The sequence below is a fragment of the Teichococcus oryzae genome, from assembly GCF_008386565.1.
Lineage (GTDB): Bacteria > Pseudomonadota > Alphaproteobacteria > Acetobacterales > Acetobacteraceae > Pseudoroseomonas > Pseudoroseomonas oryzae.
Genome location: NZ_VUKA01000003.1, coordinates 225970 through 281722, shown reverse-complemented (window position 1 = coordinate 281722; position 55753 = coordinate 225970). Strand labels below are relative to the sequence as shown.

Annotated in this window: 55 protein-coding genes (2 of these 55 running past the window's edge); 28 read left to right on the top strand and 27 right to left on the bottom strand. The window is 69.4% G+C overall.

All coding sequences use genetic code 11. The features are described from left to right. From ugpC to F0Q34_RS09945, 6 genes are all read right to left on the bottom strand, one after another. Window positions 1-481 carry the 5' end (the start) of a sn-glycerol-3-phosphate ABC transporter ATP-binding protein UgpC gene (gene ugpC / locus F0Q34_RS09970; protein WP_149812050.1) on the bottom strand. 572 nt of this gene lie to the left of the window's left edge, so the window shows 481 of its 1053 coding nt (coding positions 1-481); it begins with the start codon at window positions 479-481; its stop codon lies beyond the left edge, outside the window. Further along, complete coding sequence (ugpE, locus tag F0Q34_RS09965) at window positions 481-1407, bottom strand: sn-glycerol-3-phosphate ABC transporter permease UgpE (RefSeq protein WP_149812049.1); 927 nt, start codon at window positions 1405-1407, stop codon at window positions 481-483. The genes ugpC and ugpE overlap by 1 nt, the downstream gene beginning before the upstream one ends. Further along, window positions 1407-2288, bottom strand: a complete 882-nt coding sequence (ugpA, locus tag F0Q34_RS09960; protein ID WP_149812048.1) for a sn-glycerol-3-phosphate ABC transporter permease UgpA — start codon at window positions 2286-2288, stop codon at window positions 1407-1409. Before ugpA ends, ugpE begins: the two co-directional genes overlap by 1 nt. A gap of 36 nt (window positions 2289-2324) precedes the next feature. Next, a complete protein-coding gene (ugpB, locus tag F0Q34_RS09955; protein ID WP_149812047.1) occupies window positions 2325-3680 on the bottom strand; it encodes a sn-glycerol-3-phosphate ABC transporter substrate-binding protein UgpB in 1356 nt (451 codons plus the stop codon). Window positions 3681-3842: 162 nt separating this feature from the next. Further along, window positions 3843-6164, bottom strand: coding sequence for an FdhF/YdeP family oxidoreductase (locus tag F0Q34_RS09950; RefSeq protein ID WP_149812046.1), 2322 nt, complete (start codon window positions 6162-6164; stop codon window positions 3843-3845). 199 nt (window positions 6165-6363) lie between these two features. Then, window positions 6364-8388: a M3 family metallopeptidase gene (locus F0Q34_RS09945; RefSeq protein WP_149812045.1), complete on the bottom strand. Its 2025-nt coding sequence runs from the start codon at window positions 8386-8388 to the stop codon at window positions 6364-6366. 119 nt (window positions 8389-8507) lie between these two features. Here F0Q34_RS09945 and F0Q34_RS09940 point away from each other — a divergent pair, with 119 nt between their 5' ends. Then, window positions 8508-9305, top strand: a complete 798-nt coding sequence (locus F0Q34_RS09940) for a VOC family protein (RefSeq protein WP_149812044.1) — start codon at window positions 8508-8510, stop codon at window positions 9303-9305. Window positions 9306-9347: 42 nt separating this feature from the next. Then, window positions 9348-9782, top strand: coding sequence for a hypothetical protein (locus tag F0Q34_RS09935; protein WP_149812043.1), 435 nt, complete (start codon window positions 9348-9350; stop codon window positions 9780-9782). Between the two features lie 4 nt (window positions 9783-9786). On the opposite strand, the gene F0Q34_RS09930 is transcribed toward F0Q34_RS09935, so the two are convergent. Continuing rightward, window positions 9787-10254, bottom strand: a complete 468-nt coding sequence (locus tag F0Q34_RS09930; RefSeq protein ID WP_149812042.1) for a hypothetical protein — start codon at window positions 10252-10254, stop codon at window positions 9787-9789. Window positions 10255-10574: 320 nt separating this feature from the next. Here F0Q34_RS09930 and F0Q34_RS09925 point away from each other — a divergent pair, with 320 nt between their 5' ends. From F0Q34_RS09925 to F0Q34_RS09915, 3 genes are all read left to right on the top strand, one after another. Next, window positions 10575-12515, top strand: coding sequence for a DEAD/DEAH box helicase (locus F0Q34_RS09925; protein WP_149812041.1), 1941 nt, complete (start codon window positions 10575-10577; stop codon window positions 12513-12515). An 87-nt stretch (window positions 12516-12602) separates the two neighbouring features. Continuing rightward, a complete protein-coding gene (locus F0Q34_RS09920) occupies window positions 12603-13478 on the top strand; it encodes an oxygenase MpaB family protein (RefSeq protein ID WP_149812040.1) in 876 nt (291 codons plus the stop codon). Between the two features lie 2 nt (window positions 13479-13480). Further along, window positions 13481-14545, top strand: a complete 1065-nt coding sequence (locus tag F0Q34_RS09915) for a spore photoproduct lyase family protein (RefSeq protein WP_241665421.1) — start codon at window positions 13481-13483, stop codon at window positions 14543-14545. Here F0Q34_RS09915 and pqqE read toward each other — a convergent pair. The 10 genes from pqqE to F0Q34_RS09865 all read right to left on the bottom strand — a co-directional run bounded on the left by pqqE (window position 14533) and on the right by F0Q34_RS09865 (window position 23433). After that, window positions 14533-15669, bottom strand: a complete 1137-nt coding sequence (gene pqqE / locus F0Q34_RS09910; RefSeq protein ID WP_149812039.1) for a pyrroloquinoline quinone biosynthesis protein PqqE — start codon at window positions 15667-15669, stop codon at window positions 14533-14535. The genes F0Q34_RS09915 and pqqE overlap by 13 nt on opposite strands. After that, entirely contained in the window at window positions 15666-15947 is a 282-nt protein-coding gene (gene pqqD, locus F0Q34_RS09905; RefSeq protein WP_149812038.1) for a pyrroloquinoline quinone biosynthesis peptide chaperone PqqD, read from the bottom strand. Before pqqD ends, pqqE begins: the two co-directional genes overlap by 4 nt. Next, entirely contained in the window at window positions 15944-16678 is a 735-nt protein-coding gene (gene pqqC, locus F0Q34_RS09900; protein ID WP_241665420.1) for a pyrroloquinoline-quinone synthase PqqC, read from the bottom strand. Before pqqC ends, pqqD begins: the two co-directional genes overlap by 4 nt. After that, window positions 16675-17604, bottom strand: coding sequence for a pyrroloquinoline quinone biosynthesis protein PqqB (gene pqqB / locus F0Q34_RS09895; RefSeq protein ID WP_149812037.1), 930 nt, complete (start codon window positions 17602-17604; stop codon window positions 16675-16677). Before pqqB ends, pqqC begins: the two co-directional genes overlap by 4 nt. A gap of 107 nt (window positions 17605-17711) precedes the next feature. Next, entirely contained in the window at window positions 17712-17792 is an 81-nt protein-coding gene (gene pqqA / locus F0Q34_RS22625; RefSeq protein ID WP_149812142.1) for a pyrroloquinoline quinone precursor peptide PqqA, read from the bottom strand. A gap of 133 nt (window positions 17793-17925) precedes the next feature. Continuing rightward, window positions 17926-19296, bottom strand: a complete 1371-nt coding sequence (locus F0Q34_RS09885; RefSeq protein ID WP_149812036.1) for an NAD(P)H-dependent oxidoreductase — start codon at window positions 19294-19296, stop codon at window positions 17926-17928. Beyond that, the gene (locus tag F0Q34_RS09880) at window positions 19293-20834 is read right to left on the bottom strand and encodes a tripartite tricarboxylate transporter permease (protein ID WP_149812035.1); all 1542 of its coding nucleotides are present in this window, start codon (window positions 20832-20834) and stop codon (window positions 19293-19295) included. The genes F0Q34_RS09885 and F0Q34_RS09880 overlap by 4 nt, the downstream gene beginning before the upstream one ends. Window positions 20835-20846: 12 nt before the next feature. Next, a complete protein-coding gene (locus tag F0Q34_RS09875) occupies window positions 20847-21329 on the bottom strand; it encodes a tripartite tricarboxylate transporter TctB family protein (RefSeq protein WP_149812034.1) in 483 nt (160 codons plus the stop codon). 4 nt (window positions 21330-21333) lie between these two features. Then, entirely contained in the window at window positions 21334-22335 is a 1002-nt protein-coding gene (locus tag F0Q34_RS09870; RefSeq protein ID WP_149812033.1) for a Bug family tripartite tricarboxylate transporter substrate binding protein, read from the bottom strand. A gap of 69 nt (window positions 22336-22404) precedes the next feature. Further along, the gene (locus F0Q34_RS09865) at window positions 22405-23433 is read right to left on the bottom strand and encodes a 4-hydroxythreonine-4-phosphate dehydrogenase PdxA (RefSeq protein WP_241665419.1); all 1029 of its coding nucleotides are present in this window, start codon (window positions 23431-23433) and stop codon (window positions 22405-22407) included. Window positions 23434-23561: 128 nt separating this feature from the next. On the opposite strand from F0Q34_RS09865, the gene F0Q34_RS09860 reads away from it, so the two are divergent. Next, window positions 23562-24236: a GntR family transcriptional regulator gene (locus F0Q34_RS09860; RefSeq protein ID WP_149812032.1), complete on the top strand. Its 675-nt coding sequence runs from the start codon at window positions 23562-23564 to the stop codon at window positions 24234-24236. Window positions 24237-24296: 60 nt separating this feature from the next. On the opposite strand, the gene F0Q34_RS09855 is transcribed toward F0Q34_RS09860, so the two are convergent. Then, window positions 24297-25484: a CaiB/BaiF CoA transferase family protein gene (locus F0Q34_RS09855; protein WP_149812031.1), complete on the bottom strand. Its 1188-nt coding sequence runs from the start codon at window positions 25482-25484 to the stop codon at window positions 24297-24299. A gap of 106 nt (window positions 25485-25590) precedes the next feature. Between F0Q34_RS09855 and F0Q34_RS09850 the strand changes: the two genes are divergently transcribed. From F0Q34_RS09850 to F0Q34_RS09785, 14 genes are all read left to right on the top strand, one after another. Then, window positions 25591-26280: a GntR family transcriptional regulator gene (locus F0Q34_RS09850; RefSeq protein ID WP_241665418.1), complete on the top strand. Its 690-nt coding sequence runs from the start codon at window positions 25591-25593 to the stop codon at window positions 26278-26280. 22 nt (window positions 26281-26302) lie between these two features. Beyond that, entirely contained in the window at window positions 26303-27316 is a 1014-nt protein-coding gene (locus F0Q34_RS09845; RefSeq protein ID WP_149812029.1) for a Bug family tripartite tricarboxylate transporter substrate binding protein, read from the top strand. A gap of 2 nt (window positions 27317-27318) precedes the next feature. Continuing rightward, the gene (locus F0Q34_RS09840) at window positions 27319-27792 is read left to right on the top strand and encodes a tripartite tricarboxylate transporter TctB family protein (protein ID WP_161600819.1); all 474 of its coding nucleotides are present in this window, start codon (window positions 27319-27321) and stop codon (window positions 27790-27792) included. A gap of 13 nt (window positions 27793-27805) precedes the next feature. Beyond that, complete coding sequence (locus F0Q34_RS09835) at window positions 27806-29305, top strand: tripartite tricarboxylate transporter permease (RefSeq protein ID WP_149812027.1); 1500 nt, start codon at window positions 27806-27808, stop codon at window positions 29303-29305. A 357-nt stretch (window positions 29306-29662) separates the two neighbouring features. Beyond that, a complete protein-coding gene (locus F0Q34_RS09830) occupies window positions 29663-32503 on the top strand; it encodes a PAS domain-containing protein (protein WP_149812026.1) in 2841 nt (946 codons plus the stop codon). Between the two features lie 388 nt (window positions 32504-32891). Continuing rightward, window positions 32892-33869, top strand: coding sequence for an ABC transporter substrate-binding protein (locus F0Q34_RS09825; protein ID WP_149812025.1), 978 nt, complete (start codon window positions 32892-32894; stop codon window positions 33867-33869). Between the two features lie 112 nt (window positions 33870-33981). Beyond that, complete coding sequence (locus tag F0Q34_RS09820) at window positions 33982-34734, top strand: ABC transporter permease (protein WP_241665417.1); 753 nt, start codon at window positions 33982-33984, stop codon at window positions 34732-34734. Continuing rightward, window positions 34721-35410, top strand: a complete 690-nt coding sequence (locus F0Q34_RS09815; RefSeq protein WP_149812024.1) for an ABC transporter ATP-binding protein — start codon at window positions 34721-34723, stop codon at window positions 35408-35410. The genes F0Q34_RS09820 and F0Q34_RS09815 overlap by 14 nt, the downstream gene beginning before the upstream one ends. Before the next feature lie 16 nt (window positions 35411-35426). Then, window positions 35427-36344 carry a LysR family transcriptional regulator gene (locus F0Q34_RS09810; protein ID WP_149812023.1) on the top strand — a complete coding sequence of 306 codons (918 nt, stop codon included), beginning with the start codon at window positions 35427-35429 and terminating at the stop codon, window positions 36342-36344. A 57-nt stretch (window positions 36345-36401) separates the two neighbouring features. Then, complete coding sequence (locus tag F0Q34_RS09805) at window positions 36402-36875, top strand: formate dehydrogenase subunit gamma (protein ID WP_149812022.1); 474 nt, start codon at window positions 36402-36404, stop codon at window positions 36873-36875. Continuing rightward, complete coding sequence (locus F0Q34_RS09800; RefSeq protein ID WP_149812021.1) at window positions 36872-38428, top strand: formate dehydrogenase beta subunit; 1557 nt, start codon at window positions 36872-36874, stop codon at window positions 38426-38428. Before F0Q34_RS09805 ends, F0Q34_RS09800 begins: the two co-directional genes overlap by 4 nt. 13 nt (window positions 38429-38441) lie before the next feature. Continuing rightward, window positions 38442-41303 (top strand): formate dehydrogenase subunit alpha, encoded by a 2862-nt coding sequence (fdhF, locus tag F0Q34_RS09795; RefSeq protein ID WP_149812020.1) that lies wholly within the window; start codon window positions 38442-38444, stop codon window positions 41301-41303. 30 nt (window positions 41304-41333) lie between these two features. Next, window positions 41334-41615 (top strand): formate dehydrogenase subunit delta, encoded by a 282-nt coding sequence (locus F0Q34_RS09790; protein ID WP_149812019.1) that lies wholly within the window; start codon window positions 41334-41336, stop codon window positions 41613-41615. A gap of 98 nt (window positions 41616-41713) precedes the next feature. Continuing rightward, complete coding sequence (locus tag F0Q34_RS09785) at window positions 41714-42163, top strand: cupredoxin domain-containing protein (protein WP_149812018.1); 450 nt, start codon at window positions 41714-41716, stop codon at window positions 42161-42163. A 51-nt stretch (window positions 42164-42214) separates the two neighbouring features. Here the strand turns inward: F0Q34_RS09785 and gfa are convergent, their stop codons facing one another. Continuing rightward, window positions 42215-42793, bottom strand: coding sequence for an S-(hydroxymethyl)glutathione synthase (gene gfa, locus F0Q34_RS09780; protein WP_149812017.1), 579 nt, complete (start codon window positions 42791-42793; stop codon window positions 42215-42217). 224 nt (window positions 42794-43017) lie between these two features. On the opposite strand from gfa, the gene F0Q34_RS09775 reads away from it, so the two are divergent. Then, the gene (locus tag F0Q34_RS09775) at window positions 43018-44127 is read left to right on the top strand and encodes an S-(hydroxymethyl)glutathione dehydrogenase/class III alcohol dehydrogenase (protein WP_149812016.1); all 1110 of its coding nucleotides are present in this window, start codon (window positions 43018-43020) and stop codon (window positions 44125-44127) included. 141 nt (window positions 44128-44268) lie between these two features. After that, on the top strand, window positions 44269-44658 hold the full coding sequence (locus tag F0Q34_RS09770) for a c-type cytochrome (protein ID WP_149812015.1): 390 nt from the start codon (window positions 44269-44271) through the stop codon (window positions 44656-44658). A 31-nt stretch (window positions 44659-44689) separates the two neighbouring features. On the opposite strand, the gene F0Q34_RS09765 is transcribed toward F0Q34_RS09770, so the two are convergent. Continuing rightward, window positions 44690-45034, bottom strand: coding sequence for a hypothetical protein (locus tag F0Q34_RS09765; protein WP_149812014.1), 345 nt, complete (start codon window positions 45032-45034; stop codon window positions 44690-44692). Beyond that, window positions 45031-45699: a hypothetical protein gene (locus F0Q34_RS09760; RefSeq protein ID WP_149812013.1), complete on the bottom strand. Its 669-nt coding sequence runs from the start codon at window positions 45697-45699 to the stop codon at window positions 45031-45033. Before F0Q34_RS09760 ends, F0Q34_RS09765 begins: the two co-directional genes overlap by 4 nt. 158 nt (window positions 45700-45857) lie before the next feature. Here F0Q34_RS09760 and F0Q34_RS09755 point away from each other — a divergent pair, with 158 nt between their 5' ends. From F0Q34_RS09755 to F0Q34_RS09735, 5 genes are all read left to right on the top strand, one after another. Next, window positions 45858-46061, top strand: coding sequence for a hypothetical protein (locus F0Q34_RS09755; protein ID WP_149812012.1), 204 nt, complete (start codon window positions 45858-45860; stop codon window positions 46059-46061). 314 nt (window positions 46062-46375) lie between these two features. Next, entirely contained in the window at window positions 46376-48142 is a 1767-nt protein-coding gene (locus tag F0Q34_RS09750) for a methanol/ethanol family PQQ-dependent dehydrogenase (protein WP_306419386.1), read from the top strand. A gap of 94 nt (window positions 48143-48236) precedes the next feature. Further along, on the top strand, window positions 48237-48656 hold the full coding sequence (locus F0Q34_RS09745; protein ID WP_149812010.1) for a c-type cytochrome: 420 nt from the start codon (window positions 48237-48239) through the stop codon (window positions 48654-48656). A 2-nt stretch (window positions 48657-48658) separates the two neighbouring features. Continuing rightward, window positions 48659-49477 (top strand): quinoprotein dehydrogenase-associated putative ABC transporter substrate-binding protein, encoded by an 819-nt coding sequence (locus F0Q34_RS09740; protein ID WP_149812009.1) that lies wholly within the window; start codon window positions 48659-48661, stop codon window positions 49475-49477. Next, entirely contained in the window at window positions 49474-50025 is a 552-nt protein-coding gene (locus F0Q34_RS09735) for a PQQ-dependent catabolism-associated CXXCW motif protein (RefSeq protein WP_149812008.1), read from the top strand. Before F0Q34_RS09740 ends, F0Q34_RS09735 begins: the two co-directional genes overlap by 4 nt. 28 nt (window positions 50026-50053) lie before the next feature. On the opposite strand, the gene F0Q34_RS09730 is transcribed toward F0Q34_RS09735, so the two are convergent. The 5 genes from F0Q34_RS09730 to F0Q34_RS09710 are packed head-to-tail and all read right to left on the bottom strand — an operon-like array spanning window position 50054 to window position 54450. After that, window positions 50054-50680: a hypothetical protein gene (locus F0Q34_RS09730; protein ID WP_149812007.1), complete on the bottom strand. Its 627-nt coding sequence runs from the start codon at window positions 50678-50680 to the stop codon at window positions 50054-50056. 5 nt (window positions 50681-50685) lie between these two features. Continuing rightward, window positions 50686-51501 (bottom strand): ABC transporter permease, encoded by an 816-nt coding sequence (locus tag F0Q34_RS09725; protein ID WP_149812006.1) that lies wholly within the window; start codon window positions 51499-51501, stop codon window positions 50686-50688. Next, window positions 51498-52298 carry an ABC transporter ATP-binding protein gene (locus F0Q34_RS09720; protein WP_306419385.1) on the bottom strand — a complete coding sequence of 267 codons (801 nt, stop codon included), beginning with the start codon at window positions 52296-52298 and terminating at the stop codon, window positions 51498-51500. Before F0Q34_RS09720 ends, F0Q34_RS09725 begins: the two co-directional genes overlap by 4 nt. Further along, window positions 52295-53278 (bottom strand): PQQ-dependent catabolism-associated beta-propeller protein, encoded by a 984-nt coding sequence (locus tag F0Q34_RS09715; protein ID WP_149812005.1) that lies wholly within the window; start codon window positions 53276-53278, stop codon window positions 52295-52297. Before F0Q34_RS09715 ends, F0Q34_RS09720 begins: the two co-directional genes overlap by 4 nt. Then, the gene (locus F0Q34_RS09710; protein WP_241665416.1) at window positions 53263-54450 is read right to left on the bottom strand and encodes an ABC transporter substrate-binding protein; all 1188 of its coding nucleotides are present in this window, start codon (window positions 54448-54450) and stop codon (window positions 53263-53265) included. The genes F0Q34_RS09715 and F0Q34_RS09710 overlap by 16 nt, the downstream gene beginning before the upstream one ends. A gap of 115 nt (window positions 54451-54565) precedes the next feature. Here F0Q34_RS09710 and F0Q34_RS09705 point away from each other — a divergent pair, with 115 nt between their 5' ends. Further along, the gene (locus F0Q34_RS09705) at window positions 54566-55042 is read left to right on the top strand and encodes a DUF3280 domain-containing protein (protein WP_149812003.1); all 477 of its coding nucleotides are present in this window, start codon (window positions 54566-54568) and stop codon (window positions 55040-55042) included. Window positions 55043-55046: 4 nt separating this feature from the next. On the opposite strand, the gene F0Q34_RS09700 is transcribed toward F0Q34_RS09705, so the two are convergent. After that, window positions 55047-55753 carry the 3' portion of a quinoprotein dehydrogenase-associated SoxYZ-like carrier gene (locus tag F0Q34_RS09700; RefSeq protein WP_161600818.1) on the bottom strand. It continues 106 nt past the right edge of the window, so the window shows 707 of its 813 coding nt (coding positions 107-813); the start codon falls outside the window, past its right edge; the stop codon is at window positions 55047-55049.

Here is a 55753-nt window from a genome sequence, read left to right as displayed (position 1 = left end):
GCGGCTCGTCGAACAGGAACAGCTTGGGTTCCCGGACGATGGCCCGGCCCATCGCCACGCGCTGCCGCTGGCCGCCCGACAATTCGCGCGGCCGGCGATGCAGCAGGGGAGCGATGCCGAGCAGGGTCGCGGCCTCCTCCACGCGGCGGCGGATCTCCTCGCGCGGCATGCGGCGGATCTTCAGGCCATAGGCCATGTTGTCGAACACGGTCATGTGCGGGTAGAGCGCGTAGTTCTGGAACACCAGGGCAATGTCGCGATCCGCCGGCTCCAGCGGCGTGACGTCGCGGCCGCCGATGCGGACGGTGCCGGCGGTGGGCGTTTCCAGGCCGGCGGTGATGCGCAGCAGGGTCGACTTGCCGCAGCCCGAGGCACCCACGATGACCACCATCTCGCCTTCGGCGATGTCAAGGTCGATGCCGTGCAGCACCGTGGTGGCGCCGAAGGATTTGCGGATGCCGGAAAGCGTGAGGGTGGCCATTACTTCTCCGTCTCGGTCAGGCCCTTGACGAACCAGCGCTGCATCAGGATGACAACCGCCACGGGCGGCAGCAGGGCGAGGATGGCCGTGGCCATGATGGCGTTCCACTCGTTCTGCGCATCGCCGCGGCCGATCATCTTGGAAAGGCCGACAACAACCGTTTCCAGCGAGGTGTCGGTGATGATCAGCAGGGGCCAGAGATACTGGTTCCAGCCATAGATGAACAGGATGACGAACAGCGCCGCGATGTTGGTGCGCGACAGCGGCAGCACCACGTCCCAGAAGAAGCGCAGCGGCCCGGCGCCGTCGATCTTGGCGGCTTCCACATATTCGTCGGGGATGGTGAGGAAGAACTGGCGGAATAGCAGCGTCGCGGTGGCGCTGGCGATCACCGGGATGACCAGGCCCGCCATGCTGTCGGTCAGGTTCAGGTCCACCACCACCTGGAAGGTCGGGATGATGCGGACCTCCACCGGCAGCATCAGGGTGATGAAGATCATCCAGAAGAACGCCATGCGGCCGGGAAAGGAGAAGAACACCACCGCATAGGCGGACAGGATGGAGATGGCGATCTTGCCGGCCGCGATCAGCGTCGCCATCACCGCCGAGTTCCACAGCATGGTGCCCGCCGGAACCGCGCGGGTGTTGCGGACCGCCGAGCCGCCGCGCTCCCAGGCCGCGATGTAGTTGTCGATGGCATGGCTGCCGAACCACAGCGGCACCTCACCCCGGCCGATGGTGTTCACGTCGTGGCTTGAGCCGACCAGCGTGATCCAGATCGGCAGGGCGAAGATCAGCACGCCGAGCAGCAGGATGCCATGGGCCAGCCAGCGGCCGCGCCGCTGCCGCGCCCGGCTGGCGCGCAGCGCGGGGTCGTTTTCCGACGCCGCGCCCTCCAGGGGGCGTTCGGCCAGGACGCGGTTCATCAGTAATGCACCTTGCGCTCGATGAAGCGGAACTGCACGGCGGTCATGGCGATGACGATGGCCATCAGGATGACGCTTTGCGCCGCCGAGGCCCCTAGATTGAGGTTCTCCACCCCATCCACATAAACCTTGTAGATCAGGGTTTCCGTTGCCTTGGCGGGGCCGCCCTGGGTCAGGGCATGAATCACGCCGAAAGTGTCGAAGAAGGCGTAGACCAGGTTGACGGTCAGCAGGAAGAAGGTGGTGGGCGACAGCAGCGGGAACACCACGGTCCAGAAGCGGCGCATTGGCCGCGCGCCGTCGATGGCGGCGGCTTCCAGCACGGAACGCGGGATGGATTGCAGACCCGCCAGAAAGAAGATGAAGTTGTAGGACACCTGCTTCCAGGCGCTGGCGATGATCACCAGCAGCATCGCCTGGCCGCCATTGAGGCGGTAATCCCAGGCGATCTGCGCCGCGTTCAGCGCGCGGCCGATCAGCCCGATCTGTGGGTGGAACAGGAACAGCCACAGCACGGCGGCGATCGCCGGCGCCACCGCGTAGGGCCAGATCAGCAAGGTCTTGTAGGCGCCGCTGCCCCTGATCGACTTGTCCGCCTGCACCGCCAGCAGCAAGGCCGCCGAGATGGCGAGGATGGCGACCGAGAAGGCGAAGATCGCGGTGTTGCCGGCCGCCCCGCGCCATGTCGGATCGGCCAGCACCTCGGCGAAGTTCTCCAGCCCCACGAACTGGCGGCTCAGCCCGAAGGCGTCCTCGCGCAGCAGGGAGGACCAGATCGCCTGGCCCGCCGGCCAGAAGAAGAACACGATGGTGATGGCGAGCTGCGGCGACAGCAGCAGCAAGGGCAGCAGCTTGCCCCGGAAGATGACGTTCTTGCGCATGCCCTTGCCTGGGAGGGGTTTGTCGGTCGGCGGAGTTCAGCCGCGATTGGCGCGCTCGAAATTGCGCAGCACCACATTGCCGCGGCGCGTCGCGTTCTCCAGCAGGGTTTTCGCATCCTGCTGACCCTGGAAGGCGCGCTCCATCTCCTCCTGGATGATGTTGCGGATTTCGACGAAGCCGCCCAGCCGGATGCCGCGGGAATTCTCCGTCAGGGTGCCGCCGCCGCGCAGCATCTGCTCGATGGGGATGTCGGCGCCGACATTCTCCTTGTAGAAGCCGGTGGCCTTGACCCGCTCATAGCCCGAGCGGGTCAGGGGCAGGTAGCCGGTGTCGGTGTGCCACTTGGCAGCGACATCAGGCTTGGCCAGCCAGGCGAAGAATTCCGCCACCGCCTGCCACTCGGCCTCGCTGCGGCCGCCGGAAGGCCCCTTGTTCATCGCCCACAGCGACGCGCCGCCGATGATGGAGTTCAGCGGCGCCTTCGGCACGTCGTCGTAATAGGGCAGCATCGCCGTGCCCCAGTCGAAGCGCGCTTCGCGGAGGATGCGGGCGCGGGTGCCGGAGGAGGCGAAGGTCATGGCGACTTCCCCCGCCGGCAGGAGACCGTCGGCGGCGTTGTCGCGCCCGCCATAGCGGAACAGGCCTTCCTTGTGCCAGTCGATCAGGTTCTGCATGTGCCGCGCCATCACCGGGTTGTTGATGGCGAGCTCGGCATCCAGTCCGCCGAAGCCGTTCCCCTTGGTGGCCAGCGGGATGTCGTGGATGGCGCTGAACTGTTCCACCATCAGCCAGGTGGGCCAGGACGTCGTCATCGGATTCGCGATGCCGGCGGCCTTGAGCTTGCGGGCCGCCTCGGCCACGGCGGGCCAGGTGGTCGGGAACACCTCCGGGTCGAGCCCGGCCTTGCGGAACATGTCCTTGTTGTAGAAGGCGACGGAGGTCGAGCTGTTGAACGGCATCGAGGCCATGCGCCCGTCCGGCAGGCTGTAATAGCCGCGCACGCCCGCCAGCACGTCCTCGAAATCGATTCTGACGCCGGTCTGCTGCAGCAATTCCCAGACCGGCTTGGTGGCGCGGGACGCGGCCATCATGGTTGCCGTGCCGACCTCGAACATCTGCACCACATGCGGCGCGTTGTTGGCACGGAAGGCGGCGATGGCGGCGACCATGGTTTCCGCATAGCCGCCGCGATAGCTCGCATTGACGCGGAACCGCGACTGGCTGGCGTTGAAATCCGCGGCGATCTGCTCAAGCATGCCGCCCAGCGGCTGGGCGAGGCCGTGCCAGAACTGGATCTCGGCAGGCCCCTGCTGGGCCGCGGCCTGCCGGCCCCGCAGGGCCATGGCGGTGGTGAGGGCGGCAGCGCCCTTGGCCAGAGTGCGACGCAGCATGGCTGTGATCCTCCCACGGATGTGGCGCTTCCGATTCCGGATTGGCTGCCATTACCGCCACCCTAACGGTTCCCTGTCGGCGCTTCCAAGGGGGCTGTGAAGGATTTACCGCGGTTGCGCATCAACGGCCGCCGCCGGGAAGGCACCCGGGAGGGCGTGGCATCAGGCTGGCGCGCCCGCCGACTCCCCCGGCTTTCCGCCCGCTGCCTTGCCTCCGGGGCGGATGCGCACCGGCACCGATTTGGCCGCCGGCGTCCCGGATTGCTCGTCATGGTGCGCCACGGCGATGAGCGGGTTCATCTCCGGATAATAGGCCCCGAGGCAGCCATCGGGCAGCGCGAAGGGCGTCACGGTCAGGCCGGTCACCTCGCGCTCGATGCCGTCCTGCGCGTCGCTGACCAGGGAAACGACCTGGCCTTCCCGCAGCCCGTTCCGCCGCATCTCGCCCGGATTGATGAGCAGCACGTCGCGCCTGCCCTCGATGCCGCGCAGCCGGTCGCTGTAGCCATAGATGGTGGTGTTGAACTGGTCGTTGCTGCGCAGGGTGATCAGCCGGTAGCGCCCCGGCGCGTCCTCGAAGCCGGCGGCGGACAGGGTCTTGGGCACGGTGAAATCAGCCTTGCCGGACTGGGTCTTCCAGATCCGCTCCCGCGCGGAATTGCCGCGGTAGAAGCCGCCCGGCGTCCACATCCGCGCGTTGAAGTTGTGGAATTCCTCCGGATAGGTTTCGGCGATCAGGTCGCGGATCAGCGCGTAATCGGCCACCCACCTGTCCCAGGTGACCTTGTTGTTCATGGGCAGCGTGGCCTTGGCCATGCCCGCCACGATGGCCACTTCCGAGCGCAGATGCTCGCTGGCTGGCTTGCGGCGCCCTTTCGAGCCGAGGATGTTGCTGAAGGTGTCCTCCATGCTGACGGCCTGCGGGCCGCTGGCCTGCATGTCTTCCTCGGTGCGGCCGAGGCAGGGTAGCAGATAGGCGACCTCGCCATGCACCAGATGGCTGCGGTTCAGCTTAGTCGCCACCTGCACCGTCAGGCGCATGCCGCTCCAGGCTTTCTCCATGCGGCCATGATCGGGAATGGCGCGCACGAAATTGCCGCCCAGGCCGATAAAGGCCTTCACCCGCCCGGCGAGGATCCCTTCGCAGACTTCCACGGTGTTCATGCCCTTGTCGCGCGGCGGCTCGAAGTTGAACTGCTGAGCGAGCTTGTCGAGCGGCACGAGCTCCGGCTTCTCGGCGATGCCGACGGTGCGCTGCCCCTGCACGTTGGAATGGCCGCGGACGGGGGAGATGCCGGTGCCCTCCCGGCCGATATTGCCCTTCAGCAACAGCATGTTCACCAGCATGGCGACATTCTCGAAGCCATGCCGGTGCTGCGTCAGCCCCATGCCGTAAAAGGCGGTGACGCGATCGGCCTCGACATAAACCTGCGCCGCCGCCTCGATGACCTTGCGGCTGAGGCCGGATTCCCGCTCGATCGTTTCCCACGGCGTCGCGCGCACCATCTTCTCGAAGGCATCGAGGCCCCGGGTGTGCTGGGCGATGAAATCCACGTCGAGGACGCGCCGCCCCTTCTGCTTCGCGGCATCGTCGGCGGCGAACACATGCTTGCAGATGCCCAGCACGGCGGCGATGTCGCCGGCGGGACGAAGCTGGTGGTACTGGCTGCTGATGGCGGTTTCCCGGCCGGTGAGCATCTCGACCGGGTTTTGCGGATTGGTGAAGCTTTCCAGCCCCCTTTCCCGCACGGGATTGAAGGTGACGATCTTGACGCCGCGCTTGGCGGCCTCCTGCAAGGGGTGCAGGAAGCGCGGGCTGTTGGAGCCGGTGTTCTGCCCAAAGAAGAACATGGCGTCGCAATTGGACAGATCGTCGAACACCACCGTCCCGACGCTAGCGCCGATCACCTTCTTGAGCGCCACGGAGGTGGTTTCGTGGCACATGTTGGAGCTGTCGGGCAGGTTGTTGTGCCCGTAGAGGCGCGCGAACAGCTGGTAAAGATAGGCGGTCTCCAGGCTGGCGCGCCCGGAGGTGTAGAACACGGAAGATTTCGGATCGATCGCCCGCAGCTCGCGGCCGATGGCGCTGAAGGCTTCATCCCAGCCGCAGGGCACGTAGCGGTCGGTGGCGGGATCATAGCGCATCGGGTGGGTCAGCCGGCCCTGGTGCTCCAGGTCGTGATCCCGCCAGCGGCGCAGCTCAGTCAGGGAATGCCGGGCAAAGAAGTCCGGCGTGCAGCGGTGGCTCGTCAGTTCCCACAGCGTCGCCTTGGCCCCGTTCTCGCAGAACTCGAAGGGGTGGTGCGCCGCGGGCTTGGCCCAGGAACAGGACACGCACATGAAGCCGCCCGGCTTGTTCTGCCGCGCCAGGGTTTCCGTCGCCAGCGGGGTGGCCCATTCCTTCCCGAACACCGTGGCGATGCCGCGCAGGGAGCCCCAGCCCCCGGCGGGACCGTCGTAATGAACCGTTCGGTCTTTTGCCATGGCGCCGCGCCTCCCCTTCACATCGGGGCTGACGCCGGCCGGCGGAGGAAGTTGCACCCCGCCCGAAGAGGAAGGGCAGGGTGCGGCGGGCGCCAGGGAAGCCGGGGGAGGGCGAAGGCCTTCCATCCATGCCGGCATGGGCCGCATCGCCGTGCTGGCGGCCCCGCCGCCGGGATGGCGCTCGCATCCCGGCGACGCTTCAGCCGACTAGTCCGCGCATCCGCAGCAATGCCGCCGTGTCGGGCATGCGGCCGCGGAAGGCGGTGTAGAGCCGCATCGGGTCCTCGGTGTCCCCGGCGCTCAGCAGGTGGCGCAGCCGCGCCGCCATGGCCGGGTCGAACGGGTCGCCGGCCTCGGTGAAGCCGTCAAAGCCATCCGCGTCCAGAACTTCCGACCAGAGATAGGCGTAGTAGCTGGCGGCATAGCCGCCGCCGGCGAACAGGTGCTGGAAATGCGGCGGGCGGTGGCGCAGCCCGATCTCCGGAGGCATCCCGATGCGGCCGAGGAAATCCGCCTCGAACGCCTCGATGTCCAGCGCGGCGGGATCGTCCAGGCTGTGCAGCGCCAAGTCGATCATGGCCGAAGCGGTGTATTCCACCGTGGCGAAGCCCTGGTTGAAAGTCCGGGTGTCGAGCAGCTTCCGCAGCAGCGGCTCCGGCAGTGGCTCGCCGGTCTCGTGGTGGCGGGCATAGGCGCGCAGTGTCTCGGGCAAGGACAGCCAGTGCTCATAAACCTGGGAGGGGAATTCCACGAAGTCCCGGCGCACGGCGGTGCCGGATTGCGGCAGGTAGCGCACGCGGCTGAGCAGGCCGTGCAGCGCGTGGCCGAATTCGTGGAACAGCGTTTCCGCATCGTCGAAGGACAGCAGCGCCGGCTCGGCGCGGGCGAAGTTGTTGTTGTTCACCACGATCGGCGAAACCGCCGCGTCCAGGCTTTCCTGGTCGCGATAGCTGCTCATCCAGGCGCCGGAACGCTTGTCGCCCCGGGCGAATGGATCGGCCAGGAACAGGCCGACATGGCCTTCCGCGTCCCGCACCTCATACGCGCGCACGTCGGGATGATAGAGCGGCAGGTCGGGCAGCGGCACGAAGTCCAGGCCGAACAGGCGGGAAGCGGTGTCGAAGGCGGCCTGCTGGATGCGCTCGAAGGGAAAGAAGGGCTTCAGCGAGGCCTCGTCCAGCGCGTGGTCCGCCAGCCGCACCTTTTCCGCGTAGTAGCGCCAGTCCCAGGGCCGCAGCGGGCCTTCCAGCCCCTCGGCGCGGGCCATCTCCAGCAGGCGGTCGCGTTCCCGCGCGGCGCGGCGCTTCGCCGGCTCCCACACCTCCGCCAGCAGGGCCTGGGCCTCTTCCACGCTGCCCGCCATGCTGTCGGCCAGGCGGAACTCGGCGAAGTTGCGGTAGCCCAGCAGCCGGGCGCGCTCCGCCCGCAGCGCCAGGATCTCCGGGATCAGCCGGCGATTGTCATGCGGTCCCGGATGGGTGCCGCGCGCCACCCAGGCGGCATGCGCCCGCTGGCGCAGGTCCCGCCGCGCCGAATAGGCCAGGAAAGGCTCCACCAGGGAGCGCGACAGGGTGACGGCATGGCCCGGCAATCCGCGCTCCGCCGCCGCTTCCGCCATGCCGGCGCGCAGGAAGTCCGGCAGGCCGTCGAGGTCCTGTTCCTCCAGCGCCATGTGCCAGTTTTTCTCGTCATGCAGCACGTTCTGGCCGAAGGCGGTGTGCAGCGTGGCGAGCCTTTCGGAAATCTCCGCCATGCGGGCCCGCGCCCCGGGCGCCAGGGCGGCGCCGCTGCGCACGAAGCCCAGATGGGTGCGCTCCAGCAGCCGCGCCTGGTCGGGCTCCAGGTTCAGCGTGTCGCGCCGCGCATAAAGGTCGGCGACGCGGCGGAACACGTCCGGGTCCAGCGCGACGCGCATGCCGTGCTGCGCCAGACGGGGCGACAATTCCCGGTCCAGCGCCTCCAGCGCCGGCCCGCCCAGGCTGACCACGAGGTTGGAGAACAGGTTGCCGACCCGCGCCAGCGCCCGCCCGCTGCGCGCCAGCGCCTCGATCGTGTTGCCGAAGGCGGGCGGCGCCGGATCGGTGCCAATGGCGGCGATTTCCGTCAGATGCTCCTCCATCGCCGCCTCGAAGGCAGGGCGGATGTGCTCGGGGCGGATGCGGTCGAAGGGCGGGGCGCCGAAGGGTGTGTCCCAGGGCGCGAGCAACGGGTTGTCCTGCGTCATGGGGGGAGTTTGGCGCAGGAGGGGCCGCGCCGGTCAACCATTCCCCCGGCTTTACAGGCCCGCGCTGTTCCTGGACGCTGCCATCCGGCGCGTCGCGGCGCGGAAAGGGAGCGGGATCGATGCTGCAGCACCTGGCGGGGCTGGACCATGTGGTGATCGCGGTGGCTGATCTGGAAGCGGCGGCGGCGGCCTGGCGCGGCCTTGGCTTCACCGTTTCGCCGCGCGGCGAGCATGGCGCGGGGCTGGGCACCGCCAACCATACCATCATGTTCGACGACGCCTATGTGGAACTGATGGGGGTGGTGGCAGACACGCCCTTCAACGCCTCTACCCGCCGCCGCATCGCCGAGGGCGGCGGGCTGGAGCGGATCGCCCTGCGCCTCGGGGATGCCGCGGCTGCCGCCCAGGAACTGCGCGCGGCGGGGATCGCGGCGGCAGAGCCCCTGGCCTTCGGCCGTCCCGTGGTGCTGGAGGATGGCGGCAGCACTGAGGCGCGCTTCGACACCCTGCTCTGGGCCATGGACCCGGCGCCGGCGGGATTGTCCTATTTCGGCTGCCGGCACCTGACGCCGGAGGCTGTCTGGCTGCCCGGCCTGCTGCGCCACCGCAATGGCGCCCGGCAGTTCCGGCGCGTCGAAATCCAGGTCGATGACCCCGCCACCGAGGCGGCGGGCTATGCCGCCATGCTCGGCCTGCGCGCGGACAATCCCGCCGGAGGCGAATGGGTGGTGGCCGATCCCCGCCGCGGCCCGGCGGTGGCGTTTCTTGACCGGGCCCGCTTCACCGGGCGCTGGACGGCGGCGGAAGGCGCGCCGCGCGCCGGGCTGGTCTTCGCCGGGCCGGGGAAAGGCGCTGCGCCGCGCCCGCAGGCGGCGGGCGGCGTTCTGTTGGGATGGGATGACGCGCTGCCCGGCTGAACAGCGCCGGTCGCCGCTGACGCATCACAGGAGATCCTGCCCATGGAGATCGATATTTCCCCCATGGTGGAGCGCATCGAGGGCCGGCTGGAGCGCCTCGGCCTGGATTTCGCCGGGATCGCCCGAAGCGCCGGCCTGCCGGACGATCTGCTGGACCGCCTGCGCGAGGGCCGGGCGCCCGTGCCGCGCGGCCAGCGCCTGGTGCGGCTGGCGGAGGCGCTCAGCACCTCCGTATCCTATCTCGTGGGTCTCGATCCCGACACCCAGCCGCCACAGGAATTGCTGGAGGAGGAGCAGGGCAGCCTCGGCCTGCTGGCCGGCGACGAGGAAGCCCTGCTGCGTGCCTATCGCCGGCTGGACGTGCCGGGCCGCGCCGCCATCCTGCATGTGCTGCTGAAGATGGCGGGACCGGAGCCGGATGAGGCCCGGCCGGTCGAGCGGCGCCGCGCCAAGGGGAAGGGCATCGGCAAGGGCTGAGGCGTCAGCCCGCCATCGCCTTGGCGAAGGCGCCGCGGGCCTGCATCGCCTTGCGCGTCGGGTTGCGCGGACCGCGCCGGGCGGTGCCAGTGGCCGGCCCCTCCCGCAACATGCGCAGGAAGGCCTGCGTGATGTCCGCAAGGGCCTGCTGGCCGGCGGTGGTGAGGCGGTCGCCGCCGGGCTCGAAGCCCAGCTCGATCTCGCGGCAGGAAGGCTTGCGCGGGCCGAAGCCGTCGGAACGGCTGCAGCGCAGCAGCACCGGCATGGTGGCGGCATTGCTGAACGGCATGGAGGTGGTCACGTCCACCGCATGCCGACCAAGCCGCGCCCAGGCCGCCCAGCCATTGATCTCGCGGAACTCCGCGCCTTGTTCGGCCACCGTCGCGACGGCGTCGCGCAGCGCGGCCAGCAGCACGGCCCGGCGGGCATACCAGAGTTCGCGCAGGGCGGAGTTCGGGAAGTACTCAGACATGAGGCACCTCCTCGGCCTGCGGCGGAAGGGCGCGCGGACCGGTGAAACAGGTGATGGAAAGCTTGTGCCGGCGAGGGGAAGACCCGCTCCGCGCCATCGTTCCGGCTAGGGGTCAGATAGGGTTTGTTCTTGTTTCGTTCAAGTGTTCTACCGTCGAACCGACACCGGCGGAACGGAGCATCTCGTCACGGTCGCGGAATGTTGAAGCCCGCAGGTTGCGGTGCGCGGCTGCAAAAAGCTTGGCGCTGGGTGGCGGAGCCTATTGAAGTCAAAGCTGGTTCGCTTCCTGTTCCGATCCTGCCCGGAGGGTCTGCCCGACAGTGTCCGCGCCGCGCCAGCTTCGCACCCATCAGCGCCAATTGGCGGGGATCGTGGCGGCCATCGCTTCCGGCGCGACGGAACTGCGCGACATCCTGGCCGCCGTCACGCCCGGGGGCGGCAAGTCGCTGCTGCCGGTGATCGCCGCGGCCGGGCTGATGCAAGCGGGGCTGATCCGCCGGGTCTGCTGGGTGGTGCCGCGCGACAGCCTGCGGCAGCAGGCGGAGGAAGCCTTCGCCGATCCGGTCTGGCGCGCCGCGCTGGGCCACGCCATCTCCGTCCGCGCCGCCGAGAACGCGCCCGATCCCTGCCGTGGCCTTCAAGGCTATGTCACCACCTATCAGGGGATCGCGGCGGCGCCGGCGCTGCATCTGGCCGAGTTCCGCCGCGAGCCGACCCTGCTGGTGGTGGACGAGATGCACCACCTGCCCGCGCTGCCGGAGGTCGATCCGGTGGCGTCGCGCGGCCCGGCCGCCGACCCGGAGGAGGATTGCGCCGGCGCCTGGTCGCGGGCCCTGCTGCCGCTGCTGGAATGCGCCGCTGTCCGGCTGCTGCTGTCCGGCACGCTGGAGCGTGCCGATGGGCGCGGCATCCTGTGGCTGCCTTACCGCGGCGGCATCAAGGCGCGGACGCGGGAAGTGGACCTGGACGCATCCGGCTGGGCCGTGATCGGCTACAGCCGCGCCCAGGCCCTGGCGGAGCGGGCGGTGCTGCCGGTGACCTTTGGCGCCTTGGATGGCGAGGCCAGTTGGCGCAGCGAGGAAGGCCAGGAGCTCGGCCCGCACCGGCTGTCGGGCTTCTATCCGGATGAAACCACCCGTCCCGCCCTGTTCACCGCGCTGCGCACCGGCTTCGCCGAGGCGCTGCTGCGGGAGGCCTTCCTGGCGGCGCGCGCCCTGCGCTCCCGCCGCCGCCGACAGCGCGGCCTGGCGCCGGACGAGGAAGCGCCGGGCCTTGGCAAGCTGCTGGTGGTGGCGCCGGACCAGGCCACGGCGCGGCATTACCTGGAGGTGCTGCGCGGATGGGTGCCGGCGGAGCAGGCGGCGGTGGCGGTCGGCCTCGCCACCTCCGACAGCGCCGGCGCGCCGCACCTGCTGGCGGCGTTCCGGCTGCGGCCGCAGCCTTCCATCCTGGTCACGGTCGCCATGGCCTATGAGGGGCTGGACGCGCCCGAGGTGGCGGTGGTCGCGGCGCTGACGCATATCCGCTCCCGCCCCTGGCTGGAGCAGATGGTGGCCCGCGCCACCCGCGTTGATCCCGCCGCCGGCCCTTATGAGGCGCAGCGGGCGCTGGTCTTCCACCCGGACGACCCGCTGTTCGGCCGCTTCCGGCTGCGCATGGAAACCGAGCAGGGCACGCTGGCCCGGCAGCCCCGGCCGCGCCGCGCCCATGGCGTGCTGCCGCTCTGGCTGCGGGAGCAATTGCCGCCGCGCGAGGGCATCACCCCGCTGCAATCCAACGCCCTTGCGCTGCGCTTCCACACCCTGGCCCCCGGCCCCGACCTGGCCATGAAGCGGCCGGAGCTGGAGCAGGCCCAGGATGACCTGTTCGAGCCGCCTTCTGTTGCCGAGCGCCGGCTGCGCGGCCGCATCGGCGAGATGGTGGCGGCCCAGGCAGTGGAGGATGAGCCGATGCTGCAAGGCCCGCGCCCGCGCCTGTCGGGGCCAGGGCTGTACCACCGCTACAACGCCATCCTGAAGCGCGCCATGGGCAACAAGGCGCGGGCGCAGATGACGCTGATGGAGCTGGAGGCGGCCCTGGGCTGGCTGGAGCGCAACCGCCTGTCGGACCACCTGCATCTGGTGGCCGACGACCCGCGCTATGCCTGGACCGACCGCCAGCGGCGCGAATGGCGGCCGCCCCAGGGACGTGCCGGGGGACGTGCCGCGCCCAGGGGCGTCCAGGCCACGCCCGCGCCCGACAGGAAGCGCCGCACCTCCTGAACGGTGGCGGCGCGGAAGACTGCCGCCAACCGGTGACAGCTTCCACAGGCGAACCCATATCCGGGGAACCCTATGTCACGGTTCCGCATGTCCCAGCCGACAGCCAGCCTGTTCCCCGATCTTCTGCCCATGGCGATGGCGCGCCCGATCAAGCAGGCCATCATCGCGGAGGTGAGGGGGCTGTTCAACGACCGCGCCCAGGGCGAGGCGCCGGTGGTGCGCAAGCCGGACGGGCTGTTCGGGCCAGGCTCCGTTGCCTGGCGCGTGCATGGCGACGTCGCCTCCATGATGGTGGGCGGCATGGCCGGGCTGCTGCTGCAGATGCTGCACCCCGCCGTGCTGGCTGGCGTCTGGGACCATTCCCGCTTCCGGCAGGACATGCTGGGCCGGCTGCGCCGCACCGCCCGCTTCATCGCCCAGACCACCTATGGCGACCGCGCCGAGGCCGAGGCGGTGATCGCCCGCGTCCGGCGCATCCATGACCGGGTGCGCGGCACCCTGCCGGACGGCACGCCCTATTCCGCCAATGATCCCGCTTCCCTGGCCTGGGTGCATGTGACGGAGGCCACCAGCTTCCTGAATGGCTGGATCCGCTATGCCGAGCCGCGCATGACGGGCACCGACCAGGATCGCTACTTCGCCGAGATGGCGCAGGTGGCGGAAGCCCTGGGGGCCGACCCGGTGCCGCGCAGCCGGGCGGCGGCGGAGCGGCTGATCCGCGCCATGCGCCCCGCGCTGCGCCATGACGCCCGCGCGGCGGAAGTGGCGGGGCTGATTCTGCGGCAGCCCTCGGGCCATCCGGTGAAGGCGCGCATGCAGGCGCTGGCGGGGCAGGCGGCGATTGACCTTCTGCCGGGCTGGGCGCGGAGCATGCACGGGCTGGATGTGCCGCCGCTGCGGCAGCCCCTGGTGCGCGCCGGCACCCTCGGCATCGCCGAAACGCTGCGCTGGGCGTTCCGCTGACCTTGCGCGACGCCATCCCGCCCCTGCTCGACATCCGCTGCATCTACCTGGAGCCGGGGGTGGAGGCCCATGCGCGCGGGCGCGAGATCCTGGCGCGCTTTCCGGATGCGGAGCGCGTTCCCGTGGCGTCGCACTGGCGCATTCCGGAGCTGCGGGAAGGCGATGCCGGCGATTACCTGCGCAACAAGCGGGAAGTGCTGGTGCTCGGCGTGAAGAAGGGCATGGCGTGCCGGCCGAACGGGCGCTCGGCGGATTTCATCGCGCCTTCCAGCTCCAATGGCTGCGCCATGGCCTGCGCCTATTGCTACGTCGCGCGGCGCAAGGGGCATGCGAACCCGGTCAGCGTGTTCGTCAACATCGAGGAGATCTGCGCCGCCATTGCCCGCCACGCGGCGCGGCAGGGCGCCAAGCCAGCGCCCAATCAGGTCGATCCGCATGACTGGGTCTACGACCTTGGCGAGAATGGCGACCTGTCGCTGGATGCCGCCGTGTCCGACAATGTGCGCGACCTCGTTGCCCTGTTCCGCGGCCTGCCAGGGGCCAAGGGCAGCTTCGCCACCAAATGGGTGAACCCCGCGCTGCTGGACTACGACCCGCGCGGAAAGACGCGCATCCGCATGTCCCTGATGCCGCCGGCCCTGGCGAAGCTGCTGGATGTGCGCACCGCCCCCGTCGCCGAGCGCATCCGCTTCATGGCCGAGCTGCACCGCGCCGGCTACGAGGTGCAGGTGAATTTCTCGCCCGTGGTGCTGCGGGAGGGATGGGAAGCGGAGTGGGGCGCGCTGTTTGCGGAGCTTGACGCGGCGCTGCCGGACACGCTGAAGCCGCATCTGGCGGCCGAGATCATCATGCTGACCCACAACGCCGCCCTGCACGAGGTCAACCTGTCCTGGCACCCGAAGGCGGAAGCCTTGCTCTGGCGCCCCGACATCCAGGAAGAAAAGCGGTCGGAAGGCGGGCAGGTGAACCTGCGCTACCGCACGCCCTGGAAGGGGCGGTGGCTGGCGCGCTTCCAGGCCCTGCTGGCGCGGCACATGCCCTATTGCCGGGTGCGCTACGCCTTCTGAGGCGCGGCCCCCATCACCCGGTAGGTGAAGTCCCCTTCCGAGGCGGCGGCCTCCCGCACGGCCATGTCCAGCAGCGCGTGATCGGGCGACAGGCCGCAGGCCGGGTCGGTGGCGGCGGCATCGCCGGTCAGCGCGAAGGCCTGGCAGCGGCAGCCGCCCCAGTCGATCTCGGCGCGCGGGCAGTCGCGGCAGGGTCCCTTCATCCAGCCGGTGCCGCGGAAGCGGTTGAAGGCCTCGGAATTCTCCCAGGCGTCGCGCAGCGAAACTTCGCGCACATTGGGGAAGTCGAAGCCGGGCAGGCTTTCGGCGGCATGGCAGGGCAGCACCCGTCCGGCCGGCGACACCGCCAGGAACTGCCGCCCCCAGCCGCCCATGCAGGATTTCGGCCGCTTGGCGTAGTAATCGGGCACCACGTAGTCGATGACCAGCCGACCCTTCAGCGCCTCCCGCGCGCGCTGCACCTCGGCGGTGGCGGCTTCAAGCTGGGCGCGGGTCGGCAGCAGCGCGTCGCGATTGGCCAGGGCCCAGCCGTAATACTGCACATGCGCCACTTCCAGCCGCCCGGCGCCGATCTCCAGCGCCAGGGCGATCATCTCCGGCAGGCGGTCGAGGTTCTGCCGGTGCACCACGGCGTTCAGCGTCAGGGCCAGCCCCGCTTCCCGCACCAGCCGCGCCGCCCGCAGCTTCTTCGGCAGGGCATCGCGGTAGCCGCCGATGCGCTCGGCCGAGCCAGGCTCGGTGTCCTGCACCGAAAGCTGCACATGGTCGAGCCCGGCTTCCACCAGCCTCGCCATCATCGCCTCGTCGAGCAGGACGCCGGCGGTGATCAGGTTGGTGTACAGCCCGGCCGCGGCGGCGGCGCGCACCAGCTCCGCGATGTCGCGCCGCGCCGTCGGCTCGCCGCCGGACAGATGCACCTGCAGGCAGCCCAGCGCCGAGGCTTCCTGGAACACGCGGGCCCAGCTGGCCGTGTCCAGCTCGGCCGCGACGCGGGTCAGTTCCACGGGGTTGGAGCAATAGGGGCAGCGCAGAGGGCAGCGATGGGTCAGCTCGGCCAGCAGGGCCAGCGGCGGCGCCAGGGGAGGGGTGCCGGAAGGGGTGCCGGCAGGGGTGACCGCGTTCATGACTGCACCACGCCTTTCTCCGCCAGCTCCCGCAGCATCGCCAGCACGTCGGCGGCGATCTCCTCGCGCGGGGCGGCGTAGCGGGCGGCGAGGTCGTCGATCATGCCATCCACGCTGCGCGTGCCATCCAGCAGCCGCAGCACTTCCAGCGCCGTTTCGTCGGGCACGAACATGCGCTCCGGCCCCAGCACCACCCATTGCCCCCGCGCCTTGTCCTCGCGCAGCTTCATGCCGCGCGCCAGGCGGGGGACGCTGCCGGGGTGCAGGGGCGCCGTCATGGCCGGAACGCGCCGGGCGGCGGCAGGCCCGGGGCCACATAGGCGAAATGCAGCGCGTCGAGCTGCGCCCACAGCAGATCGCATTTGAAGCGCAGCGCGGCCAGCACCTGTTCCTGCCCGGCGCGCGTACGGGCCTCGCGCTTGACGTAGTCAAGGGCGAAGGCGACGTCCTGCGGCGCCTGGGTCAGGCGCGGCGTGAAATAGGCCAGCGTCGCCTCGTTGACGAAGTCGTAGTTGCGCAGCATGCCCGAAACACGCTCGGAGATGATGTTGGGCGAGAACATCTCGGTCAGGGAGGAGGCCACGGCCTCCAGCACCGAGCGCTCCCGCACGAAGCGGACATAGGCATCCACGGCGAAGCGCGTGGCCGGCAGCATGCCTTCCAGCGACACCACGTAATCGCGGTCCAGCCCCAGCCCCTCGCACAGCGCCAGCCAGCGATCGACGCCGCCGGGCTTCACCCCGTCCCCATCATGGTCCACCAGCCGGCGGCGCCATTCGCGGCGCAGTTCCGGCGTCGGCAGCCGAGCCAGCAGCGAGGCGTCCTTGGCCGGGATCGAGGCCTGGTAATAATAGCGGTTCAGCGCCCAGGCCTGCACCTGCCCCTTGTCCAGCCTGCCATCATGCAGCAGGCGGTGGAACGGGTGCAGGATGTGGTAGCGCTCGGCGCCGATGGCGCGCAGCCGGCTTTCCAGCTCCTCAGGGCTCAGCAGGGTGGTGTCGGCGCTCACAACGCGATCTCCATGCCGTCCTCCGCCACCTCCCAGCCGGCGGCGCGCAGGGCGGCGCGCTCGGGGCTGTCGGCCAGCAGGGTGGGGTTGGTGTTGTTGATGTGGATGAAGACGCGGCGTTGCAACGGCAACCCGGCCAGGGCGGCGACGCTGTCGCGCATCGCCATGTGGCCCATGCGCGCGGCGGTCTTGGGCCCGGCGCCGGCCAGGATCATCTCGTCATCGCGCCACAGCGTGCCGTCGAACAACAGGCAGCCGCCCTGCGCCAGACGTTCCCGCAGGGCCGGGGTGACCGCGGCGCAGCCAGGGATGAACAGCAGCGGCGCCGAGGCGCCCGGGGCGGTGATGCGCAGGCCCAGCGCTTCCCCTTCCTCGGCCCGGCCGGGATCGGCGCCGTCCTGTTCCTGGAACAGCGGCACCTTGCCGGGCACGGCGAAGGCTTCCACCGTCAGGCCCAGCGCCTCCCCCGCCGCGTCGCGCAGCAACAGCGGCGTGTCGAGCGGCAGGTCGCGGCGCGGCACGATGGCCGGGTCCACGGCGCGGAAGATCGGGTTGTCGCGCAGCACGGCCAGGGCCGGAGCGGCGCCATACAGGGCGAAGGGATGCCGCTCCCGCAGGGTCAGCAGGCCGGTGAGCGCATCCACCTCCGCCCCCGTCAGCACCACGGCGGCGATCGGCGAATGCCGGATGCCGCCCTGTTCCGGCGCGGGCGCCAGGGCGGGGGTGGCGAGGATCTGGGCGCGGAGATCAGGGGAGGCGTTCAACAGCACCCAGCGCCGGCCATCGGCGCTGACGGCCAGGCCGCACTGGCTGCGGGGCGGAGCCGCCGGATCGCCCGCGCGGGCCCGCAGGCAGCCAGGCCCGGCCGAGTTCCATTGCGGGAAGCCGCCGCCAGCAGCCGAGCCCAGGATGATCGCACGCAGCATGCTGGCCGCCTGTTGTCAAAAAGCCCCGCGGCCGGATCGCGGCGCGGGGCCTTGTGATCGCCGGATGCAGGGGGAAGCGGCAAGCCGGTTCCCGCCTGCGGCAATGTTCAGCCGAGTTCGGCGCAGGCGTAGGAGTTGATCTCGAGAGCCAGCGAAACCTCGGTCACGCGGGGCTTTTTCCAGGCCATGGGGTGTCCTCCCAGATGTTGCAGCTTTGGAACTTTGGTCCCGGCGGGCGCCGTTTTCAAGGGCTTTCCAGCGGCGGCGCCGGCATGGAATCGCGGCCGGCCAGGGGCCCGCGCCCCCGCCCGGTCATGCTTGTCAGGGCACCGCCACCCGGATCTCGCGGCGCAGGCGCTCCAGGTCGGAGCCATCCAGCTCAAGATCCGCCTCGCGCAGGATGCTGCCCTTCCGCACATCGTGCCGCAGCCTCTTATGCGCCGCAAGGTAGAAGGGGGCGAGCCCTTCCGCCTCCCGCGCCGGCAGCAGCAGCGCCGTGGCATCGGTCATGACATGGTGGTGGCCGCCCATCTCCAGGAACTCGCCGGCACGGAAGTCGCGGTCGGCCCGCGCCACCATCACCGCCTCCACCTGCTGCCAGTCGCTGCCGGAGGCGCGGCCATGGCCGCAGGCGGACAGCAGCGACAGCGGCGTTTCCAGCCCCATCAGATGGTAGGGCAGGAAGACGCAGGCATAGCGCCCGTTGCGCGACACCACATGCCCCTTTTCCCGCAGCAATTCCCAGGTGGCGCGGTCAGTGCAGCGCAGGATGACGAAGACGCCGCCGCCGAAGCTGACTTCCTCCGGGCGGCGCAGCACGTTGAACACGTCCACCACCCCGGTGCGGTCCAGGATGCCGCCCTCGTCGCGGGGAATGAAGATGTCGGCCAGTTCGGTGATGCGGCAGACGGGATAGCTCAGCTCGTCGCGCGAGGGCTGCAGGCCGGTGGAATTGGCCACCACGTTCATCTCGCAATAATCCGGGGTGGCCCGCTGCGGCAGCGCCGCGAGGGCCGCGGAGCGGCGGGACAGCGTGCCGGCCACGTCGTCGCCCAGATGCCACAGTGATGCGAGATCCGGCGCCTGGCAGCGCTGGTCGGTCCAGGCGACCTGTCCATCGGCATGGTCGAACACGAAGTCGTATTCGCTGGACTTCCCGGCGGCGACGACCTCGAAGCCGAGCAGCCGCGCCCAGGTGACCAGCCCGATCAGGTTGGCCGGCTGGTCGCCATCGGCGGTGGTGTAGACAACGCCGTTCTGCTTCGCCAGTTCGTTGAGGTGCGGCCCAACCACGGAATCCGCTTCCTTGGTGACCATCGCCACATGCACGCCGCGCCGGATGGCGCGCTCGGCGATGCGCGCGGCGATCTCGGGCTGGCCCGTGGCTTCCACCACGATGTCCATCGGCACCTCGTCGAGCAGCGCATGGTCGCGCAGCAGGACGGGGCGGCCGGGGGCGGCGACGTCGCGCACCGCCGCCGCGTCCTCGCACAGCCTGGCCGGGGCGTAGCCGAGATCGGCCAGCAGCGCCTCGACGCCATCCGTGTCGAGGTCGCAGAGCGCCGCGACCTCAAGCTGGGGCACGTTGCGCAGCGCCGCCAGCAGCGTGCGGCTGAAGCCGCCCTTCGCGCCGGCGATGCCGACGCGGAAGCGCTTGTCCCGCAGGTCGCGGAACAGGATCTCGTGGTTCATGCGCGCGTCTCCTCATGGCCGGCATCGGGGCTGATCGCCACCTCGGCGGCGTTGCGCCGGCCCAACAACAGGGCCAGGAACGGCCAAAGCAGGAACAGGATGGCCAGGGTGACCAGGGTGCCCGACAGCCAGTTGGACCACAGGATGCCGACCGATCCGCCGGAGGACAGCATGGATTGCCGGAACGCATCCTCCGCCTTGTCGCCGATCACCATGGCCAGGATCAGCGGCGCCATCGGATAGTCGAGCTTCTTCATCATGTAGCCGATCGCGCCGAAGGCCACCGCCAGCCACAGGTCGAAGGGCGCGCCCGCCACGGTGTAGGCGCCCACCATGCAGACGGTCACGATGATCGGCCCGATGATCGAGAACGACACCGACAGCATCGCGGCAAAGAGCGGCACGGTGGCCAGCACCAGCACCACGCCGATGACGTTGCCGAGATACATGGAGGCGATCATGCCCCAGACGAAGTCGCGCTGCTCGATGAACAGCATCGGCCCCGGGTTCAGCCCCCAGATCATCAGCCCGCCCAGCATCACCGCCGCGGTGGCGGAGCCGGGAATACCGAGGGAAAGCATCGGCAGCATCGCCGCCGTGCCGGCGGAATGGTCGGCGGTTTCCGGCGCGATCACCCCTTCCGGTTCGCCCTTGCCGAAATTCTCCCGGTTGCGGGAGGTGCGGCGTGCGATGCCGTAAGACATGAAGGAAGCGGCGGTCGGCCCGCCCGGCGTGATGCCCATCCAGACGCCGACGGCGCTGCCGCGCAGCATGGCGAACCAGTAGCGCGGCATCCGCGCCGCGGCACGCAGCATGGCGCGCGGATCGATGCGGCCGGAGGCGCCCTTGAATTCGGGGCCTTCCTCGATGGTCAGCAGCAGCTCGCCCAGGCCGAACAGCCCGATCACCACCACCAGGAAGGAGATGCCACGGATCAATTCATCCAGGCCGAAGGTCAGCCGCATGGAGCCGGACACGGTGTCGGTGCCGACCATGCCGAAGCCGAAGCCGAGGCAGAGCGCCACGATGGTCTTGACCGGCGCGCCGCCGCCAAAGGCGACAAAGGAAGCGAAGGCCAGGGCGTAGACGGCGAAATATTCCGGCGGCCCGAAGCGCAGCGCGAAGGAGGCGACGGCGGAGGACAGCAGGGTAATGACGATGATGCCGACCAGCGCGCCGAAGCCGGCGGACAGGAAGGCGAAGGTCAGCGCCTCCGTGGCGCGGCCCTGGCGCGCCATGGGGTAGCCGTCGAAGGTGGTGGCGACGGAGGAAGGCTCGCCCGGGATGTTGAACAGGATCGAGGTGGTGGAGCCGCCGAACAGCGCTCCCCAGTACAGGCTGGTCAGCAGGATGATGGCCGAGACCGGGTCCATGCTGAAGGTCAGCGGCAGCATCAGCGTGACGCCGTTCGGCGCCCCCAGGCCCGGCAGCACCCCCACCAGGATGCCGAGCAGAACACCGCCCACCATCAGCATGATGTGGTAGCCGGTCAGCGCCACGGTGAAGCCGTGCATCAGCGCGTCGAGATTGGCGAGCATGCGGCGTGCTCCTCAGCCCAGGCCAAGCATGATTTCGAGGGGGCCTTTCAGCAGGGGCACCTGGAACCACAGCTCGAACACCAGGAAGGTGACAATGGTGACGCCAAGCGCGACGCCGAGGGCGGTGTGCCAGGGCCGCCGGCCCTGCCAGCGGATCACCGCCAGCAGGTACAGCGCCATGGCGACATAAAGGCCGAGCCATTGCGCCACGATCACCAGGCCGATGATCGGCAGGCCGAAGCCGAGGACGCGCCTCAGCCCCTCAGGCTTGGCCACCACGACACGGCGCAGCGCGGCGCGGTTGGCGAAGGCCTGCACCCCCACCAGCGCCGCCGCCGCGATCATGATCAACGCCACGCGGAAGGGGAAATAGCCGGCCTGCGGCCCGTCCGCGCCCCATCCGAAATCCAGCCCCGAGGAGCCGATCAGCCCGACGGCGCCGATCAGCAGCACCAGCGCCGCGAAGCCCAGCTCCAGATGGAAGCGCGTCAGCATGGCCTTACTTCACCAGCCAGCCGGCCTCGGCGAAGATCGCCCGCGTTTCGGCCTCTTCCTTCTTGATGACCTGGCGCATCTCGTCGCCGGACACGAAGCGGCCATTCTGGTTGGTACGGGCGACGTAGTCCTTCCATTCCGGCGTTTCGCTGGCGCGGCGGAACACGTCGGCCCAGTAGGCCTGGGCGGCTGCGGGCACGCCGGGCGGCAGGAAGATCGTGCGCGGCATGTTGAACTCCTCGACCGGGATGCCCTGGCTGGCGCAGGTCGGGACGTCGGACCACCCCTGCGTCTCGGTCACCTTGGGGCCGGGCGGGAAGGGCTCCTTGCGGAACACGCAGACCGGCTTCACCTGTCCGCCGCGCCAGCCGCCGATGCTTTCGGACGGGTTGTTGGTGTTGGCTTCCACATGCCCGCCCGCCAGCTGCACGCCCACCTGGCCGCCGCCCTGGTAGGGGATGTATTTCAGCTGGATCTTGGCCGCCTTCTCGATCAGCACGGTCAGCGTCTGGTCGGTGTCATGCGTCTGGCTGCCGCCCATGCGCAGCGTGCCCGGCTTTTCCCGCGCGGCGGCGACGAATTCGGCGGCGGTCTTGTAGGGGCCGTCCGCCTTGGTCCACAGCATGAACTCGTCAAAGGCCATGATGGCGACGGGGGTGAAGTTGTCGGTGGTCCAGCTGGTCTTGGCCACCATGGGCAGGGTCCAGGCATTGTTGGTGCCGAAGATCACCTTGTGCGGGTCGCCCTTGGCGCCGGTGCCGTAGACGAAGCCCTCGACGCCGGAGCCGCCGCCCTTGTTGGTGACAACCACCGAGGTCGGCACCAGGTCATGCTTGTTGATCGCCGCCTGCACGGCGCGGGCGAACACGTCGGTCCCGCCGCCGGCGCCCGAGGTGACGACGAATTCGATCGGGCGGGTCGGCTTCCAGCTCTGCTGCGCGGCGGCGGGCAGGGTGGAGAGCAGCACGGCGCCCAGCGCCAGGGCGGCCTTCGGCAACAGCGTCATCGGACTTTGATCTCCCTATGGATCGTTGATTGGCGCGGGCCGCGTTCCGGGTCTCCGCGCGGAGGCACGTCAGGCCGGCGCGGCGCCGTGGCCGCGGCTCGCCATGCGCGCGGCCAGCAGCATGGCGTTGCGCATGGCGCCCGGATGGGCCTTGCCCTGGCCGGCGATGTCATAGGCCGTGCCATGCGCGGCGGTGCAGATCGGGAAGGGAAAGCCGCCCATCAGCGTCACCCCCGCCTCGAAGCCGATCAGCTTCATCGCGATCTGCCCCTGGTCGTGATACATGGTCAGCACCGCGTCGAAATCGCCGCGCCGGGCGCGCACAAACACCGTGTCCGAAGGGAAGGGGCCGTCGCAGCCGATCTGCTGCGCCTTGGCCGCTTCCACGGCGGGGGTAATGACGTCGATCTCCTCGCGGCCGAAATTGCCGCCTTCCCCGGCATGCGGGTTCAGCGCCGCGACCGCGATGCGCGGGTGCTCGATGCCGGAAGCGCGCAGCGCGTCCCGCGTCAGCTTCAGGTTGTCGAGGATGGTGTCCCGGGTGAGCAGGGAGGACACGTCCTTCAGCGGCACATGCGAGGTGACGCGGGCGTTCCACAGCCCTTCGAGGACGTTGAATTCCTTGGCCACGCCGTGGAAGCCGATGGCCTCGGCCGTGAAGCCGATCTCGTCCTCGTAGCCCGGCGTCACCAGGCGCATCGCCGCCTTGTTGAAGGGGGTGAAGCAGACCGCATCCACCTCTCCGGCCACGGCCATGGCGAGGGCGCGGCGGAAATTCTCGGTGGCGAAGCGGCCGCCGGCCTCGGACACCTCGCCCAGCTTCACCGTGGCGGGATCGCAATGGCCGAGGTCGATCAGCAACGGGCGGCCGGGCTGCGCCGGCAGCGGCGCCCCTCCGGCCACCATGTCGATGTCGAGATCGACGCCCGCGACCTTCGCGCCCTCGGCCAGCACCCGCGCATCGCCGATCACGAAGATGGCGGCGGCCGCGCGCACCGCGTCATCCGCCAGCATCCGTGCCGTCAACTCCGGCGAGATCCCGGCGGCATCCCCCATGGCGAGGGCGAGGCGCGGCCTCAATCCTGAAGCGTCCAGCATGCCCATCCGACGTTTCCTGTCCCGGTTCTTTCCGTGCAGCTTCATACTGCATACAGTATGGCGTCCTAGACAAGCCGGTCCCGGGCCGTCAAGACGGGCCCGCCGCATCAGAAGAACGAGAACCCAGCGTGCCGCCGCAATCCGCCGCCGCCGGCGATCCCGGCCCCATCATCCGCCAGTCCCTGCCCGCCGAGGTGGCGACCCGGCTGCGCGACCTGATCACGCAAGGCCACATCGCCCCCGGCACGCGGTTGAACGAAGTGGTGTTGTGCGCCCAGCTCGGCGTGTCCCGCACGCCGCTGCGCGAGGCGATCCGTCGCCTGGCCGGGGAAGGGCTGGTGGAACTGGTGCCGGCCCGCGGCGGCGTGGTGCGCCGCCTCACGCTGAAGGATGCGGCCGACAGCCTGGCGGTGCTGAAGGCGCTGGAAACCCTGGCCGGGCGGCTGGCCTGCGCCGCCGCGGACGAGGCCGGCATCGCCCAGGTGCAGGCATTGCACGCCGCCATGATGGATCGCTACGCGGCGCGGGACCGTCTGGCCTATTTCAAGCTGAACCAGGCGGTCCACACCGCCATCGTGGCGCTGTCCGGCAATGAAACGCTGGCCTGGGCGCATGAGGCGATCCAGGCGCGCATGAAGCATCTCCGCTTCATCGGCAATGCCGGCGAGCAGAAATGGGCCGACGCGGTGGCCGAGCATGAGGAGATGGTGCGGGCCCTGGCCGCGCGCGACGGGGACGCCCTGGCCGCCGTTCTGGCCGCGCATCTCGACCGCACGCTGGAGCGGGTCGCGCCGGTGCTGTAGCCGGCGCGGCCTCCGGAACGATCCGGGCGGCGGGGCAATTGGCCCCGCCGCCCGCTTTTGTCAGATCACCTGCTGTTCGCGCAGCGTGGCGATCTCCGCCGCGGAAAGGCCAAGCTCGCCCAGAATGGCGTCGGTGTGCTCGCCCAGCGCCGGGGGATGGCTGTGGATGGCGCTGGGGGTGCGGCTCAGCGTCATGGGCTGCGCCACATAGCCGACCGGGGCGTTGCTGCCGCCATTGAGATAGGTGGCGATGCCGAGATGCTGCACCTGCGGGTCCTCGAACACCTGGTCGATGGTGTTGATCGGGCCGCAGGGGACGCCGGCGGCGTTCAGCCGTTCCACCCAGTTGGCGCTGGTGTCGGTGCGCGTCACATCGGCGATGGCGGCGTTCAGCGCGTCCCGGTTCTGGCTGCGCGCGGCGCTGGTGGAGTAGCGCGGGTCCTCCAGCCATTCGCGGCGGTCCAGCACCTCGCAGAAGCGCTGCCAGATGCGCTTGCCGGTGGCGGCGATGTTCATGTGCCCGTCGGCGGTGGGGAACACGCCGGTCGGGATGGAGGTCGGGTGGTTGTTGCCGGCCTGCTGCGGCACGTCGCCAGCCTGCAGCCAGCGCGCGGCCTGGAAGTCCAGCATGAAGACCTGGGCCTGCAGCAGCGAGGTCTGCACCCACTGGCCGCGGCCGGAGGTTTCCCGCTCCAGCAGGGCCACCATGACGCCCTGGGCGGCGAAGATGCCGGCGCACAGATCGGCGATGGGGATGCCGACGCGGACCGGGCCCTGGCCGGGCAGGCCGGTGATGCTCATCAGCCCGCCCATGCCCTGGGCGATCTGGTCGAAGCCCGGGCGGGTGGCATAGGGGCCGTCCTGCCCGAAGCCGGAAATGGAGGCGTAGACCAGCCGCGGATTGATGGCCGACAGCGCCTCATAGCCGATTCCCAGGCGCTCCTTCACGTCGGGGCGGAAATTCTCCACCACCACATCCGCCTGCTCCACCAGGCGCTTGAGCAGGGCGACGCCGGCCGGCTGCTTCAGGTTCAGGGTCATGCCGCGCTTGTTGCGGTGCAGGTTCTGGAAATCCGGCCCCTGGCGCGGCCCGCCCATCGGGTCGCCGCCATCCAGGCCCTCGGGCATCTCGATCTTGATGACCTTGGCGCCCCAATCCGCCAATTGCCGCACGCAGGTGGGGCCGGCGCGGACGCGCGTCAGGTCGAGCACGGTGTAGCGGGAAAGGGCGGTGGAAGGCTGTGACATGGTTTTCCTCCGGTGCTGGCGTCAGGATAGGCCGGGTTCTTGTCGACTGTCGACAGTTTGCATCATTCAGTTGACACAAAACCGGTGCCCCGTGCAGGCTCCCGGAATGTCAGCCCCGCTCGTCACGCCACTGGAAATCGTTCGCACCCGCTCCCTGGCTTCGCTGGTTGCGCAGGAGATCGAGCAGCTGATCCTGTCGGGCCAGATCGAGCCGGGGGAGCGGCTGAACGAGCAGGCGCTGGCGGCGCGGCTCGGCGTCAGCCGCGGCCCGGTGCGGGAGGCGGTGCGTGGGCTGGAGCGCTCCGGCCTGGTGGTGGCGGTGGTGAACCAGGGTTCCTACGTCCGCAAGATCAGCGTCGAGGAAGCCCTGCAGGTCTTCGACATCCGCGTGGCGCTGACCGGCCATGCCGCCGCGAGCGTGGCGGCAAGGGCCACGCCCGAGCTGCTGATGCCGCTGGAGCGCATCATGCAGGACCTGAAAGCCGCCGAGCAGGCGGATGACGCCGCCGCCTATTACGCGCTGAACCTGGAATTCCACGCGGCGCTGTTCGAGGCCGCCGCCAATCCGCGCGCCGCGCAGCTTTATGGCGCCCTGGGCAAGGAACTGCACCTGTTCCGCCGCCGCGCCCTGCTGCAGCCGGAGAACATGCGCCAATCCAATGTCGAGCACGCCGCCATCCTGCAGGCGCTGCGCGATGGGGACAGCGCCGCCGCCCGCACCGCGGGCGAGCGGCACATCATTGGTGGCCGCACGCGCTTCGCGGCCAGCCACCCAGCTGACCACACAAGGCCGTAGCAAATGGCCATGGGAGGAAACAATGCAAGAAGGAAGTCTGGTTCACCGCCTGGTTGAGGGGGGGAGCCTGCGCCCCGGGCGCCGCGCGGTGCTGCTGGGTGCGGCCGGGCTGGGCATGCTGGCGGCGCCGTCCATCCTGCGCGCGCAGGCGGCGTTCGGCTCCCGCCCGATCGAGATCGTGACGCATGCCGGCGTCGGCGGCGGCACCGACATCACCGCCCGCATGACGGCGGTGGATGCGGCGGCCGCCCTCGGCACCGAGCTGATCGTGGTCAACAAGACCGGCGGCAGTGGCGCGGCGGCGCTGGCCTATGCGGCGCAGCGGCCGAAGGATGGCCACACCGTTCTGCTGCTGACGCAGACCCACCTGATCACGATGCTGCGCAGCCGCACCGCGGCGCAGATCGAGGATCTGGTCGCCGTGGCCCGCGCCACCGAGGACCCGCAGGTCGTCATGGTGCGCGCCGACAGCCCGCTCGCCAATATCGACGAGTTCCTGTCGGCCGGCAAAAGCAAGGGGCTGCGCTTCGGCATCACCCATGTGGGCAGCGTCGACCATGTGGCGACGGCGGGCTTCGCCAAGGCCGCCGGCATCCGCCCGCCCACCGCCGTGCCGTTCCGCGGCGGCGGCGACATCGTGGTCAACCTGGTTGGCGGCAACATCGATGTCGGGCTGCTGAACTTCGCCGAGGGCGAGGCGCAGATCCGCGCCGGCGAGGTGCGGCCGCTGATGGTGCTGTCGCGCGAGCGCATGTCCTCCCTGCCCGATGCGCCAACGGCGCGCGAGCTGAAGATCGACTTCGTCGCCGCCACGACGCGCGGCTACGCGGTGATGAAGGGCACGCCCGAGGACCGCATCGCCCGGCTTGAGGAAGGGATGCTCAAGGGTCTGCGTGGGCCGACCTTCACCAACTACCTGAAGACCTCGGGCCAGGCGCCGGACAGCGTCGCGGGCCGGGCGGAATGGCAGGCCCAGCTGGAAAGCTTCTCCCGTGAAAGCCAGCAGGCTTTGGCGGAGCTGGGCGTGACGCGATGAGCATGGCAACGCCACGCCGCCTTGGGCGCGACCGCTGGGCCGCGCTCTGCCTCGCCGCCTTCGCCATGACGGCTTTTGGCCTCACCTTCACCTTTGACAGCATGCCGGCCTCCCTCATGGAAGGACTGGGCGCGGCTGAATTCCCGCGCCTGGTGTGCCTGATCATCCTGGCGCTGTCGGTGTTCCTGTTCTTCGCCAGCCCCCCCTCCGAGGAGGAGGTGCTGCCGGAGGTGCATTCCTGCACCTGGTGGACGCTGGCGGCCTGCCTTGGATTCTTTCCGCTGCTGGGGCTGATCGGCATGCTGCCGGCGCTGTTCCTGTTTCCCGTGATCGTCGGGCGCCTGTGGGGCGAACGGCGGATCATGGTGCTGCTGGCCAGTTCCACGCTGGTGACGGTGACGATCTGGCTGCTGTTCGTGCGCGTCTTCCGTTTCACCCTGCCGGGCGGCCTGCTCGGCGACCTGTTGTTCGGCTGAGGGAAAACGGCGCATGGAAGCCTTTCTCGGCGGCATGGCGAGCCTGGGCGATCCCTTTGTCGTGTTCATGATCCTTGCCGGCACGCTGATCGGCATCACCGTGGGCGCGCTGCCCGGCATCAGCGGCAGCACCACCATCGCGCTGATGCTGCCGCTCACCCTCGGGCTGGATCCCGTGGTGTCGCTGGCCTTCCTGGGCTCGATCTATTGCGCGGCCAATTTCGGCGGCTCGATCACCGCGATCCTGGTGAACGCGCCCGGCGACCCGTCGGCCTCGGCCACCGCGCTGGAAGGCTACAAGATGGCCGAGCGCGGGGAAGCGGGCATGGCGCTCGGCATGTCCGCCGTGGCCAGCGCCATTGGCGGCATCTTCAGCGTGGTGGTGATGATCATCGCGGCACCCCTGCTGTCGCGTGCCGCCTATAATTTCGGCCCGCCGGAATACCTGGCGCTGGCGCTGTTCGGCCTGTCCATGTGCGCCGCGGTGGGCAGCGACAATCCGCTGAAGAACCTGATCGCCGCCGCCCTTGGCGTGCTGCTGGCGACGGTCGGCATCGACCTGACCACGGGGGTCGAGCGCTACACCTTCGGCTTCTACGACCTGACCGACGGCGTGTCCTTCGTCGCGGCCCTGATCGGGCTGTTCGCCGTGGGCGAGATGCTGGACCAGGCCACCCAGCAGATGGGCAAGCCGACCCTGCTGAAGATGGACGCGGTGCGGGTGCCCGGCCGTGCCGAGTTCCGCAAATGCAACCGCAGCATCTGGCTGGGCAGCGTGATCGGCACCCTGGTCGGCGTCCTGCCGGCGCTGGGCGCCACCGCGGCGGCGCTGATCGGCTACAACGAGACGCGGCGCTGGTCGAAGCACAAGCACGAATTCGGCCATGGCTCGATCGAGGGCGTGGCGGGACCGGAAGCGGCGAACAACGCCGCGGTCGGCGGCTGCATGGTGCCGACCCTGGCGCTCGGCATTCCCGGCAGTGCCACCACGGCGATCATCCTGGCGGGGCTGATCGTGCAGGGCGTCCGGCCGGGGCCGCACTTGTTCACCGAGCAGCCGACGCTGCTTTACGCCGTGTTCGCCTCCATGCTGGCGGCCAATATCCTGTATCTCGTGATCGGCCTCGGCGCCGCCAAGCTGTTCGCGCGGATCAGCCTGATCCCGGCCTCGCTGCTGTGGCCAGCGGTGTTCGTGTTGTCCGTGATCGGGGCCTATGGCGCCAACCAGTCCATGGGCGATGTGTGGCTGATGATGGGCTTCGGCATCCTGGGCTTCCTGTTCCGCCGCATCGGCTTCTCGCCGGCGCCGCTGATCATGGGCCTGGTGCTGGGGGCCATGGTCGAGGAAAGCCTGAAGCAGTCGCTGCTGATCTTCGGCGATGGCGTGGTCGCGGGCTTCGCCGGGCGTCCGATCGCGCTGGTGCTGTTTGCCATCACCGCGGTGGGCCTGCTGGCGCCGCCGGCCTACCGCCTCCTGTCCCGCATGCGGCAGCCGCAGGCGCGGGAGGTCTGAGCACGAGCCGGGGCGGCCCGATGGGCGCGCCCCGGATCATGCCCCCGGCCAGGGGGCCGAACCATGGGAGCGAAGGGGTAGGGCGCGCGCCGATCCGGGGCGTGGGGCAGCCGGCAAGTAGGGCCGGTGCCCCGCTCCAACCATTCCCTTCCCCTCCGGCACCCGGAAGGGCGTTTCGCCAAAGCGCGGCGGGGCCTGTGTCTTTTCCTGTGTGGGCGCGTTTGTCAGTGCTAGATGCTGACCATGTTGCCCCGCACCCCCGCGACCACCCATCCGGAGCCCGGCCGCCGCCGGCTTCCGCGCCTTTCCCGCTGATCCATGCCGCAGAAAGGATGGCTTCCGGCCGGGGGTGGCCAGATGGGCGCGGCGATCCGGACGCATGACTGGACGGCCACGCCAATGGGCGATCCGGCCGGCTGGCCGGTAGCGCTGCGCAACTCGCTCAGCCTGATGCTGAACTCGCCCGAAAGCATGTACCTGCTCTGGGGCCCCGAACTGGCCTTTTTCTTCAACGACGCCTACCGCCCCATCCTGGGGCCGCGGCTCGGCCACGCACTGGGCCGCCCCGTTCGGCAGCTTTGGGGCGATGTGTGGGAAGCCGTGCGGCCTTTCGCGGAAAAGGCGCTGGCCGGCGGCACCAGCCGCTTCGAGGACATGAAGATCGTCATGGAGCGCCATGGCGTGCCGGAGGAAACCTGGTGGTCCTTTTCCTTCTCCCCCCTGCATGACGATGCCGGGGCGGTGGCAGGGGTGCTGTGCTTCACCACCGAAACCACGGCGCGGGTGATCGCGGCGCGGGAACTGGCCTCAGCCAATGCCCTGCTGGCCGATCAGGTGCGCGAGCGCACCGCCGAGCGCGAGCGCTTCGCCCAGCTTTTCGAGCAGGCCCCGACCTTCATGGCGCTGCTGTCCGGGCCGCAGCATCGCATCGAGCTGGCCAATCCCGGCTTCCACCAGCTGATCGGGCACCGCCCGGTCCTGGGCCGCAGCGTGGCCGAGGCCCTGCCGGACGTGGTGGCGCAGGGCTACCTCACCCTGCTGGACGAGGTGTACCGCACCGGCCGCACCTATACCGCCCGCGGCGCCCGCTACGCCGTGCAGGCCGTGCCAGACGGGGAGCTTCAGGAACGCTACCTGGATTTCGTTTACCAGCCGATCCGCGATGCGGCGGGCCAGGTGGCGGGGATCTTCCTGGAAGGGGTGGATGTCACCGAGCGGACCTGGCAGACCGCCGCCCTGGAAGCCAGCGAAAGGCGGTTGCGCGCCCTGGTTGAGGCTTCCTCGGACGCCATCTATGTCATGAACGCCGACTGGTCCGTGCTGCAACGGCTCAGCGGCAAGCAGTTCCTGCCCGATGACGACAACGAGGCCTGCTGGCAGGAGGCGTATCTGCATCCGGAGGATCGCCCGGCTCTGCTGGCGGCGATCGGGGAGGCCATCCGCACCCGCTCGCCGCTGGAGGTGGAGCACCGGGTGCGCACCGCCGATGGCGGCGTCGGCTGGGTGCAGTCCCGCGCCGTGCCGGTGCTGGACGAGGCCGGCACGATCCGGGAATGGTTCGGCGCCGCCTCCGATGTCACGGCGCGCCGGCAGGCGGCGGAGGAGCTGGCTCGGCTGAACGAAAGCCTGGAACGCCAGGTCGCGGAGCGGACCCAGGCCCTGAAGGATTCGCTAGACTTCGCCCGGCTGGCCATGGGCGCGGTGAACGGCATCGGCGCCTGGACCTATGATCTTGTTTCCGACCGCATCTATTGCGACGAGGCGGTGTCTGACCTGTATGGCATCGACCCGGTCCAGGGTTCCGCCGGCGTGATGCGGGAGGTGTTCCTGTCGCATGTGCATCCCGACGACCTGCCGAGGCTGCGCGCGGTCCTGAAGAACGGCCGGGAGGCGAGCGGGGATCTGGAGCTGGAATACCGCATCCGCCACCCGGATGGCTCGGTGCGCTGGGTGCTGTCACGCGGCCACACCTATTTTGACATGCAAGGACGACCGCATCGCCGCCTGGGCGTCGCCGTCGAGACCACGTGCCAGCGCCAGCTGGAGGAACAGTTGCGCCAATCCCAGAAGATGGAGGCGGTGGGCCAGCTGACCGGTGGGCTGGCGCATGATTTCAACAACCTGCTGACCGGCATCACGGGCAGCCTGGAAATGCTGCGCACCCGCTTGGCGCAGGGCCGCCACGCCGAGGTCGGCCGCTACGTCAAGGCGGCCGAAGGGGCCTCCAGGCGGGCCGCGGCGCTGATCCACCGGCTGCTGGCCTTTTCCCGCCGGCAGACGCTGGATCCCCGCCCGACCGACATGAACCGGCTGATCGCGGGAATGGAGGAGCTGATCCAGCGCACCGTGGGGCCGGCCATCACCTTGCGGACGATCGCGGCGCCCGATCTCTGGCCTGTGCTGGCGGACCCGAACCAGCTGGAGAACGCGCTGCTGAACCTGTGCATCAATGCGCGCGACGCCATGCCGGATGGCGGGCGCCTCAGCATCGAGACAGGCCATCGCTGGCTGGACGAGGCGGCGGCGCAGGATCTGGAGCTGTCGCCGGGCTGGTATGTTTCCCTTTGCGTCGCCGACACGGGCGGCGGCATGACGGAGGACGTGATCGCCAAGGCCTTCGATCCCTTCTTCACCACCAAGCCGATGGGGGAGGGCACCGGCCTCGGCCTGTCCATGGTTTATGGCTTTGTGCGGCAATCGGGGGGGCAGGTGCGGATCGCGTCCGAGCCGGGCGGCGGTGCCACCGTCTGCTTCTACCTGCCGCGCCATCTGGGACAGGCCGACATGGCGGATCAGCCGGCCGGAACCATGGCGCCGCGCACGGGCTCGGGCGAGACGGTGCTGGTGGTGGATGACGAGCCCACCATCCGCATGCTCATCACCGAGATCCTGGAGGAGCTGGGCTATGCGGCGATCGAGGCGGCGGATGGCGCATCGGGGCTGCAGGTGCTGCGCTCCGCCGCGCGGATCGATCTGCTGGTCACCGATGTTGGCCTGCCCGGCGGCATGAATGGGCGGCAGATGGCCGATGCCGCGCGCCGGGCGCGCCCCGGGCTGAAGGTGCTGTTCATCACCGGCTATGCCGAGAACGCGGTGCTGGGAGAGGGCAGCCTGGCGCCCGGCATGCATGTGATGACCAAGCCCTTCTCGATGGATGTGCTGGCGGTCCGCATCCGGGAACTGATCGCCGGAGACTGAGCGCGGGGCAGGGCCGGCCGCCGGGCCGCCCCCCCCGCATGGCCCTGCATCCGGCGGCGGACGGCCATGCCGGTGCCATTGCGCCGCGCCATCAACGGCGCCAGGATCATGGGCGGAAACGGGCGCCCCGGCTCCGGCCGCACCGGGCCCCGGAATGGCCGTTGCCGGGAACGCCATCAGGGAGAATGGTTCATGCGCCGCATGGCTTTGTTGCCGGTGGCCGGGCCCGCCACGCCGCCGTCCAGGCGAAGCCGGCCTGCTCCTGGACGGATCGCCTTCCGGTCCGGAGGCGGCCATCCTCGCCAGGGTGGAACAGGGCGGATGGGTGCCGGCTTGTCGCGGAACCCGGTGACCCTCCGTGCCATTCATGCCGTCAAGGCTTCCTGACATGCGGGCTTCCCGCCGCCAGGCCCTGCTGGCCCTGTTGCCGGCGCCCTTCCTGATCTGCCGGGCCCAGGCTTCCCCGCCGGTGCTGCGCATCGGCACGCTGCGCTTCGGCACGGTGTCCTGGGAGCTGGACACCATCGCCCGGCACAAGCTGGCGGATGCCGAGGGGGTGCGGATCGAGGTGGTGGAATTCGCCTCGGCCGAGGCGACCCGCGTGGCGTTGCTGGCCGGCACGGTGGACATGATGGTCGGCGACTGGCTGTTCGTGTCGCGCCAGCGGGCCGAAGGGATGCCGCTGGCTTTTCTGCCCTTTTCCACCTCCATCGCCGCGCTGATGCTGGGGCCCGGCTCGCCGGTGGCGACGCTGGGGGAATTGCGCGGCAGGCGCATCGGCGTGTCGGGAGGGCCGCTGGACAAGGCCTGGCTGCTTTTGTTGTCGCATGGGCGCCGCCAGGGCATCGACCTCGCCGCCGAGGCGCAGCCGGTGTTCGGCGCGCCGCCCCTTCTGGGCGAGACGCTGCGCCGGGGCGGGCTGGACGCGGCCTTGCTGTACTGGAACTTCGCCGCCCGCGCCGAGGCGGAAGGCATGCGCGAATTCCTCGCCATGGAAGCGGTGGAGATGGCGCTCGGCGCCAGCGCGCCGGTTGCCATGATCGGCGCCGTCTTCAGCACGCAATGGGCGGAGGCCCATCCGGCGGCATTGGCCGGCTATCGCCGCGCCAGCGCCGCCGCCAAGACGATCCTGGCGGAATCCGATGCCGAGTGGGACGCGCTGCGGCCCCTGATGCGCGCCGAATCCGAGGCCGTGTTCCTGCGCCTGCGGGACCGCTTCCGCGCCGGCATCCCACGCCGCCCGGTGGCCGAGGAGGAGGCGGACGCGGCGCGGCTTTACGCCGTGTTGGCAAGGGAGGGCGGCGCCCGGCTGCTGGGCCCGGCCCCGGCCCTGGTGCCCGGCACCTTCTGGCGGGGCTTGGCGTGACGCTCCGCCGGCCGGGCGGACGCCTGGTTCCCCCCATCGCTTCAGGCGATCCGGCATGGTGTGGCGGCTTCCGGGCCGCTGCGGATCGGCGGCGCCCCCTGGCCCGCGTCCCATGAGCCGCGGCGCGATGTATGGCTGGCTGTCTTCCGCCCTGCTGCTGGCGCTCTGGTGGGGCCTGGCGGCGATGCTGCAGGACCGCGCCCTGCCGGCGCCCCCCGCCGTGCTGGCGGCGCTGCGGTCCGAGCTGGCCGCGGGCGCCCTGTTGCCGGCGCTGGCCGCCACATTGGGGCGCGTCGTCGCCGCCTTTCTTCTGGCGATGATCCTGGGCAGCGCGCTCGGCTATGCGATGGGCCGCTGGCGCGCCGCCGGCGCGGTGGCCGATCCCTGGGTGACGCTGCTGCTCAACATCCCGGCCCTGGTGGTGATCCTGCTGGCCTATATCTGGTTCGGGCAGACCGAGGCGGCGGCGATCGGCGCGGTGGCTCTGGCCAAGCTGCCCAATGTGGTGGTGGTGGTGCGCGAAGGCGCCCGTGCCCTCGATCCGGCGCTGGACGAGGTTGCGCGGCTGTACCGCTTCGGCCCGCTGATGCGGCTGCGGGAGGTGGTGCTGCCGCAGCTGGCGCCCTTTCTGGCGGCGGCGGCGCGGTCCGGCCTCGCCATTGTCTGGAAGGTGGTGCTGGTGGTGGAATTGCTGGGCCGCCCTTCCGGCGTCGGCTTCGAGCTGCATCTGCGCTTCCAGCTGTTCGACGTGGCGGGGCTGCTGGCCTATTCGCTGGCCTTTGCCGGGGTGATGCTGCTGGTGGAGGCCGTGGCGCTGCGGCCCGCCGAGAAGCGGGCAAGGGCCTGGCGCCATGCCGCCGCTTGAGCTGCGCATCCGCCGCAAGGCGCAGCCCCGCGCCGAAGGGCCGCCGCTTGAAGTGCTGCGCGATGTCGCGCTGGACTTCCCCACCGGCTCGGTGACGGCGGTGCTGGGCCCCTCGGGCTGCGGCAAGACCACCTTGCTGCGTATCCTGACCGGGCTCGACACCGCCTTCGAGGGCAGCGTGCATCACCGCCCGCGCCGCATCGGCATGGTGTTCCAGGAACCGCGCCTGCTGCCCTGGCGCAGCCTGGCCGACAATCTCCGCATGGTCGCCGCCGCCGCCGGCCTGCCGCCGCCACGCCCGGAAGCGCTGCTGGAACGGGTGGGGCTGGAGGGGTGGGCGACGCGCCTGCCGGGGGAATTGTCGCTGGGCATGGCGCGCCGCGCGGCGCTGGCGCGGGCCCTGGCCGTGCAGCCCGAGCTGCTGGTGCTGGACGAGCCCTTCGCATCCCTGGATTCCGAAAGCGCCGGCCGGATCCGCGCGCTGCTGGCGGAGTTGCTGGCGGAAGGCCGCACCACCACCGTGCTGGTGACGCATGCGCTGGAGGATGCGGCGGAGCTCGCCGGCCGCGTGGCAGTGCTGACGGCGCGGCCCGGAACGCTGTCGGCGTTGCTTGACGTGCCGCCCGCGGCGCGGCGGGAGCCGGCGGTGCTGCGCGCCGCCCTGGTGCAGGCATGAGGAGTGGCCGGCCGGCATGATCGACCGCCTGGAATTGCTGCTCGCCCTGGCGCGGGAGCAACATTTCGGCCGCGCCGCCGAAGCCTGCGGCGTGTCCCAGCAGACCCTGTCCGCCGCGCTGAAGCAGCTGGAGGAACGGATGGGCGTCCTGCTGGTGCGGCGCGGCTCCCGCTTCCAGGGCTTCACGCCGGAAGGCGAATGCGTTCTCGACTGGGCCCGCCGCATCGTCGGTGACGCCCGCGCCATGCAGCAGGAACTGCGCGGCTTCCGCGAAGGGCTGAGCGGCCATCTGCGCCTGGCCACGGTGCCCACCGCCCTGCCGCGGATCGGCACGCTGACCGGGCCGTTCATGGCGCGGCACCCGGCGGTGCGCTTCACCATCCATTCCGCCACCTCGGCCGAGATCCTGCTCCGCCTGCGCGACCTCGAGATCGATGCCGGCATCACCTATCTCGACAATGAGCCGCTGGGCCGGGTGGCCACCCTGCCATTGTATGACGAGCATTACTGCCTGCTGGTGGCGCCAGACGGCGCCCTGGCCGGGCGCGCCTCGGTCAGCTGGGCAGAGGCGGCGGCGCTGCCGCTGTGCCTGCTGACGCCCGACATGCAGAACCGGCGCATCATCGACCAGCATCTCGGCGCCGGCCGCCGGCCGCCGGCGGTGGAATCCAACTCCGTTCTGCTGCTGCTGCAACAGGTCCGCGCCGGGATCTGCGCCAGCATCATGCCCTCGGCCTTCGCCGATGCGGCGGGCCCTGGTTCCGTGCGCTGCATCCCGATCACGGAGCCCGCCGTGACGCACCGCATCGGCCTCGTGGTGCCGCAGCGCGACCCGATGTTGCCCAGCGTCGCGGCGCTGCTGCGGCTGGCCCAGGGACTGGCGGCCGAAGGCGCGTTCAACAAGGAATTTTTGTCAACTCACCCAAGCACTTGATTGATCCTGCCCCAGGGCGGTGCTTCGCTGCCGGAAAATGGCGGGAGGATGCCCATCATGCGGGCTGGGCAGGCGTGGGACAGCCACCGCGCCGAAGCTGTTATTCATGCGTTCCGCGAACTCGACGGCGCCATGTTGCCAATCCTGCACGCATTGCAGGCGGAGTTCGGCCATGTGCCCGATGCGGCGGTGCCGCTGGTGGCCGAGGCGCTGAACCTGTCCCGCGCCGAGGTGCATGGCTGCCTCACCTTTTATCATGATTTCCGTCGCCAGCCGCCGGGGCGGCATGTGGTGAAGCTTTGCCGCGCCGAGGCCTGCCAGGCGGTGGGCGCCGAGGCCCTGCATGCACGGCTGCGCCACCATTGGGGCGTGGACTGGCACGAAACCTCCGCCGATGGGCGCGTGACGCTGGAGCCGGTGTTCTGCCTCGGCCTCTGCGCCAATGGCCCGGCCGCGCTGGTGGATGACCGCCCGCTGGCGCGGGTGGACGAGCAGGCGCTGGAAGCCATGCTGGAAGGGACGGGGTCATGATCCGCCTTTACGTGCCGCGTGACAGCGTGGCCGAGGGGCTTGGTGCCGCCGCCGTGGCGCAGGCGCTCGAGGAAGGCGCGGCGCGGCGCGGCCAGGTGGTGCGGATCATCCGCACCGGCTCGCGCGGCATGTTGTGGCTGGAGCCGCTGGTGGAGGTGGAAACCCCCGAAGGGCGTATCGGCTACGGCCCGGTGCGGCCGGCCGATGTGGAGGGGCTGCTGGCCGCTGGCCTGCTGGATGGCGCCGCGCATCCGCTGCGGCTCGGCCCGCCGGAAGCCTTGCCCTGGATGGCGCGGCAAACGCGGCTGAGTTTCGCCCGCTGCGGCCTGATCGATCCGCTTTCGCTGGAGGATTACCGCGCGGCCGGCGGGCTGGCCGGGCTGGAGGCGGCGATCGCCGCCGGCCCCGAGGCCACGGTGGATGCGGTGAAGCTGTCCGGCCTGCGCGGCCGCGGTGGCGCCGGCTTCCCGGCCGGCATCAAGTGGAACACCGTTCGCCTGGCGGAGGCCGACCGCAAATACGTCGTCTGCAATGCCGATGAAGGGGATAGCGGCACCTTCGCCGACCGCATGCTGATGGAGGGCGATCCTTTCACGTTGATCGAGGGCATGGTGATCGCCGGCCTCGCCACCGGCGCCACCAAGGGCTTCATTTATCTGCGGTCCGAATATCCGCTGGCCGCCGGCATATTGGGCCAGGCGATCGGCATCGGCCGCGACGCCATGGTGCTGGGCCCCTCCGTGCTGGGCAGCGGGCAGGCCTTCGAGCTGGAACTGCGGATCGGCGCTGGCGCCTATATCTGCGGCGAGGAAACCTCGCTGCTGGAAAGCCTGGAAGGCAAGCGCGGCGTAGTCCGCGCCAAGCCGCCGCTGCCGGCGATCCAGGGCCTGTTCGGTCGCCCCACCCTGGTCAACAACGTGCTGACCTTCGCCGCCGTGCCCTGGATCATGGCGCGGGGCGGCGAGGCCTATGCGGCGTTGGGCATGGGCCGCTCCCTCGGCACGCTGCCGGTGCAGCTGGCCGGCAATGTGCGGCATGGCGGATTGCTCGAACTGCCCTTCGGCATCACCTTGCGCGAACTGGTGGAGGATCTGGGCGGCGGCACCCGCAGCGGACGCCCGGTGCGCGCGGTTCAGGTGGGCGGCCCGCTGGGCGCCTATTTTCCGGCCTCCATGCTGGACCTGCCGGTGGATTACGAGGCGCTGGCCGCCGCCAAGGGGCTGCTCGGCCATGGCGGCATCGTGGTGTTCGACGATGGCGTGGACATGGCGCGGCAGGCGCGTTTCGCCTTCGAGTTCTGCGCCGCCGAAAGCTGCGGCAAATGCACGCCCTGCCGCATCGGCGCCGTGCGCGGCATGGAAACCGTGGACAAGGTGATCGCCGGGCACCATCCGCAACAGGACCTCGCGCTGGTGCATGACCTTTGCGAGGTGATGACGGATGGCTCGCTTTGCGCGCTGGGCGGGCTGACGCCGCTGCCGGTGCTCAGCGCCATCCACCATTTCCCCGAGGATTTCACACCCCGTGCCCAGCAGCCGGTGGCCGCCGAATGAAAGGAGCCGGGACATGCCCCTGATCAAGGAAACCGATTACGGCACGCCGCTCCGCCACAACCCTGACCAGGTCACGCTGACCATCGACGGGCAGCCCGTCACCGTGCCCGCCGGCACCTCGGTGATGGCGGCGGCCATGCTGATGGGCACCAAGATCCCCAAGCTGTGCGCGACCGACATGCTGGAGCCCTTCGGCTCCTGCCGGCTTTGCCTGGTGGAGATCGAGGGGCGGCGCGGCACCGCCGCTTCCTGCACCACGTCCGCCGAGGCGGGAATGGTGGTGCACACCAGCAGCCAGCGCCTGTCCCGCCTGCGGCGCGGCGTGATGGAGCTGTATATCTCCGACCATCCGCTGGATTGCCTGACCTGTTCGGCCAATGGCGATTGCGAGTTGCAGGACATGGCGGGCGCAGTAGGGCTGCGGGATGTGCGCTACGGCATGGATGGCGCCAACCATGTGCATCCGGAATCCCCCCTGACGCTGCCGCAGGACACATCCAACCCGTATTTCACCTACGACCCGTCGAAATGCATCGTCTGCAACCGCTGCGTCCGCGCCTGCGAGGACATCCAGGGCACCTTCGCGCTGACCATCGAAGGACGCGGCTTCGACAGCCGCGTCTCGGCGGGGGGGGCGGATTTCTTCGGCTCGGAATGCGTGTCCTGCGGCGCCTGCGTGCAGGCCTGCCCCACCGCGACCCTGACCGAGAACAGCATCATCGAGCTGGGCCAGCCCGAGCACAGCGTTGTCACCACCTGCGCCTATTGCGGCGTCGGCTGTTCCTTCAAGGCGGAGATGCAAGGTTCCACCGTGGTGCGGATGGTGCCCTACAAGGGCGGGCACGCCAATGAAGGGCATTCCTGCGTCAAGGGCCGCTTCGCCTGGGGCTACGCCACGCATCGGGACCGCATCCGCAAGCCGATGATCCGCGCCCGCATCACCGATCCCTGGCGCGAGGTGAGCTGGGAAGAGGCGATCGGCCACGCCGCCGCCGAGTTCCGCCGCATCCAGGCCGATTACGGCCGGGACGCCGTGGGAGGCATCACCTCCTCGCGCTGCACCAATGAGGAAACCTATCTGGTCCAGAAGCTGGTGCGCGCCGCCTTCGGCAACAATAACGTCGATACCTGCGCCCGCGTCTGCCATTCCCCCACCGGCTATGGCCTGAAGGCGACCCTCGGCACCTCTGCCGGGACGCAGGATTTCCGCTCGGTCGAGCATGCCGATGTGGTGCTGGTGATCGGCGCCAACCCGACGGACGGGCACCCTGTCTTCGCCTCCCGCCTGAAGAAGCGGCTGCGGCAGGGGGCGCGGCTGATCGTCGCCGATCCGCGGCGGATCGACCTCGTGCAGGCGCCGCATGTGCGCGCCGAGCACCACCTGCAATTGCGGCCCGGCACCAATGTCGCCCTGATCAACGCCCTGGCGCATGTGGTGGTCACGGAAGGGCTGGTGAATGAGAGCTATGTCCGCGAGCGGTGCGAGCTGGAGGATTTCGCGAACTGGGCCCGCTTCATCGCCCAGGAGCGCAACTCGCCCGAGGCGGTGGAGGAGCTGACCGGCGTGCCGGCGGCGGAGATGCGGGCGGCGGCGCGGCTTTACGCCATGGGCGGCCGGGCCGCGATCTATTACGGCCTCGGCGTCACCGAGCACAGCCAGGGCTCCACCATGGTGATGGGCATGGCGAACCTGGCCATGGCCACCGGCAATATCGGCCGGGAGGGAACCGGGGTGAACCCGCTGCGCGGGCAGAACAACGTGCAGGGCTCCTGCGACATGGGTTCCTTCCCGCATGAACTGCCCGGCTACCGCCATGTCGCCGACGATGCCACGCGCCACAGCTTCGAGGCGCTGTGGGGCGTGACCCTGCGCGGCGCGCCAGGCTTGCGCATCCCCAACATGCTGGACGAGGCGGTGGGCGGCCACTTCAAGGGCCTCTACATCCAGGGCGAGGACATCGCGCAATCCGATCCCGACACGCAGCACGTCACCGCCGGGCTGGCGGCCATGGAATGCGTCGTGGTGCAGGACATCTTCCTGAACGAAACGGCGAAATACGCGCATGTGCTGCTGCCCGGCTCCTCCTTCCTGGAGAAGGACGGCACCTTCACCAATGCCGAGCGGCGCATCAGCCGCGTGCGCAAGGTGATGCCGCCGCTGGGCGGCATGGCGGATTGGGAGGTGACGATCGCGCTGTCGCGCGCGCTTGGCTACGAGATGAACTACAGCCACCCATCCGAGATCATGGACGAGATCGCGCAGCTGACGCCCAGTTTCGCCGGCGTCAGCTACGCCAAGCTGGAGGAGGCGGGCTCCCTGCAATGGCCCTGCAACGAGGCGGCCCCGCTCGGCACGCCGATGATGCATGTGGACCGCTTCGTGCGCGGCAAGGGCAAGTTCATGCTCACCGAATTCGTGCCGACGGAGGAACGCACCGGCCCGCGCTTCCCGCTGATCCTGACCACCGGCCGCATCCTGTCCCAGTACAATGTCGGCGCGCAAACGCGGCGGACCGCCAACAGCCGCTGGCACGAGGAGGATGTGCTGGAGATCCATCCCTTCGACGCCGAAACCCGCGGCATCGCCGAGGGCGACCTTGTTTCGGTGGAAAGCCGCTCGGGCGACATCGCTCTGCGCGCCACGATCACGGAGCGGGTGCAACCGGGCGTCGTCTACACCACCTTCCACCACGCCAAGACCGGCGCCAACGTCATCACCACCGACCATTCGGACTGGGCCACCAACTGCCCCGAATACAAGGTGACGGCGGTGCAGGTGCGGCGCACCAACCGCCCGTCGGACTGGCAGGCGCGCTTCTTCCTGGAGGACACGGCGCTGACGCGCATCGAAAGGTCGGCCGATGCGGCGGAATGAGGCCGGGGCCGGCTCGGTGGAGAGGGTGGCATGAGCGATGGCAAGCTGGCCCGCATGGCCAACCAGATCGCGGTCTTCTTTTCCGCCTATCCCGAGGCGGATGCCATCGCCGGCGTGCGGGACCATCTGCACGCCTTCTGGACACCGAAGATGATCGATGCGTTGCAGGTGCTGGCCGCGGAGGAGGAAGGCGAGGCGCTGCATCCGCTGGTCCGCAAGGCGATGGGTCCGGCGCCGGACGGGGATGATCCTGCCGCAAGGACCGTTGAGGGCCCCGACCAACTGGGCAGCCTGGCAAGCGACGCGGGATAAACGGCCGGGCCGGTGCCGGCACTTGAATGCCGGATCGGCATCCAGGCAGGATGATGGGCCGCGCTGAAGACGGCACATCATGACGGAGGAAAATGTCCATGGCCCAAGCCCAGAACCGGCGAAGCCTGCTGCTGTCCCTTGCCGTGGGGGGCGGCATCGCGCTGCTGTCCGGCAACGCCCTGGCGCGCGGCGACCTGGCGACCCGGGCGCAGCAACTGCCGCCCCTGATGATGGGGTCGGAAGGCGATGATTTCTCCATGTCCCAGCGTGAATACAAGCTGGAAACGGGCCGCTACTACCGCTGGCGCATTGGCGCGTTCGGTCGGCGTGAATACAACCTCGTCGCGCCGGAGTTCTGGCGCAATGTGTGGATCCGCCAGGTCGTCGTCGGCAAAACGGAAATCAAGACGCCGGTGCTGGAGGAACTGGATTTCGATGACGCGGGAGAGGTCGAGGTGTTCTTCGTGCCCATCCGCACCGGCAGCTATGCCTTTCGGGTGCGGGGACTGGAGGAACGCAACATGACAGGAAAGCTCATCGTCGAATAAAGGCGCTTCGGGGCAGGCGCCCCGGCGCCCACCCCGGGTTTACGTGCGGCGTCAGCGCGGCGTCACCCCCGCGGCCTTCGCCGTATGCGTGGCGATGGCATCCATCAGGGGAGGCGAAAGGCAATCATAGGGTTCCAGGTTCAGCTCCCTGAGGCGCGCCCGGATGCCGGACATGCGGTCAGGGCTGACGCCGGATTCGATCACGGAGGACACAAAGGCCGCGAATTCCGGCGGGGCCCAGCCATTCTCCTGGAAAAGCTCGGGGTGGACGAAATCCAGCCCGTAGAAGGGATGCTTCTGGTTCTCGATGCGGCCATACATATGGACGCCGCAGGCGGTGCAGGCATAGCGGCGGATCGCGGCGGTTGTGTCCACGACAGCCAGCTTGTCGCCATTCTCGGCAACTTCCAGCTTGTCCTGCGGAACCACGGCGACAAGGGAGAAGATGGCGCCATCCGGCTTCCAGCATTTGGTGCAGCCGCAGGCATGGTCATGCGCGACCTGGGTGGAAACGCGGACCTTCACCGGACGGTCCGAGCAGCGGCAAACCAGGGTTCCGCCGGAAAAGCTCGGGGAGGCTGCGGGCAATCCATGATCGACTGCAGGATGAAGCCTGATCGTATCAGACATTTCCTCACTCCTTTTGTTGGTTCCGGCTTGCCTTTGGCTGCGTTCCGGCGGTTCATGCGGCACGGGCGCAGACTGCAAGCGGCCGGCCAAGGATGAGACAGATGACGGCGGCAGGTAAAGCGCAATCGGCAACGACCGAGGTCCATGCCGAGTTGACTGCTGATCGGCGCTGGCCGATGCGCTAAGCTGAAGACCGGGTTTGTTGCAAGGGAGGGCGGTTCCCCATGAAGACGCGTGCGGCGATTGCGTGGGAGGCAGGCAAGCCTCTGGTGGTGGAAGAGGTGGATCTGGAAGGCCCGCGGGAAGGCGAGGTCCTTGTTGAGGTGAAGGCGACCGGCCTGTGCCACACCGACAAGTACACGCTGTCCGGCGCGGACCCGGAAGGCATCTTTCCAGCCATCCTGGGGCATGAGGGCGCGGGCGTGGTGCTGGAGGTCGGCGCCGGCGTGAAGACGCTGCGCCCCGGCGACCATGTCATTCCGCTCTACACGCCGGAATGCCGCGAATGCGATTACTGCCTGAGCCAGAAAACCAATCTCTGCCAGAAGATCCGCATCACGCAGGGGCGCGGCCAGATGCCGGACGGCACCAGCCGGTTCTCCTGCCGCGGCAAGCCGATTCATCACTACATGGGCACCTCGACCTTCGCGAACCACACCGTGGTGCCGGAGATCGCGCTGGCCAAGATCCGCCCGGACGCGCCCTTCGACAAGGTTTGCTACATCGGCTGCGGCGTCACCACGGGCATCGGCGCCGTGATCTACACCGCCAAGGTGGAGCCCGGCTCCAACGTGGTGGTGTTCGGCCTGGGCGGCATCGGCCTGAACGTGATCCAGGGCGCCAGGATGGTGGGCGCCGACAAGATCATCGGCGTCGACCTCAACCCCGCGCGCGAGGCCATGGCCCGCAAATTCGGCATGACGCATTTTGTCAACCCGAAGGACGTGCAGGGCGACCTGGTGGCGCATCTGGTGGAGCTGACCGGGGGCGGCGCCGATTATTCCTTTGAATGCGTGGGCAACACGACGCTGATGCGCCAGGCGCTGGAATGCTGCCACAAGGGCTGGGGCGTCTCCACCATCATCGGCGTGGCGGCGGCGGGGCAGGAGATCTCGACCCGGCCGTTCCAGCTTGTGACCGGACGGCGCTGGATCGGCTCGGCCTTCGGAGGGGCGCGCGGGCGCACCGACGTGCCGAAGATCGTCGACTGGTACATGGACGGCAAGATCAACATCGACGACCTGATCACCCACACCATGCCGCTGGAGAAGATCAACGAAGGCTTCGACCTCATGACCCGCGGCGAAAGCATCCGCGGCGTCGTCGTGTACTGAGAACGGAAGCCGCCTCCCGCCACATGCCGCCACGGAAACTCGGGCGGCACTGCCGGAAGGCGGCTTCATGCATGTGGCCGCCCGGACGTCCGGCGCCATGTTCGATCAAGTGAAGCCCAGCGGGAAAAGGACGAAAAGGGAATGCGCAAGCGGCATCTTTCTGTCGGCACGGTCATGGCGTCGTTGCTGCTCTACAGCCTGCCGGGACAGGCCCAGGACACGGCCGGAAGCGCGGAAGCAGGGCGGACCATCTTCAACCGCCAATGCCAGGTCTGCCATGCCGTGCAGGAAGGGCAGAACAAGGTCGGCCCAAGCCTGGCTGGCATTGTGGGGCGGAAATCGGCCGAGGCGCCGAAGTTCAACTATTCCCCCGCCATGAAGGGCGCCGACAAGACCTGGGACGCCGAAACGCTTGACGCCTATCTCGCCGATCCGCGCGGCTACATTCCCGGATCGCGCATGATCTATGCGGGCCTCAAGGACGCGAAGCAGCGGGCCGATGTGATCGCCTATCTGGGCACATTGAAATAGGCGGGGCGCGGGCCCCGGGAGGGTGCCCGCTTCAGAAGCAGCGCAGCGTCGCCTCGGCCTGGGCCTGGCGCAATGCCCCGATCGTTTGCCGCACTTCCGGAGGGTCACGGAAGATGGCCCCCCGCTCCCCCAATGTTCCGGCCTGCATCCTGAGCGCGGTCTCGGCGCCCTGATAGGTCGCGTAGGGCAGTTGCTCGGCGATGGCGTCGATGGCGCAGGAACATTTCTCCAGCGCCACCTGCGTGTTGCCGTTGGAGGCCATGCAGCCCAGCACGTAATCCGCCCGCGCGGCGGTGGGATAGTCGGAGGCCCGGGCCGCCGCGGCGCCGGCCGTCAGCACGGCCAGGGCGGCAAGCAGGGATCTTGTCTGGGTCACAATGCTTCACTCCCGGAATAGGTGATGGATTCGGCCATGGCGGGCCCGTCCTCCGCCGCCGGCACGGTGGTGAGCATCTGCAAGATTCCGCCAGGCACCGCGCCGGAAAGCACGAAGTCATAGCGCAGGCCCTGGAAGCGCCGCGCCCGCGGCTCGCCGCCATAGGGCATGACAATGATGCGCTGGGCGGCAACGGCGTGCGGCAGGGCGGCAAGCTTCACCTGTTCCTGCAGCGTTTCCGCTTCATCCACCAGGGCACGGCGGAAGCGCCCGCGGAACCAGTTCATGGAGCCGCCCGTCGCCGAGGCAAGCTCGCGGCTCTCCCGGTCCAGCGCGAACAACAACAGCGGATTTCCCTTGAAACCCAGCGCCGGCGGGTAGTTGATCCGGCGGTCGCCGGTCAGGAATTCGGCGTGAACATCGTGGCGCCCATCGTCCGAGACGCGCCGCACTTCCAGGACGATCCTGTCATCCACCGGCGCGCGTCCCGCTTCCTCGCGCCGGAAGGCATAGCTTAGCCGTGTCGGCTGCTTGATGGAGGCGAGGTGCGGCGTTTCGAACAAGGCGATCTGCGCCGGGCTGAGCGGCGGAACCTCGGCGGCGATGCTGCGGTATGCCGGGCATGCGGTGGCCAGCAACAAGGCCATGCGTCTGGTGATGGGCACCGTTTTCTGTTCCTCCCCGCAGGATACAAGGCCAGACTTGCGGCCAGCATCATCCATTCTGCCATCGATTCGGCCAGCTTGCATGTGCCACGGTCGGGATCGGAATCGCGGATGCCGGCCTGTTCCATCCTGTTGCCCCGAGCCCGAGCGGAAATGCCATGATCGACCTCATCCTGACCGTCTGCCTGTTGTCCGCGCCCGCGGCCTGCCGCGAGGAATGGCCGCAGGCCGCGGGAGAATCCCTGACCGGCTGCCTGACGCAGGGGCAGTTCCGGGCAGTGGAATGGGCCCTCCAGCATCCCGGCTACCGCGTCGCCGAATGGCGCTGCCAGCCGCGCGCGGCCCGCAAGACGCCGATCTGAAGGGTGCCGCCGCAAGCAACTCGCCACGAGCATGAAGCTCGTTTGCTGCGCTGCAATGTCGCAAAGCGGGCTATCCGTGGAAGGGGTTTCGGCCCTGACCGCGCGGCAGGTCGTTTTGGTTTCGCTTTAGTCTTGCTGCTTTCCGCAAAAGCACCATACCATTCCGGCGGGCGGCATCTTTCCTGTTCCGGGTGGCGGGTGGCTTGAGGACCCGCGGGGATCGTCGGACGCCCACAACACCAAGAAGCAACGTCGGGCGGCCGCGCGGCCGACCCTTGGCGGAAGGGATGGCAGCCATGTTCAGGAAAATCGCTGTGTCGGCAGCGGCCTTGGGCCTCTGCATCAGCGGCGCCAGCGCCAATGAGGAATTGCTGCGGCTGCAGCGGGACCCCAATCAGTGGGTCATGCCGACCGGCAACTATGCCAATCACCGCTACAGCGAGCTGAACCAGATCACCCGGGACAACGTGGCGCAGCTCCGGCCAAGCTGGAGCTTCTCCACCGGCGTCCTGCGCGGCCATGAAGGCGGCCCGCTGGTGCTGGGCGACATGATGTATATTCACACGCCCTTTCCCAACAAGGTCTTCGCGCTCGACCTGAAGGAGCCGGGCAAGATCGTCTGGCGCTATGAGCCGAGCCAGGACCCGAGCGTCATCGCCGTGATGTGCTGCGACACCGTCAACCGCGGCGTTTCCTATGGCGACGGCAAGATCATCCTGGCACAGGCGGATGCCAAGGTCGTCGCGCTGGACGCCAAGACCGGCAAGGTCGCCTGGTCCGTGACGAATGGCGACCCGGGGAAGGGCGAAACCATGACCGCCGCGCCGATGGTGTTCGGCGACAAGGTGCTGGTGGGCATCAGCGGCGGCGAGTTCGGCGTCCGCGGCCATGTCACCGCCTACAACCTGAAGGACGGCTCGATGGCCTGGCGGGCCTATTCGGTCGGGCCCGACAACGAGATCCTGTTCGATCCGCAGAAAACCACCAGCCTCGGCAAGCCGGTCGGCCCCAACAGCTCCCTGCAAAGCTGGGAAGGCGACCAGTGGAAGATCGGCGGCGGCACCACCTGGGGCTGGTTCTCCTACGATCCCGAGCTGAACCTGGTCTATTACGGCAGCGGCAACCCAGGCACCTGGAATCCGGCGCAGCGCCCCGGCGACAACAAATGGTCGATGACCATCTTCGCCCGCGATGCCACGACCGGGCAGGCGAAATGGGTCTATCAGATGACGCCGCATGACGAGTGGGATTATGACGGCGTCAACGAGATGATCCTGTCCGACATCAATGTGCGCGGGCGGCCGGTGAAGGCGCTGGTACATTTCGACCGCAACGGCTTCGGCTACACGCTGAACCGCGAAACGGGCGAGCTGCTGGTCGCCGAGAAGTTCGACCCGGTGGTGAACTGGGCCACCAAGGTGGACATGCAGACCGGGCGCCCGGAGGTGGTGAAGGAGTTCTCGACCCGCCAGGGCGGCGAGGACACCAACACCCAGAACATCTGCCCGGCGGCGCTCGGCACCAAGGACCAGCAGCCGGCTGCCTTCTCGCCGCGCACCAGCCACTTCTATGTGCCGACCAACCATGTGTGCATGGATTACGAGCCGTTCCGCGTGTCCTACACGGCCGGCCAGCCCTATGTCGGCGCCACCCTGTCGATGTTCCCGCCCAAGGGCGCGCAGCACATGGGCAATTTCATTGCCTGGGACGCCAGCGAGGGCAAGATCCTGTGGAGCAAGCCGGAACGCTTCTCCGTCTGGTCGGGCGCGCTGGCGACGGCGGGTGACATTGTCTTCTACGGCACGCTGGAAGGCTATCTGAAGGCGGTGGATGTGAGGGACGGCAAGGAACTGTTCAGCTACCGCACGCCTTCGGGCATCATCGGCAACGTCAACACCTATACCCATAACGGCAAGCAATACATCGCCGTGCTGTCCGGCGTCGGCGGCTGGGCCGGCATCGGCATGGCGGCCGGCCTGCAGGGCGACACAGAGGGCCTGGGCGCGGCCGGTGCCTACCGGTCGCTGGCCAACTACACCCAGCTGGGCGGTGTGCTGACCGTGTTCGCGCTGCCCAACTGAACCGTTCTTCGCAAGGGCCTCAGGATCTGCCGCGGGCCGGTTCCCCTCAGGGGCCGGCCCGCCTTGTTCTGGAATCGGATGGAGACGTGAATTGATGAGGTTTGCAGGGATGCTGGCCGCCGGGGCGATCACCCTGGCCTTGGGAATGGCCACGCAACAACCGGCCCATGCCGAGGACAAGCCTTACCAGGTCCAGGATGGAAAGGTCGATCGCGGCACTTACAATGGCTATCGGCGCTACGGCAATGCCTGCGAACGTTGCCATGGCCAGGACGGCGCCGGCAGCAGCTTCGCGCCGAACCTGACGGAATCGCTGAAGCGCCTGTCGCATGAGCAGTTCATGGAGGTGGTGATCAACGGCCGGCAGAACGTCACCTCCTCGCAGCAGAGCGTCATGCCGCCGTTCGGCCAAGTCGAGGATGTGGTTCTCTACATCGAGGACATCTACGCCTATCTGAAGGCCCGCTCGGATGGCGCCATCGGTCCCGGCCGGCCGCAACGGATGGCGAATTAGCCATGCGCGCATTCCTGGCCGCGGCGCTGGTGCTCGCCGGCTTCGCGCCGGCGGCGGTCCGGGCGCAAACGGCGGAGCTGGTGCCGCCGGACGAACTGCGCGTTTGCGCCGATCCCGCCAACCTGCCTTTCTCCAACGAACGCGGCGAAGGGTTCGAGAACCGCATCGCCCTGCTGCTGGGGGAGGCGCTGGGCCTGCCGGTCCGCACCGTCTTCTTTCCGCAGGTGCAGGGCTTCGTGCGCAACACGCTGGGCCTGCGCCGCTGCGACCTGGTGATGGGGACCGTCGCTTCCGACGAGCTCATGCAGAACACCAACCCTTATTACCACACCACCTATGTGGCGGTGTTCCGCAAGGATGCGGCGCCGCCGGAGGATTTCAGCGACCCCTCGCTGCGCAAGCTCCGCTTCGGCGTGGTGGCGCGGACGCCGCCGGTCGATCTGCTGCTGCGCAACGGGTTGCTGGACCGCACCCGCTCCTACGCCCTGGCCGTGGATACGCGGGTGGAGTCTCCGGCGTCCCAGATGCTGCGGGACGTGGCGGCGGGGGAACTGGACGTGGCGCTGGTCTGGGGGCCGATCGCCGGCTACCAGATCCATGTGCAGCGCCTGCCACTGGCGATGCGCGCCTTGCCGAGCGCGCCCGGGGCGGCGCGCATGGATTACCGCATCACCATGGGTGTGCGCGCCAACGAGCCGCAATGGCGGCGGCGCATCAACGCCGCCATCCGCGACAAGCAGACTGAGATCGGCGCGGTGCTGCGCGAATACGGGGTGCCGGTCCTGGATGCCAGCGGGCGGATCGCCCCCGGCACGCCATGATGCCTGGGCGGCGGCTGGCCTTGCTGCTGCTGCCGGCCTGGATGGCCATCGCCCGGGCCGAGCCTGTTCCTGTGCCGGATGGCTTCAGGATGGGGGAATATCGCGCGCCGACGCCGGCATGGGTGCCGGGCGCGGTGACCCTGGACACGCCGGAGGCCGAGGCGCTGTGGCGCCAGGGCATGGCCGTGTGGATCGACGTCCTGCCGGTGGCGCGGCGCCCTGAGGGCCTGCCTGACAACAGCCTGTGGCGGCCGGCGCCACGCCTCGGCATCCCCGGAAGCCTGTGGCTGCCGGAGGTGGGGCGCGGCACCATCACGCCTGCGCAGGAAGCCTGGCTGCGCGGGACGTTGATGACAATGGCCGGCGGCGGCCGTGACAGGCCGGTGGTGTTCTACTGCCTGTCGGATTGCTGGATGAGCTGGAATGCCGCGTTGCGCGCCGTGCAATGGGGCTGGACTGCGGTGCGGTGGTATCGTGACGGCACCGATGGCTGGGAAGCCGCCGGCCTGCCCACGGAGGAGCTGCGGCCGGCGCCGGGCATGCCCTGAGCCCCGGCGCCGGCCGGGGAAGGGCTTGTCACGGCGCTTCGGGCAGCGCCGCCTGGAAGGCGCGCGCATAGGCGCCGAAGCGGGCTTCCAGCCGCACAGGCGCCTCGCACATGTAGCGCATGGTCCGCTCGGCATCCTGGAAGGTCTTGGTGGCGAAAAACAGCCGCTGCTGCAGCTCCTCCCGCCGTGCCGCGGCTTCTCCCTTGGCCTCGGGGTCCATGGCGTCCAGCTGCTCGGACAACTGGCGCACCGTTTCGGCCAGGCCGCGCTGGCGGCGCGCGAAGCCGCGGATGGATTCGATCAGCCCGCTGCGCGTCCGGTTGGTTTCCGCCAGCGTGCCGGACACCGCCATGGGCAACAGGCGGCGCCGTGCCTCGGCATCCAGCGGCGCGGCGAAGCCCTCGATCGCCCGCACGCCTTCGGCATCCGGAACGGCGCGGGGGGCGATGGCGGACACCAGCGCCGCGACCTTCGGTTCCTGTCGCCAGGAGCCATCGGCCGGCAGGGCGGGGCCTGACCAGATGCTGCCGGCGCTCAGAACCGGCACCAGGCGCTGCACGCAGGGCCAGTCGGGGTCGTTGCCGGTGGCGCCCCGGGCCGCCGGGGCGCCAAGCAGGCCAAGCACCAGGCCAACCGTCAGCAGGCTTTGTCGCATGGTCCTCATGCCGGGTTTGGCGGCGCCCCGCGCCGTCCGATGCCACCGATCGCCGGATCATAGGCCAGCACGGCCAGCGCGCCAAACACCAGCATCGCGCCGCCCACGACCGCCGCGGAAACCGGCTCGATCCGGCCGTAAAGCGCGAAGCGGATCAGTTCCACCGCATGGGTGAAGGGATTGGCATGGCACAGGGCCCACAGGACGGGGCTGGCTTCCCGCACCCGCCACAGCGGATACAGCGCGGAAGACGCGAAGAACATCGGGAAGATCACGAAGTTCATCACCCCCGCGAAGTTCTCCAGCTGGCGGATGCGGGCCGAAAGCAGCAGGCCCAGCGCGCCGAGCATCAGCCCGGCCATCAGCAGCGCCGGCAGCACCAGAAGATAGCCGAGGGGCGGCGGCCGCACCTCCCAGAACCACGCCACCAGCAGGAATGCATAGACTTGCAGAACCGCCACCAGCACGGCGGCCAGAAGCTTGCAGCCGAGCAGCCACCAGCGCGGCAGCGGGCTGGTCAGCAGCATCCGCATGCTGCCCATCTCCCGGTCATACACCATGGAAAGGCTGCTCTGCATCGCCTGGAACAGCAGCACCATGGCGCACAGGCCGGGCACCACATATTCCTCGTACATGACATAGGTCTGGTAGGGCGGGATGATGGAAACGCCTAGCACGAAGCGGAAGCCGGAAGCGAAGATCAGCAGCCATACCAAGGGCCGGACCAACGCGGAGAAGAAGCGGCCCCGCTGTTGCAGGAAGCGCAGCGCTTCCCGCCGCGTGATGCCTTCCAGGCAGCGCAGATAACGCAGGCCGCTCATGCACCACCTTTCCATGCTTCATCGGTGAGGCGGGCGAAGGCTTCGCGCAGCGTGCCGCCGCCGCCTTCGGCCAGCACGTCCCGCAGGCCACCGCTGGCACGCACCCGCCCCTCCTGCAACACGATGAGGCGTGAATTCTCGTCCACCTCGTCGATCAGGTGGGTGGCCCACAGCACGGCAAGGCCTTCCTCGCGGCACAGCCTGCGCACATGGCCGAGCAGAAAGGAACGGCTGGCGGCATCCAGCCCAACCGTGGGCTCGTCCATCAGCAGGAGGCGGGGGCGCGTCAGCAGGGCGCGCGCCATCTCCACCCGCCGCCGCTGCCCGCCCGACAGCTTGCGCACCGCGTCCCCTGCGCGATCCAGCAGGCCGATCCGTGCCAGCTCCTGTTCGGCGCGCCGCCGTCCCTCGGCACGGCTCAGTCCATGCAGGGCGGCGCTGTAGGCGAGGTTCTGCCGCAGGCTGAGATCAGGATCGAGGGTCGGCTGCTGGAACACCACGCCGAGCTGCGCCAGCGCCTGGCCGGGATGCCGGCGAAGCTCGGCACCGAAGATGCGGATGCTGCCCTGGCGTGCGTCGAACAGCCGCGTCACCAGGGCGAACAGCGTGCTCTTGCCGGCGCCGTTGGGCCCGAGCAGCACCGTGAACTCGCCCGGCATGACGCGCAGCGACACATCATGCAGAGCGTGCTTCGGGCCATAGGCGTGGGAAAGGCCGCTGACCTCCAGCGCCGGCGGGGCCGCGCCGCTGGCGCCATGGCTGGCGGCCACCAGCGGATGCGGCGCCACCACGCTCACGGCTTCACCACCACTCCCCAGGGCGCGCGCCCCACCGGCACGGAATGCGTCACGCGCTGCGCCGCCGTGTCGATCACCGACATGTCGTTGCTGACGCCGTTGGTGGTGAAGACGCGCTTGCCGTCCGGCGACAGCGCCACGTTCCAGACCCTTTGCCCGACCAGCAGGTAGCGCTGGACCTCAAGGCTGCGCGTGTCCACCACGGCGACGCGGTTGGATGGGCCGAGCGCCACATAGGCCAGCCGGCCATCGGCGGAGAACACCAGCCCCACGGGCTGCACCGCTTCCCGCGGGACGCCGGGCACGTTGAACTCCACCGTGCCGGCGATGGAATGCCCGGCGGCATCGATCACGCTGACCGTGCCGCCGATCTCGGCGGAAACCCAGAACCGCTTGCCATCCGCTTCCCACACCGCTGCGCGGGGGCGGGCGCCGACCAGAACATTGGCGATGATCTCGCCCGTGTCCGTGTCGATCACATGCGCCATGTTGGTGGTTTCGGAGGTGTTCACCAGGAACTTGCCGTCCGGGCTCAGCCCCATGCCTTCCGGCTCGACGCCCACCGGGATCTCGGTGAGCACGGCGCGCTGCTCCACATCCACCACGGTGACGAGATTGTCATCCTCGTTGGCGACATAAAGGCGCTTGCCGTCCGGGTGCAGCGCCAGCAGCTCGGGGTCGGAGCCGCTCGGCAGGTGCTGCACCACCTTCCAGGATTCGAGGTCGAGCACATCGATGCGGTCACTGTCGCCGACGCAGACGTAAAGCTGCCGGCCATCCCGCGACAGCACGATGCCGCGCGGCCGCTCCCCCACCGCGACGGTGTGCGTGATCTTCAGCGTGGCGCCGTCGATCACGGAGATGGTGTTGTCCTTTTCGTTGGAAACAAGAATGGTTTCGGCGCGTGGCGCTTCCGTGACCAGCAGCGGAAGCAGTAGCGCGGCGGCGCTGAGGGCGCCTGCGATCAGCGGAACTGGCATTGTGTCTCCGGCTTGTCGGTTCCAAGGGTATCGAGCTCCGAGAACTGGTGCTGGAAGCCCTGCTGCGGCGAAACCGAGACAAGGCTCCGCTCATCGGCCAGCAGCACTGGCTGGCGCAGCTGCCCGTCCCATTCGCGGAAGGAAAGCGGCACGCCCTTGAAGCCCGCCAGCTCGAAGCGGGGCTCGCGGATCCGGGCGACGATCGTCGCGGGATCGGTGCTGCGGGTGCGTGTCGCGGCTTCGCCCACCGCGCGCAGCGCCAGCCACGCGGCATGGTCGCGCGGCAGCATCCAGCGCTTGGCGCGCGCCAGGAAGCGGCGCTGCAACTGCGTCGCGCCCCATTGCTCATGCGGGCGGGCCCAGCTTGTCGGCACCAGGCCATGCGTGCCGGCCACCGGCCTTGGCTCGGTGGTGCGGTAGGCAACGTCGAAGCCCCACTCGCCGGCCTCGTCCGCTACCACCACGATGTCATGCGCGGGAACGCCCTGGGTGAAGCGCGCCACCTCGGCGGCGATGCCGTAATGGCCGGTATCGACGCGCCGGGCGCCGGGATCGAAGGTCCAGGGCTTGTCGGCGACGATGCGCAGCTGGAACTTGCGCGCGGTATTGCGGATCGCCTGGGCATAGAGCTTGTCGCCCTCTGACGGGCCGCTGATCAGCAGGATGTTGCGCCAGCGGCGCGCCGCCAGGAACTGGCCCAGCGCATCGGCCTGCATGGCGCGGGAGGGTGGCAGGTGCAGCACGTTGCGGCGGCAGGATTCGTTGCGCAGCGCATCATCCGGCGCGCGCACATTGAACAGCGTCAGTTCGCGCGCTTCCGGCAGATCCGCCGCGTCCAGCAATTGTTGGGCCGGCAGGTCGGCCACCACCAGGCGGATGCCGGCGCTTGCCAGGTCGCGCAGGGCCGGCAGCACGGCCTCCGGATCGGAAAGGCGGCGCTCCTCCAGGATGAAGCGCTGGCCGGTGAAGCGGCCGGTGCTGTCATTGTCGGCGATGCCGAGGCGGGCGCCCTGCAGGCCCTCATCCTCCGGCGGCGGATCGAGAGCGGTGTTGGCCACCGGGCGGGGAACGGCCAGTCCCAGATAGCCCACCCGCAACGTTGCCTCGGCGGACAGTGCAGGCGCGGCGGCAAGCAGCAAGGAAGCCAGCGCCAATGCGCGGACTGCGATCAAGCCAGATCCTCCCTTGTCCTGGCCTGTCGGCACTGGCGCGCCGGCAGGCCTTTGCCCAGTGTTGCGCGCATCCATCCGTTTCAGCAATGATTAGATGACAAAAAGGAAAGCTGAGATGCGCAGAAGGCCTTTTCTGCTGGCTGGCCTTGTTGTTCTGCATGGCACCGCATCCGCCGCGGACCCGCCGCGTCTGGCGGTGTTTCCGCTGGAACTGTACGACACATCCGGACAGCCGCCGCGGCCCGAGCAGGCGGCGCGGCTGGAAAGGCTGACCGCCGAGCTGAGCGACGCCCTCGCTGCATCCGGCCGCTACACGGTGCTGGCGGCCAACTCCCCGGCCGGCGCCGCCATCCGCAACTGCAATGGCTGCGAATTGCCGGAGGCGGCGCGGCTCGGCGCCGAGCTGACCATGTCGGGGATGGTGCACAAGGTCAGCAACCTGATCCTGAACATGACGCTGACGCTGCGCGAGGCGCCATCCGGCGCGGTGCGCGGAAGCTGGACCGCCGACTTCCGCGGCAACACCGACGAAAGCTGGCAGCGCGCCCTGCGCTGGCTGCTGCGCCACCGTGTTCTCGCGCCGCCGGGCTGATGCATCAACCCGCCGGCTGCAAGGTCCAGCGCTGGGTGAAGCGGCGGTCGCGGTTGTCTTCCGCTTCCAGCACCAGTTCGCCGCCGGGTTCGCCAGACAGCAGGAAGCCGAAGGTGGGGTTCTCGGCGATGGAGATGTCGCTTTCCACCTCCAGCACCGGAACGCCCGCATAGGTGACGCGCAACTGGCGGACGAACTCGGCCGGGATGGACAGGCGCGTCAGCTGGTCGATCTGCAGGCCGGAGGTGTTGGGGTGGCTCAGCGCCACCTCCACCGGCACGGGGCGACCGGCCACCGGCGGCCCCTCGGGCAGGGAAAGCCGGGCACGGCCCATGCGCTCCCGCGCCGCGCGCAGGTCGCTGCCCATGGGCGCGGAACAGCCGCCCGATGCCTTGATGAAGCGTCGCGTCATCAGCAGGCGGCCATCGGCGGTTTCCGCCACGGCGTGCAGAAAGGTGTAGGCGTCGATGCGGACGCGCGTGCCGACCTGCCGCAGCCCGCCCGGCCCGGCCAGGAACACGGCGGCGAGGGGCGAAGGGTTCTCGTCGATCACCAGGCTCAGCCGGCGCACCGAGGGCGCAAGATCCGGGCCCGCCGCGATGGAAACCGGCACCGCGCCGGCATCCAGGGCGCGCGGCGGGGCGGTGATGGCGAGGGTCGCCTCGGCCACCTCCTCGACCAGCCGGTCGCCAAAGATCAGGCCGCGCAGGT

Coding starts and splice junctions, on each gene's coding strand:
- F0Q34_RS09770 (WP_149812015.1), top strand. CDS start 44,269: ATGCGCAAGCGGCATCTTTCTGTCGGCACGGTCATGGCGTCGTTGCTG.
- F0Q34_RS09775 (WP_149812016.1), top strand. CDS start 43,018: ATGAAGACGCGTGCGGCGATTGCGTGGGAGGCAGGCAAGCCTCTGGTG.
- F0Q34_RS09935 (WP_149812043.1), top strand. CDS start 9,348: ATGGAGATCGATATTTCCCCCATGGTGGAGCGCATCGAGGGCCGGCTG.
- F0Q34_RS09850 (WP_241665418.1), top strand. CDS start 25,591: ATGTCAGCCCCGCTCGTCACGCCACTGGAAATCGTTCGCACCCGCTCC.
- F0Q34_RS09805 (WP_149812022.1), top strand. CDS start 36,402: ATGCGGGCTGGGCAGGCGTGGGACAGCCACCGCGCCGAAGCTGTTATT.
- fdhF (WP_149812020.1), top strand. CDS start 38,442: ATGCCCCTGATCAAGGAAACCGATTACGGCACGCCGCTCCGCCACAAC.
- F0Q34_RS09855 (WP_149812031.1), bottom strand. CDS start 25,484: ATGTCACAGCCTTCCACCGCCCTTTCCCGCTACACCGTGCTCGACCTG.
- F0Q34_RS09880 (WP_149812035.1), bottom strand. CDS start 20,834: ATGCTCGCCAATCTCGACGCGCTGATGCACGGCTTCACCGTGGCGCTG.
- F0Q34_RS09865 (WP_241665419.1), bottom strand. CDS start 23,433: ATGCTGGACGCTTCAGGATTGAGGCCGCGCCTCGCCCTCGCCATGGGG.
- ugpE (WP_149812049.1), bottom strand. CDS start 1,407: ATGAACCGCGTCCTGGCCGAACGCCCCCTGGAGGGCGCGGCGTCGGAA.
- F0Q34_RS09735 (WP_149812008.1), top strand. CDS start 49,474: ATGATGCCTGGGCGGCGGCTGGCCTTGCTGCTGCTGCCGGCCTGGATG.
- F0Q34_RS09950 (WP_149812046.1), bottom strand. CDS start 6,164: ATGGCAAAAGACCGAACGGTTCATTACGACGGTCCCGCCGGGGGCTGG.
- pqqA (WP_149812142.1), bottom strand. CDS start 17,792: ATGGCCTGGAAAAAGCCCCGCGTGACCGAGGTTTCGCTGGCTCTCGAG.
- F0Q34_RS09920 (WP_149812040.1), top strand. CDS start 12,603: ATGTCCCAGCCGACAGCCAGCCTGTTCCCCGATCTTCTGCCCATGGCG.
- pqqE (WP_149812039.1), bottom strand. CDS start 15,669: ATGAACGCGGTCACCCCTGCCGGCACCCCTTCCGGCACCCCTCCCCTG.
- F0Q34_RS09790 (WP_149812019.1), top strand. CDS start 41,334: ATGAGCGATGGCAAGCTGGCCCGCATGGCCAACCAGATCGCGGTCTTC.
- F0Q34_RS09725 (WP_149812006.1), bottom strand. CDS start 51,501: ATGAGCGGCCTGCGTTATCTGCGCTGCCTGGAAGGCATCACGCGGCGG.
- F0Q34_RS09825 (WP_149812025.1), top strand. CDS start 32,892: ATGCGGGCTTCCCGCCGCCAGGCCCTGCTGGCCCTGTTGCCGGCGCCC.
- F0Q34_RS09830 (WP_149812026.1), top strand. CDS start 29,663: ATGGGCGCGGCGATCCGGACGCATGACTGGACGGCCACGCCAATGGGC.
- gfa (WP_149812017.1), bottom strand. CDS start 42,793: ATGTCTGATACGATCAGGCTTCATCCTGCAGTCGATCATGGATTGCCC.
- F0Q34_RS09820 (WP_241665417.1), top strand. CDS start 33,982: ATGAGCCGCGGCGCGATGTATGGCTGGCTGTCTTCCGCCCTGCTGCTG.
- ugpA (WP_149812048.1), bottom strand. CDS start 2,288: ATGCGCAAGAACGTCATCTTCCGGGGCAAGCTGCTGCCCTTGCTGCTG.
- F0Q34_RS09800 (WP_149812021.1), top strand. CDS start 36,872: ATGATCCGCCTTTACGTGCCGCGTGACAGCGTGGCCGAGGGGCTTGGT.
- F0Q34_RS09785 (WP_149812018.1), top strand. CDS start 41,714: ATGGCCCAAGCCCAGAACCGGCGAAGCCTGCTGCTGTCCCTTGCCGTG.
- pqqB (WP_149812037.1), bottom strand. CDS start 17,604: ATGCTGCGTGCGATCATCCTGGGCTCGGCTGCTGGCGGCGGCTTCCCG.
- F0Q34_RS09885 (WP_149812036.1), bottom strand. CDS start 19,296: ATGAACCACGAGATCCTGTTCCGCGACCTGCGGGACAAGCGCTTCCGC.
- F0Q34_RS09930 (WP_149812042.1), bottom strand. CDS start 10,254: ATGTCTGAGTACTTCCCGAACTCCGCCCTGCGCGAACTCTGGTATGCC.
- F0Q34_RS09845 (WP_149812029.1), top strand. CDS start 26,303: ATGCAAGAAGGAAGTCTGGTTCACCGCCTGGTTGAGGGGGGGAGCCTG.
- pqqD (WP_149812038.1), bottom strand. CDS start 15,947: ATGACGGCGCCCCTGCACCCCGGCAGCGTCCCCCGCCTGGCGCGCGGC.
- F0Q34_RS09740 (WP_149812009.1), top strand. CDS start 48,659: ATGCGCGCATTCCTGGCCGCGGCGCTGGTGCTCGCCGGCTTCGCGCCG.
- F0Q34_RS09945 (WP_149812045.1), bottom strand. CDS start 8,388: ATGACGCAGGACAACCCGTTGCTCGCGCCCTGGGACACACCCTTCGGC.
- F0Q34_RS09840 (WP_161600819.1), top strand. CDS start 27,319: ATGGCAACGCCACGCCGCCTTGGGCGCGACCGCTGGGCCGCGCTCTGC.
- F0Q34_RS09815 (WP_149812024.1), top strand. CDS start 34,721: ATGCCGCCGCTTGAGCTGCGCATCCGCCGCAAGGCGCAGCCCCGCGCC.
- ugpB (WP_149812047.1), bottom strand. CDS start 3,680: ATGCTGCGTCGCACTCTGGCCAAGGGCGCTGCCGCCCTCACCACCGCC.
- F0Q34_RS09810 (WP_149812023.1), top strand. CDS start 35,427: ATGATCGACCGCCTGGAATTGCTGCTCGCCCTGGCGCGGGAGCAACAT.
- F0Q34_RS09870 (WP_149812033.1), bottom strand. CDS start 22,335: ATGACGCTGTTGCCGAAGGCCGCCCTGGCGCTGGGCGCCGTGCTGCTC.
- F0Q34_RS09715 (WP_149812005.1), bottom strand. CDS start 53,278: ATGCCAGTTCCGCTGATCGCAGGCGCCCTCAGCGCCGCCGCGCTACTG.
- F0Q34_RS09705 (WP_149812003.1), top strand. CDS start 54,566: ATGCGCAGAAGGCCTTTTCTGCTGGCTGGCCTTGTTGTTCTGCATGGC.
- F0Q34_RS09940 (WP_149812044.1), top strand. CDS start 8,508: ATGCTGCAGCACCTGGCGGGGCTGGACCATGTGGTGATCGCGGTGGCT.
- F0Q34_RS09730 (WP_149812007.1), bottom strand. CDS start 50,680: ATGCGACAAAGCCTGCTGACGGTTGGCCTGGTGCTTGGCCTGCTTGGC.
- F0Q34_RS09745 (WP_149812010.1), top strand. CDS start 48,237: ATGAGGTTTGCAGGGATGCTGGCCGCCGGGGCGATCACCCTGGCCTTG.
- F0Q34_RS09755 (WP_149812012.1), top strand. CDS start 45,858: ATGATCGACCTCATCCTGACCGTCTGCCTGTTGTCCGCGCCCGCGGCC.
- F0Q34_RS09835 (WP_149812027.1), top strand. CDS start 27,806: ATGGAAGCCTTTCTCGGCGGCATGGCGAGCCTGGGCGATCCCTTTGTC.
- F0Q34_RS09875 (WP_149812034.1), bottom strand. CDS start 21,329: ATGCTGACGCGCTTCCATCTGGAGCTGGGCTTCGCGGCGCTGGTGCTG.